Source organism: Cellulomonas fimi (genome assembly GCF_028527925.1).
In the GTDB taxonomy this organism is placed as follows: Bacteria; Actinomycetota; Actinomycetes; order Actinomycetales; family Cellulomonadaceae; genus Cellulomonas; species Cellulomonas fimi_C.
Genome location: NZ_JAPESW010000028.1, coordinates 1 through 47,495 on the forward strand (window position 1 = coordinate 1; position 47,495 = coordinate 47,495).

General features: G+C 75.0%; 35 protein-coding genes, 1 tRNA gene and 1 pseudogene. 20 read left to right on the forward strand and 17 right to left on the reverse strand.

Going from position 1 to position 47,495, the window contains the following annotated elements; translation table 11 throughout:
- A pseudogene (locus tag OMK64_RS13410) lies at window positions 1-267 on the reverse strand (hypothetical protein); the annotation flags it as partial.
- Window positions 268-379: 112 nt separating this feature from the next.
- The gene (locus tag OMK64_RS13415) at window positions 380-2,212 is read right to left on the reverse strand and encodes an MDR family MFS transporter (protein ID WP_272728882.1); all 1,833 of its coding nucleotides are present in this window, start codon (window positions 2,210-2,212) and stop codon (window positions 380-382) included.
- 207 nt (window positions 2,213-2,419) lie between these two features.
- Between OMK64_RS13415 and OMK64_RS13420 the strand changes: the two genes are divergently transcribed.
- The 8 genes from OMK64_RS13420 (at window position 2,420) to OMK64_RS13455 (ending at window position 13,757) form a co-directional block, all read left to right on the forward strand.
- Window positions 2,420-3,145, forward strand: coding sequence for a hypothetical protein (locus OMK64_RS13420; RefSeq protein WP_272728883.1), 726 nt, complete (start codon window positions 2,420-2,422; stop codon window positions 3,143-3,145).
- A gap of 388 nt (window positions 3,146-3,533) precedes the next feature.
- Complete coding sequence (locus OMK64_RS13425; protein WP_272728884.1) at window positions 3,534-4,301, forward strand: YcnI family copper-binding membrane protein; 768 nt, start codon at window positions 3,534-3,536, stop codon at window positions 4,299-4,301.
- A gap of 20 nt (window positions 4,302-4,321) precedes the next feature.
- Complete coding sequence (locus OMK64_RS13430) at window positions 4,322-5,164, forward strand: copper resistance CopC family protein (protein WP_272728885.1); 843 nt, start codon at window positions 4,322-4,324, stop codon at window positions 5,162-5,164.
- A 23-nt stretch (window positions 5,165-5,187) separates the two neighbouring features.
- A complete protein-coding gene (locus OMK64_RS13435; protein ID WP_272728886.1) occupies window positions 5,188-7,584 on the forward strand; it encodes a bifunctional copper resistance protein CopD/cytochrome c oxidase assembly protein in 2,397 nt (798 codons plus the stop codon).
- Between the two features lie 199 nt (window positions 7,585-7,783).
- Complete coding sequence (locus OMK64_RS13440) at window positions 7,784-9,874, forward strand: PhoX family protein (protein ID WP_272728887.1); 2,091 nt, start codon at window positions 7,784-7,786, stop codon at window positions 9,872-9,874.
- Between the two features lie 192 nt (window positions 9,875-10,066).
- Entirely contained in the window at window positions 10,067-11,029 is a 963-nt protein-coding gene (locus tag OMK64_RS21290; RefSeq protein WP_524536915.1) for a type IV toxin-antitoxin system AbiEi family antitoxin domain-containing protein, read from the forward strand.
- 128 nt (window positions 11,030-11,157) lie between these two features.
- Complete coding sequence (locus OMK64_RS13450; protein WP_272728915.1) at window positions 11,158-13,260, forward strand: S9 family peptidase; 2,103 nt, start codon at window positions 11,158-11,160, stop codon at window positions 13,258-13,260.
- Window positions 13,261-13,424: 164 nt separating this feature from the next.
- Window positions 13,425-13,757 (forward strand): DUF6458 family protein, encoded by a 333-nt coding sequence (locus OMK64_RS13455; protein WP_225916124.1) that lies wholly within the window; start codon window positions 13,425-13,427, stop codon window positions 13,755-13,757.
- 104 nt (window positions 13,758-13,861) lie between these two features.
- Here the strand turns inward: OMK64_RS13455 and OMK64_RS13460 are convergent, their stop codons facing one another.
- Window positions 13,862-14,578 carry an alpha/beta fold hydrolase gene (locus OMK64_RS13460; protein WP_272728889.1) on the reverse strand — a complete coding sequence of 239 codons (717 nt, stop codon included), beginning with the start codon at window positions 14,576-14,578 and terminating at the stop codon, window positions 13,862-13,864.
- 90 nt (window positions 14,579-14,668) lie between these two features.
- Here OMK64_RS13460 and OMK64_RS13465 point away from each other — a divergent pair, with 90 nt between their 5' ends.
- The 3 genes from OMK64_RS13465 (at window position 14,669) to OMK64_RS13475 (ending at window position 16,892) form a co-directional block, all read left to right on the forward strand.
- Window positions 14,669-15,520 (forward strand): helix-turn-helix transcriptional regulator, encoded by an 852-nt coding sequence (locus OMK64_RS13465; RefSeq protein ID WP_272728890.1) that lies wholly within the window; start codon window positions 14,669-14,671, stop codon window positions 15,518-15,520.
- 83 nt (window positions 15,521-15,603) lie between these two features.
- The gene (locus OMK64_RS13470) at window positions 15,604-16,617 is read left to right on the forward strand and encodes a chymotrypsin family serine protease (protein ID WP_272728891.1); all 1,014 of its coding nucleotides are present in this window, start codon (window positions 15,604-15,606) and stop codon (window positions 16,615-16,617) included.
- Window positions 16,618-16,673: 56 nt separating this feature from the next.
- Window positions 16,674-16,892, forward strand: a complete 219-nt coding sequence (locus tag OMK64_RS13475) for a hypothetical protein (protein ID WP_272728892.1) — start codon at window positions 16,674-16,676, stop codon at window positions 16,890-16,892.
- A 105-nt stretch (window positions 16,893-16,997) separates the two neighbouring features.
- Here OMK64_RS13475 and OMK64_RS13480 read toward each other — a convergent pair whose 3' ends face one another.
- The gene (locus OMK64_RS13480) at window positions 16,998-18,341 is read right to left on the reverse strand and encodes a lytic polysaccharide monooxygenase (protein WP_272728893.1); all 1,344 of its coding nucleotides are present in this window, start codon (window positions 18,339-18,341) and stop codon (window positions 16,998-17,000) included.
- A gap of 328 nt (window positions 18,342-18,669) precedes the next feature.
- Between OMK64_RS13480 and OMK64_RS13485 the strand changes: the two genes are divergently transcribed.
- Window positions 18,670-20,106 carry a GGDEF domain-containing protein gene (locus OMK64_RS13485; RefSeq protein WP_272728894.1) on the forward strand — a complete coding sequence of 479 codons (1,437 nt, stop codon included), beginning with the start codon at window positions 18,670-18,672 and terminating at the stop codon, window positions 20,104-20,106.
- 176 nt (window positions 20,107-20,282) lie between these two features.
- On the opposite strand, the gene OMK64_RS13490 is transcribed toward OMK64_RS13485, so the two are convergent.
- The 3 genes from OMK64_RS13490 to OMK64_RS13500 all read right to left on the reverse strand — a co-directional run bounded on the left by OMK64_RS13490 (window position 20,283) and on the right by OMK64_RS13500 (window position 23,693).
- The gene (locus tag OMK64_RS13490; protein ID WP_272728895.1) at window positions 20,283-22,199 is read right to left on the reverse strand and encodes an NHL domain-containing thioredoxin family protein; all 1,917 of its coding nucleotides are present in this window, start codon (window positions 22,197-22,199) and stop codon (window positions 20,283-20,285) included.
- 68 nt (window positions 22,200-22,267) lie between these two features.
- Window positions 22,268-22,432, reverse strand: coding sequence for a hypothetical protein (locus OMK64_RS13495; protein ID WP_272728896.1), 165 nt, complete (start codon window positions 22,430-22,432; stop codon window positions 22,268-22,270).
- Window positions 22,433-22,616: 184 nt separating this feature from the next.
- Window positions 22,617-23,693: a lytic polysaccharide monooxygenase auxiliary activity family 9 protein gene (locus tag OMK64_RS13500; RefSeq protein ID WP_272728897.1), complete on the reverse strand. Its 1,077-nt coding sequence runs from the start codon at window positions 23,691-23,693 to the stop codon at window positions 22,617-22,619.
- A 242-nt stretch (window positions 23,694-23,935) separates the two neighbouring features.
- Between OMK64_RS13500 and OMK64_RS13505 the strand changes: the two genes are divergently transcribed.
- Window positions 23,936-24,757, forward strand: a complete 822-nt coding sequence (locus OMK64_RS13505) for a patatin-like phospholipase family protein (RefSeq protein ID WP_272728898.1) — start codon at window positions 23,936-23,938, stop codon at window positions 24,755-24,757.
- The gene (locus tag OMK64_RS13510) at window positions 24,754-25,839 is read left to right on the forward strand and encodes a 1-acyl-sn-glycerol-3-phosphate acyltransferase (protein ID WP_272728899.1); all 1,086 of its coding nucleotides are present in this window, start codon (window positions 24,754-24,756) and stop codon (window positions 25,837-25,839) included. Before OMK64_RS13505 ends, OMK64_RS13510 begins: the two co-directional genes overlap by 4 nt.
- On the opposite strand, the gene OMK64_RS13515 is transcribed toward OMK64_RS13510, so the two are convergent.
- The 3 genes from OMK64_RS13515 to OMK64_RS13525 all read right to left on the reverse strand — a co-directional run bounded on the left by OMK64_RS13515 (window position 25,818) and on the right by OMK64_RS13525 (window position 29,894).
- Window positions 25,818-26,891, reverse strand: a complete 1,074-nt coding sequence (locus OMK64_RS13515; RefSeq protein ID WP_272728900.1) for a methyltransferase — start codon at window positions 26,889-26,891, stop codon at window positions 25,818-25,820. The genes OMK64_RS13510 and OMK64_RS13515 overlap by 22 nt on opposite strands.
- Window positions 26,892-27,114: 223 nt before the next feature.
- Window positions 27,115-27,720 carry a TetR/AcrR family transcriptional regulator gene (locus OMK64_RS13520; RefSeq protein WP_272728901.1) on the reverse strand — a complete coding sequence of 202 codons (606 nt, stop codon included), beginning with the start codon at window positions 27,718-27,720 and terminating at the stop codon, window positions 27,115-27,117.
- Between the two features lie 53 nt (window positions 27,721-27,773).
- Window positions 27,774-29,894, reverse strand: coding sequence for a hypothetical protein (locus tag OMK64_RS13525; RefSeq protein WP_272728902.1), 2,121 nt, complete (start codon window positions 29,892-29,894; stop codon window positions 27,774-27,776).
- Between the two features lie 287 nt (window positions 29,895-30,181).
- On the opposite strand from OMK64_RS13525, the gene OMK64_RS13530 reads away from it, so the two are divergent.
- The 3 genes from OMK64_RS13530 (at window position 30,182) to OMK64_RS13540 (ending at window position 33,795) form a co-directional block, all read left to right on the forward strand.
- On the forward strand, window positions 30,182-31,465 hold the full coding sequence (locus OMK64_RS13530; protein WP_272728903.1) for a sigma-54-dependent transcriptional regulator family protein: 1,284 nt from the start codon (window positions 30,182-30,184) through the stop codon (window positions 31,463-31,465).
- 277 nt (window positions 31,466-31,742) lie between these two features.
- Window positions 31,743-33,266 (forward strand): acetaldehyde dehydrogenase ExaC, encoded by a 1,524-nt coding sequence (exaC, locus tag OMK64_RS13535; RefSeq protein ID WP_272728904.1) that lies wholly within the window; start codon window positions 31,743-31,745, stop codon window positions 33,264-33,266.
- 139 nt (window positions 33,267-33,405) lie between these two features.
- A complete protein-coding gene (locus tag OMK64_RS13540; protein WP_272728905.1) occupies window positions 33,406-33,795 on the forward strand; it encodes a DUF779 domain-containing protein in 390 nt (129 codons plus the stop codon).
- Window positions 33,796-33,836: 41 nt separating this feature from the next.
- Here OMK64_RS13540 and OMK64_RS13545 read toward each other — a convergent pair whose 3' ends face one another.
- Complete coding sequence (locus OMK64_RS13545) at window positions 33,837-34,757, reverse strand: CPBP family intramembrane glutamic endopeptidase (RefSeq protein WP_272728906.1); 921 nt, start codon at window positions 34,755-34,757, stop codon at window positions 33,837-33,839.
- A gap of 229 nt (window positions 34,758-34,986) precedes the next feature.
- Between OMK64_RS13545 and OMK64_RS13550 the strand changes: the two genes are divergently transcribed.
- Together OMK64_RS13550 and OMK64_RS13555 are read left to right on the forward strand one after the other, a co-directional pair.
- Window positions 34,987-35,550 carry a DinB family protein gene (locus OMK64_RS13550; protein WP_272728907.1) on the forward strand — a complete coding sequence of 188 codons (564 nt, stop codon included), beginning with the start codon at window positions 34,987-34,989 and terminating at the stop codon, window positions 35,548-35,550.
- A 245-nt stretch (window positions 35,551-35,795) separates the two neighbouring features.
- A complete protein-coding gene (locus OMK64_RS13555) occupies window positions 35,796-36,755 on the forward strand; it encodes a hypothetical protein (protein WP_272728908.1) in 960 nt (319 codons plus the stop codon).
- Between the two features lie 21 nt (window positions 36,756-36,776).
- On the opposite strand, the gene OMK64_RS13560 is transcribed toward OMK64_RS13555, so the two are convergent.
- The 5 genes from OMK64_RS13560 to OMK64_RS13580 form a co-directional block, all read right to left on the reverse strand.
- Window positions 36,777-37,694: a transglutaminase family protein gene (locus OMK64_RS13560; RefSeq protein ID WP_272728909.1), complete on the reverse strand. Its 918-nt coding sequence runs from the start codon at window positions 37,692-37,694 to the stop codon at window positions 36,777-36,779.
- Window positions 37,691-40,342: a circularly permuted type 2 ATP-grasp protein gene (locus OMK64_RS13565; protein ID WP_272728910.1), complete on the reverse strand. Its 2,652-nt coding sequence runs from the start codon at window positions 40,340-40,342 to the stop codon at window positions 37,691-37,693. The genes OMK64_RS13560 and OMK64_RS13565 overlap by 4 nt, the downstream gene beginning before the upstream one ends.
- Window positions 40,343-40,508: 166 nt before the next feature.
- Window positions 40,509-42,479, reverse strand: a complete 1,971-nt coding sequence (locus tag OMK64_RS13570; protein WP_272728911.1) for a glycoside hydrolase family 15 protein — start codon at window positions 42,477-42,479, stop codon at window positions 40,509-40,511.
- A 76-nt stretch (window positions 42,480-42,555) separates the two neighbouring features.
- Window positions 42,556-43,938 carry a pyridoxal phosphate-dependent decarboxylase family protein gene (locus tag OMK64_RS13575; protein WP_272728912.1) on the reverse strand — a complete coding sequence of 461 codons (1,383 nt, stop codon included), beginning with the start codon at window positions 43,936-43,938 and terminating at the stop codon, window positions 42,556-42,558.
- A 191-nt stretch (window positions 43,939-44,129) separates the two neighbouring features.
- Entirely contained in the window at window positions 44,130-45,920 is a 1,791-nt protein-coding gene (locus OMK64_RS13580) for an alpha/beta hydrolase (RefSeq protein WP_272728913.1), read from the reverse strand.
- A 274-nt stretch (window positions 45,921-46,194) separates the two neighbouring features.
- On the opposite strand from OMK64_RS13580, the gene OMK64_RS13585 reads away from it, so the two are divergent.
- Window positions 46,195-46,560, forward strand: coding sequence for a nuclear transport factor 2 family protein (locus OMK64_RS13585; RefSeq protein WP_272728914.1), 366 nt, complete (start codon window positions 46,195-46,197; stop codon window positions 46,558-46,560).
- Between the two features lie 55 nt (window positions 46,561-46,615).
- Here the strand turns inward: OMK64_RS13585 and OMK64_RS13590 are convergent.
- A tRNA-Gly gene (locus OMK64_RS13590) sits at window positions 46,616-46,689 on the reverse strand.
- Window positions 46,690-47,495 lie beyond the last annotated feature (806 nt).

Sequence of the window (47,495 nt, forward strand, 5' to 3'; positions counted from 1 at the left end):
GGCGTGGTCCTCCCCATCCTGCTGCCCGAGCTGCCGCTGCGGCCCGTGTCCGGCATCGAGGGACGCCTGGCCGAGAGCGACGGCACGACGCCGCCCGTCGCCCGACCCGCTCGACGAGCACGCCGCGAGCACGCCCGCGGCCGCGACGCCCATCGTGACGAGCCCGGCGCGCTGCAGCACCTGGCGGCGGTCGAGGCACCCGCCGCACGCGTGCGCGGCGGCGGGGGCGTCGGTGGAAGGGGCGGGGGACTCCTGGATCTGCGGCATCGCGGCCTCCGGTGCTGGGCTCCGTCGTGTCACCGGTTCAACGGTGGCACGGCCCCGGAGGTTCAGCGCCGCGACAGGTCCGTCGTCGTGCGTCGCTGCCGGAACGGCCGCCTCAGCGGCCGCCGTCGTCGGGCGCCGCTGCAGGCCCGGCCGTCGCGGCGGCCTCGCGTCGGGCTGCGCCCGCGTCGGCGACGGTCGCCGTGACCCCGCCGATCGCCGTGACAGGACCGCCCGCGGTGCGCGGCGTCTCGACGTCCGGGTCGGCGGCGGGCGGCGTCGTGCCGTCGCTCTCGGCCAGGCGTCCCTCGATGCCGGACACGGTCCGCAGCGGCAGCTCGGGCAGCAGGATCGTGAGGACCACGCCGACGACCATGATGCAGGCGGCGATCTGCAGCACGAGGTCGACGGACTGCGCGAAGCCCTCGAGGAACGGCTGCGCGAGCCGCGGGTCGAGCGAGCCGATGAACGACGAGTCGTCGAGCGACGGCAGCGACCCGCTGCCCCGGATCGCGTCGGCGACGGCTGCGTTCGCGGGGTCGCTCAGCACGGCACGGTCGGTGAGCGCGGCCTGGAAGTCCGGCGTCGGGAGCAGCCGTGCGAACGCGTCGCGGATGTTGCCGCCGACCGTCGAGAAGAGGATCGACAGGAAGACGGCGGTGCCGAGCGTGCCGCCCATCTGCCGGAAGAACAGCGACGACGACGTCGCGACGCCCATGTCGCGGATCGCGACCGCGTTCTGCACCGCGAGCACGAGCGGCTGCATCGTCAGGCCGAGGCCCAGCCCGAACACGATCGACGACGCGAAGATCTGCCAGAACGGCGTCTCGACCGCGAGGCGCGAGAACAGCAGCGCGCCGACGACCATGAGCATCGTCCCGATGACGGGGAACACCTTGTACCGGCCGGTGCGCGCGGTCGTCTGACCGGCGACGACGGACCCCGCCATGATCCCGACGGTGAACGGGATGAGCGTGAGGCCGGCCTCCGTCGGCGTCTGGCCGCGGACGATCTGCAGGTACAGCGGCAGCGTCGCGAGCCCGCCGAACATGCCGAGGCCGATGACGACGTTGGCCGCCGCGCCGACGCCGAACGTGCGGTTGCGGAACAGGTACAGCGGCAGGATCGCGTCCTGCTTCGCCCGCCGTTCGGCGAGCCAGAACAGCAGCAGCCCGACGGTGCCCGTCACGTAGCAGCCGATCGAGCGCGTCGACGACCAGCCCCACTCACGCCCCTGCTCGGCGACGACCAGCAGCGGAACCAGCGCGACCACCAGCGCGAGGGCACCCGGCCAGTCGATGCGGTGCTCGACCCGCTGCAGCGGCGGCAGGTGCAGCACGCGCCAGATCACGACGAACGCGAGGATGCCGATCGGGACGTTCACCAGGAACACCCAACGCCAGCCGGTGATCCCGAGGATCTCGTCGGCGCCCGCGAAGAACCCGCCGATGACCGGCCCGAGCACCGACGACGTGCCGAACACCGCGAGGAAGTACCCCTGGTACCGCGCGCGCTCCCGGGGCGCGACCAGGTCGCCGAGGATCGTGATCGCGAGCGCCATCAGACCGCCCGCGCCCAGGCCCTGCAGGCCGCGGTACATCGCGAGCTCGTACATCGAGCCCGCGGTCCCCGACAGCAGCGAGCCCGCGACGAACAGCCCGATCGCCAGCAGGTAGAACGGCTTGCGGCCGTAGATGTCGGAGAGCTTGCCGTACAGCGGCGTCGAGATCGTCGCCGTCAGCAGGTACGCCGTCGTCACCCACGCCTGCAGCGAGAGGCCGTGCAGGTCGTCGCCGATCGTGCGGATCGACGTCGCGACGATCGTCTGGTCGAGCGCCGCCAGGAACATGCCGAGCATGAGCCCGCCGAGGATCGTGCGGATCTCCCGGTGCGTGGGGGCGCGGAACGTGGTCGGCGGTGCGGCGGCCGTGGCGGCGTCTGCGGACATCGGTCCTTCTCGGCGGCGAGGTGCGAGGCGGGGGACAGCGTGGCGGAGAGCGGCGGCGCACGTCGCCGTTCGTCCCCAACATCGAGCATGCACCCGCGTGTTCCCCGTCACACCCGCGGGTGACGGCGGGCGTCCCACCTGGTCGCGGCGGCGTCCGAAACTTTTCACGGCCGCGGGGCGCCTCGCCGGCGCGGATACCGTGACCCGATGCCCTCCGCGACGACGGGACCCTGGCGCCTGGTGCGCGCCGGTGTCGTCGCGTCCGTCGTCGTCGCGCTCGCCGGGCTCGCGCACGTCCTCGGCGGTGGCACCCTGCCCGCGGGGGTCGTCCTCGTCGCCCTGGCGTCGCTCGTCCTCGCGGTGTGCGTCGCGCTCGCGGGCCGACGGCTCGGCGCCGTCACGGTCACCGCCGTCCTCGGTGCCGGGCAGCTCGTGCTGCACCACGCGTTCACCGTCCTCGCTGCGACCGGGTGCGCCGCGCCCGTGTCGTCGGGCGCTGCGGCCGCCGACCCGCACGGCGGGCACACCGCCGCCGAGCACGCGGGCCACCTCGTCGGGCAGACGACCCACGCCGCCCACCTCGCCGGGCAGACGCTGGACCACGCCGCGCACACCGGGCAGGCCGTCGGCACCCTCGCCTGTGCCGACCCGCACGGCGTCGCCACCCCGCTGCTCGGTGCGTCCGCGATGCTCGTGCTGCACGTCGTCGCGACGGTCCTCACCGCGCTCGTCGTCGCCGGTGGCGACCGTGCCCTGCACTGGCTGCTCGCGTGGCTGCGAGCGCGCGTCGTCGTGCCAGGACCTGTGGCCATCCCCGCCGGCGGGACGCTCGTCGGTCCCGTCGCCGCCGTCGCGCCCCACCGCGCACCCTGGTCGCGCGCGCACCCGCGGCGCGGGCCACCGTCAGCCCCGCCCGCACCTCCCGCGCGCTGACGCGACCGCACCGAGCTCCGCCCGACGGCGGAGAGGGCCGGTCGTCGCGCGGGTCTCGCGGTCGCCGCGTCGCGCTCCCCGGTCTGCGCCGGGTCGTCCGCGCGCCCGGCCGCGTCCTCCACGACCACCCGCGGACGACGTCCGCGACGCCCGAAGGACCCTCATGCCTCAGCTCGTCCCCCCGTCCCCTCACCGCGCCGTTCCCGCCCGCCTCCGGGCGGGCACGCACTCCCCCGGCGCGGCTTCCTCCGTGCACGCGCCGCTGACGCCCGCCTTCGTCCGCGCCCAGGTGCGCAGGTCGCGCTCGGTCGGCCTCGCCCGTGTCGACGGCCGTGGCAGCGGATCGACGTCGCTCGGCGGCGCGCACGTCGCCCACCACGCTGGGCGGGTGCGCGGACCGCGCCCCACCGGTGTCGCGCGCGTCGCCGCGCGGGCCGTGGCCGTGGCGGCGCTCGGGCTCGGCGTCGCCGTGCTGCCCAGCGCCGCCGACGCGCACGTCCGCGTCATCCCCGAGAGCACCGTCGCGGGCGGCTGGAGCGCGCTCACGTTCCGGGTGCCGAACGAGTCCGCGACGGCCGTCACGACGCAGGTCGTGGTCGACCTCCCGACCGACACCCCGTTCCTCTACGTCTCGACGCGACCCGTCCCGGGCTGGACGGCGACCGTCGAGCGGGCGCCGCTCGACGCGCCCGTCGAGAGCCACGGGACGACGCTCACCGAGGCGCCGGCACGCGTCACCTGGACCGCGGCGCCCGGTGCGGAGATCGCTGACGGCCAGTTCCAGGAGTTCGCGATCTCCGCCGGCCCGCTGCCTGAGGAGGTCGGCCTCGACGTCGTCCTGCCCGCGCACCAGTCGTACAGCGACGGCACCGTCGTCGACTGGGACGAGGTCGCCGGCGACGGCGGCGAGCCCGAGCACCCCGCGCCCGTCTTCACCACCACGGCCGTCCCCGGTGACGACACGGTGGCAGCCGACGACGCGACCGCCGCGCCCGTCGCCGACGGGGACGCGTCGGACGACGCCGCGACCGCCGGCGCCGCGGACGAGCAGCCCGACACCGTCGCGCGCGTGCTCGGGGGCGTCGGGCTGCTCCTCGGGCTGGCCGCGCTCGTCGTGGCGGTCGTCACGTCCCGGCGACGCGGGACCACGGCGTGACGTGGGCGATGCTGGAGGACATGCTCCCCACCTCCGCCCCTCGGGCCACGCCTCCGTTCGTCCGCGCCGCGGGGAGCCGGTCCCGAGCGGCGCGGTCGGTGGCGGGCTCGGCGATCGGGCGCGCCGTCGCCGTCATCGGCCTCGTCGGCGCGCTCGCGCTGCTCGGGGCGCCCGCCGCGCAGGCGCACAACACGCTGCGCGCCAGCGACCCGGCGGACGGCGCGACCGTCGCGTTCACGCCGGACCGCGTGACGCTCACGTTCGACATGCCCGCCACGGCGATCGGGACGGAGGTCGTCGTGACCGCCGCCGACGGGCGCGTCGTGAGCACGGGTCCGGCGGAGCTCGTCGACGCGACCGTCGCGCAGCCGCTCGCGGGCGAGCTGCCCGCGGGCGCCTACTCCGTGGCCTGGCGTGTCACGTCCGCCGACGGGCACCCCATCGAGGGGACGTTCGGCTTCACGGCGACCGCGGCGACCGTCGCGGGCACCGGTGGCGCCCCCGTCCCGGCGCCCGAGCCGACGCCCTCCGACGGCACGCCGTCGGCACCGGAGGCGACCGCGAGCGCGACCTCTCCGGCGCCCACCGCGGACGCGACCACGCCCGCCGCCTCCGACGCGGGCGACACCGAGGCCGACGAGCCGGCCGTGGCGGGGCCGCTGCTCATCGGCGTGGGTGCGGTGCTGGTGGTCGCGGGCGGCGTCGCGGCCGGGTACCTGCTGCGTCGACGCCCCGACGGCGTCGGCGGCCCGGAGGCCAGGGACCGCGCGTCGGGTCCAGGTACGTCGGGCAGCGGCACGTCGGGCTCGGGAACGTCCGGCACCGGGACGTCCGAGGGCGACGCGGCCGGGCCGACGGTCTGAGCAGCGCGACCTAGGCTGGAGCGATGACCACCCCGGTGCGCGGCGACGCACGGACCCCCGGCGCGACCGGTGGGTCCGTCGCGTCGTCGCGCGCGGGCGGGGGAGCGTCGCCGCGTCCTGAGGCCGGTGGCCGGTGGGCCGCGCTGCCCGCGGCGGGCCGGGTCCTCGTGCTCGTGGCGTCGGCAGTCGTGGCCGTCGTCGTCGGGGTCGCGTTCTCGGGTGCCGTCGCGCCGCGCGTCCTCGCCGACCCCGGCGCCGCCGTCCGCTGGGGACTGCCCGTCGCGGAGACGCTCACCGAGCTCGCCGGGGCGGTCGCGCTCGGCGCGCTCGTCCTCGCGATCGGCGTCCTGCCGCGGCGGCAGCCCGCCGTCGCCGCGGACGCACGCGTCGCCCCCGGCCGGGCTGACGGGCGCGCCTACCCGCGCAGCCTCCTCGCCGCCGCATGGGCGGGTGGCGTGTGGACCGTCGCGTCGCTCGCGCACCTCGTCCTGACGTACGCGAACGTCGCCGGGCGCCCCGTCGACTCCGCGCAGTTCGGCCAGGAGCTCGGCGTCTTCGTCACGCAGATCGACCTCGGCCGGACGCTCCTGCTCGTCACCACCGCGGCGGCCGTGGTCACGGCGCTCTCGCTCGTCGTCGCCACACCCACCGGTGCGGCGTGGACGGCCGTCGTCGTGCTCGTCGCGCTCTACCAGCAGGCGCAGACCGGGCACGCCGCGGGCGCGTCCGGGCACGACCTCGCGACGTCGTCGATGGTCGTGCACCTCGTCGGCGCCGCGGTCTGGATCGGGGCGCTCGCCGCGCTCGCCGTCGTCGTCCGGTGGGTCGGCACCGACCTGTCCGCGTCGGTCGCCCGGTACTCGGTGATCGCGGGCTGGTGCTTCGTCGCCGTCGCCGTCTCGGGGCTCGTCAACGGCCTGCTGCGGACCGACGGCTGGTCCGACCTCACGACGACCTACGGCGTGCTGCTGCTCGCGAAGGTCGCGCTGTTCGGGGTCCTCGGGCTCCTCGGGCTGGCCCACCGACGGGCCGTCATCCCACGGCTCGCCGGCGGTGCGGCGGTCGCGCCGCGCTCGCCGTCGTCGGGCACTCCGTCCGACGCGGTCGGGTCCACGGGCTCGTCGCCCGCCGAGACGGGCTCCGGTGGCGCGCGCCTCACCACCTCGACCGGGTCGTCGACGGGCAGCGCGTCGACCACCTCGTCTGTGGCCGGGTCGGCGAGCACGCGCGTCGTCCCGGGGGTCGCCGACGCCGCGCGACGCGCGGGCGGTGCGCTGTTCTGGCGGCTCGTGCTCGTCGAGCTCGCCGTCATGGGTGCCGTCTCCGGCGTCGCCGTCGCCCTCGGCTCGACCGCGCCGCCCGTGCCCGAGGAGCCGCCGGCCGACCCGTCGCCCGCGTACCGCCTCACGGGCCACCCGCTGCCGCCCGAGCCGACCGGGCTGCGCTGGCTCACCGAGTGGCGCTGGGACCTGCTGCTCGCGTCGGCCGCCGTCGCGGGCCTCGTCGTGTACTGGCGGTGGGTGCTGCGGCTGCGTCGACGTGGCGACACCTGGTCGTGGGCGCGCACCGCGTCGTGGACGGTCGGGATGCTGCTGTTCGGCTGGACGACGTCCGGCGGGCCCGCGCTCTACGGCCACGTGCTGTTCAGCGCGCACATGGTGCAGCACATGGTGCTCGCGATGGTCGTGCCGATCTTCCTCGCGCTGTCCGCGCCCGTGACGCTCGCGCTGCGCGCGCTGCCCGTCCGCTCCACGCGCCTGCGCGACGACGTCTCGCGCGGCCCGCGCGAGTGGATCCTCGTGCTGGTGCACAGCCGCGTCGGGTCGTTCCTCGCGCACCCCGTCGTCGCGGCCGTGAACTTCGTCGGCTCGATGATCGCCTTCTACTACACCGGCCTGTTCGAGTGGTCCCTGCGGTCGCCGGTCGGCCACCTCGCGATGGTCGTGCACTTCACGCTCGCCGGGTACCTGTTCGTCAACGCGCTCGTCGGCATCGACCCCGGCCCGCGCCGCCTCCCGTACCCGCAGCGGCTCCTGCTGCTCTTCGCGACGATGGCGTTCCACGCGTTCTTCGGCGTCGCCCTCGTCTCGGGGGAGACGCTGCTGGTCGCCGACTGGTTCGGGCTCATGGGCCGCCCGTGGGGGCCGAGCGCGCTCGCCGACCAGCAGATCGGCGGCGCGATCACGTGGGGCATCGGCGAGATCCCGACGCTCGCCCTCGCGATCGGTGTCGGGTTCGCGTGGGCGCGCGACGACGAGCGGACCGCGCGTCGTCGGGACCGGAAGGTCGACCGCGAGGGCGACCTCGAGCTCGACGAGTACAACGCGATGCTCGCGGGTCTCGCCGAGCGCGACGCGCACCAGCCGGAGGTCCGCGCGCGCCGCGCCGACCAGCACGACGCCGAGCCGCCCCGCGGCTGACCGCGACCCGGGTCTCACGACCGGTCGGCACCCGGTTCCGGTCACCGGGCCCGGGTCGCGGGCCTCGCCGCCGGGACGAGCCGCGAGCGGGAACGTTCGTCGGGTGTTCACCGGTCGCTCACCGGGCGGGGGTTCGTCGGGATCCTCCGGGTTGTTGGCTGTCGTCGCCCCCGCCCGACGCCCTCCGAGAGGCCCGCGCATGACGACCACCGACGACCGTCCCGGACCGACCCCCTCCCGCCGCGCGCTCCTGCCGTTCCTGCCGATGGCGGGGCACACGTCGGGCAAGCGGTCGCCCGTGACGTGCCACCTCAAGTGCGGCGACGCGTGCGCGCAGCCCGCGCCGAACACGACCGACAACCCGTACTTCCGCGACGTCGTCGACGCGGCGCTGAGCCGTCGGGCGGTCCTCGCGGGGGCGGTCGTGGCCGGTGCGGCCGTCGCGATCGCGCCCGTCCTCGGCGACGCGACGCCCGCCGCGGCCCACGGCCCGGGCGGCGGCCCGCGCGGACGCCTGGGCTTCGCCCCGATCGCACCCGTCCCGGCCGCGACCGACGCGTTCACCGTCCCGTCGGGCTACCAGTGGCGGCCGCTCGTGCGCTGGGGCGACCCGCTGCTGTCGTCGCGCGACCGCTTCGACCCGGCGACGCTCACGCCCGAGGTCGCGGAGCGCCTGTTCGGCTACAACTGCGACTACGTCGACATCCTGGAGGACCGCGACGGCCGCACCGGCACACTCGTCGTGAACCACGAGTACACGAACGAGAACATCATGTTCCCGCCCGCGGCGACGCCCGAGGAGCTCGACCGGCAGCGCCGCGTCGCGATGGCGTCGCACGGTCTGTCCGTCGTCGGCCTGTACCGCGAGCGCAAGGGCAGGCCGTGGACGTACAAGGTCGGCGCGCGCGTCAACCGGCGGATCACCGCGTCGACGCCGTTCACGTTCTCCGGCCCGGCGGCCGGCTCCGCGCTGCTGCGGACCGTCGCCGACCCCGCGGGCACGACGCCGCGCGGCACGCTCAACAACTGCGCGGGCGGGACGACCCCGTGGGGCACGGTCCTGTCGGGCGAGGAGAACGTCAACCAGTACTTCCGCACCGCGGGGACGTCGGCGGCCGACAAGCGGTACGGCTTCGCCGACAAGGCGACGACGCGCGGGTGGGAGAACGTCGACCCGCGCTTCGACGCCCGCAACCCGGGCTACGAGAACGAGCCGCACCGGTTCGGCTGGATCGTCGAGGTCGACCCCGAGGACCCGACCGCGCCGCCCGTCAAGCACACGGCGCTCGGCCGGTTCAAGCACGAGGGTGCGAACGTCGTCGTCGGGCGGTCGGGGCACGTCGCGGCGTACATGGGTGACGACGAGCGGTTCGACTACCTGTACAAGTTCGTCTCGAAGGACCGCTACCGCGAGGGCCGCCGGCACCGCGACGCGAACAAGCGCTTGCTCGCGGCCGGCAACCTGTACGTCGCGCGGTTCCTCGGCGACTCGCCCGTCTCCGAGATCACCGGCACGGGCGCGCTGCCGTCCGACGGGGCGTTCGACGGGACCGGCGAGTGGGTCCCGCTCGTGCTCGACGGCGTCTCGCAGGTGCCGGGCTTCACGACGGAGGAGGTGCTGGTCTTCACGCGGCTCGCGGCCGACGCCGTGGGCGCCACGAAGATGGACCGCCCCGAGGACGTCGAGCCGAACCCCGTGACGGGGCGCGTGTACGTGGCGTGCACCAACAACACCGACCGGGGCGCCGCGGGCAAGGAGGGCGCGACCGAGCCGAACCCGCGCGTGACGAACCGGCACGGGCACGTCGTCGAGCTCACCGAGGCCGGGAACGACCCGCGGTCGCTCACGTTCGGCTGGAGCATCCTGCTGCTCTGCGGCGACCCCGCGACGACGACCGGCACGTACTTCGCGGGCTTCCCGCCCGAGAAGGTGTCGCCGATCTCCTGCCCCGACAACGTCGCGTTCGACTCGTCGGGCGACCTGTGGATCTCGACCGACGGCCAGCCCGGCACGATCGGGTACTGCGACGGCCTCTTCAAGGTGCCGCTCGAGGGCCGTGAGCGGGGCCGCGTCCAGCAGTTCCTGGCCGTGCCGCGCGGCGCCGAGACCTGCGGCCCGGTCGTCCGCGACCGCGACGAGATGGTCTACGTCGCCGTCCAGCACCCGGGCGAGGACGGCACGTGGGCAGCCCAGCAGTCGTACTTCCCGGACTACGTCGCCCCCGGCTCCCTGTCCGGCGGCCGCTGGGGCGGCCCCCGCCCGTCGGTCGTCCAGGTCTACCGCACCTGACCACCTCCCTCCTCGCGAAGGAGCGACCCCGTCATGGCGCCCCGAAAGCTCGCCGATCCGGGCGCCATGGCGGGGTCGCGCCGTGCTATTCCGACGCGCTGCGAGCCCTCCACAGACCGGGTCGCGACGAGGACGTTCACAGGCTGCGGTCCGGAGGGCGGGCGGGCTGACACGCCGCGATGTGGTGGGCTCATGCCCGGTCGGTTCGCGATCCCGTCGTCCCTGCTCACCCTCGCGCGGGGGCAGGGAGGTCTCGTGTCGGCCGCGCAGGCGGCGAGCGCCGGCATCGGCAGCACCCGACGATCGAGACTGGTGCAGAGCGGGCGATGGGCGCGCGTCGCCCGGTCCGTGTACGACGTCGAGCCGGCGTCGCGACTCTCGGTCGACGAGCGGAGGCATCGAAGTGCGTGGACCGGTGTGCTCGCGTTCGGGCCGGATGCCATCGCCGTGGGCACCTGCGCCCTCGTCCTCCACGGCGTCGCCGGGCTGCCGCAGGTCATCCGTCCCGAGGTCGCCCTCACGGGTGGTCGGGATGGCCGAGACCGCGACGGCATCCGAGTGCGATGCTTCGGTGACCCGACACCGTTCGCCCACAGGCGTCACGGCGCGGGCCGAGTGGCGGTACTGCCGTGGGCGCTCGCGCAGGCCGTCCCGGAGCTGCAGGCGCGACATGCCGTCGCCGCGCTCGACGACGTGCTCCGTCGGGGGCTGCTCTCGGGCGAAGGCCTCGCCGAGGTCCGGCGGCTCGTCGCGGGTCGTCGTGGTGCGGCGCGGACGTCCGGCGTCTGGGCCATGGTGGACCCGCGGTCCGAGTCTCCCCTCGAGACGTTCGCCCGCCTCGACTGCGTCGCAGGCGGGGTGCCCCCGGACGAGCTTCAGGTCGTGATCCGTGGGGAGGACGGCCGGTTCCTGGGGCGCGCCGACCTCGGCTGGCGCCGTCCCGGCGGGCGATGGTTGCTGGCAGAGATCGACGGCCGGGAGATCCACGAAGCGCCCGAAGCCCTGTTGAGGGACCGGCGTCGCCAGAACGCGCTCCTGAGCACGGACCGTGTGACGCTCCTTCGCTTCACCGCCGCCGACCTCGGCGCCGACGGCCGCATGGTCCGGACTCTCCGTGCCCACCTCCGGCCGTCACGCGCGGTGACCCCGTCGTAGGGCCCGCGATTGCCGCCGTTCCGGGCGCGAGGTCGGGGTCGACCGGTGAGTCCGACAGATGGGCGTGATAGGACGGGGCGGTGACGAACGCGACTGACAGCGGCGCCGACGGTGGCGCGGACGAGAACGTGACCGAGCAGAGCACGACCACGGCGGCGACGCCGTTCCATGACCTGGATTCCTACGTGGGGATCCCGCGGGTGTCGGGGCTGGTGCTGTCGCCGGACGGGACGCGGCTGGTGACGGCGGTGGCGACGCTCGACGCCAAGCGGACCAAGTACGTGACGGCGCTGTGGGAGGTCGACCCGGCGGGCGAGAAGCCGGCCCGCCGCCTGACCCGTAGCGCGAAGGGTGAGGCCAGCGCGGCATTCACGGCGTCGGGCGACCTGCTGTTCACCAGCGCCCGACCGGACCCGGACGCGAAGGACGGCGACGACGACCCGGTACCGGCGCTCTGGCTGCTGCCCGCGGACTACGCGGAGGCCCGCGTCGTGGCGGACCGGGTCGCGGGGGTCGGCGGGGTGCGGACCGCGAAGGACGCGTCGGTCGTGCTGGTCAGCAGCGACGTGCTGCCGTCGGCGCCGGACGCGGAGACCGACGAGAAGCTGCGCAAGGCGCGCAAGGACAAGAAGATCGCGGCGATCCTGCACGACGCGTACCCGGTCCGGTACTGGGACCACGACCTCGGGCCGGACTCGCCGCACCTGTTCACGGCGGACCTCTCGGCGGACGTCGTCACGCCGCTGGCCGGCGACCGCGATCCGCGCCTCACGCTCCGTGACGCCACGCCCGACGCCCGGGCGGCGCTCGTCGAGCAGTCGGCCGCGATCGCGCCCGACGGCCGCACGGTCGTGACGGGGTGGACGCGGCACCGCGCGCGTGGCGACCAGCGCAGCGAGGTCGTCGCGATCGACGTCGCGACCGGCGAGCGGCGCACGCTCGTGGCCGACGACGCCGCGGACGTGTACGGGCCGGTGGTGTCGCCCGACGGCCGGTGGGTCGTCTTCACGCGCGAGACGGTGTCGACGCCGCACCAGGCGCCGCACGTCTCCCTGCAGGTCGCGCCGCTGGCGGGCGGCGACGCACGTCCGCTCACGGAGGGCTGGGACCGCTGGCCGCACGACCCGGTGTGGCTGCCGGGTTCGGACGCGCTGCTCGTGCTCGCGGACGACGACGGTCGCGGGCCGGTGTTCCGCGTGGACCTCGCGTCGGGCGCGGTGACGCGCGTGACGGCGGACGACGCGGTGTTCACCGACGTGCAGGTCAGCCCGGACGGCAGGACGGCGTACGCGCTGCGCTCGTCGTACGAGGCACCCGCGCACCCGGTCCGCATCGACCTGGCGGAGGCCGTCGAGACGGGTGCGCCGGTCGCGGCGACACCCCTCGTCGGGCCCGTCGCGACGCCGCAGGTCCCGGGCTCGCTGACCGAGGTCGAGACCACGGTCGGCGACGGGCGTCGCGTGCGCGCGTGGCTCGCGCTCCCCGAGGGTGCGAGCGCCGAGACCCCGGCCCCGCTGCTGCTGTGGATCCACGGCGGCCCGCTGGGCTCGTGGAACACGTGGTCGTGGCGCTGGAACCCGTGGCTGCTGGTCGCGCAGGGGTACGCGGTGCTGCTGCCGGACCCGGCGCTGTCGACCGGCTACGGGCAGGACTTCATCCAGGCCGGGTGGGGGTCGTGGGGTGAGGCGCCGTTCACGGACCTCATGGCGATCACCGACGTCGCGGAGGCGCGCGACGACGTCGACGCGTCGCGCACGGCGGCGATGGGCGGCTCGTTCGGCGGCTACATGGCGAACTGGGTCGCCGGGCACACCGACCGGTTCCGGGCGATCGTCACGCACGCGAGCCTGTGGGCGCTGGACCAGTTCGGCCCGACGACGGACGCGGCGTACTACTGGGAGCGGGAGATGACCGCCGAGATGGCGCTCGACAACTCCCCGCACCGGTTCGTCGACAAGATCGTCACCCCGATGCTCGTGGTGCACGGCGACAAGGACTACCGGGTGCCGATCGGCGAGGGCCTGCGGCTCTGGTACGAGCTCGTGTCGCGGTCCGGTCTGCCGGCCGACGACGAGGGCCGCACGCCGCACCGGTTCCTCTACTTCCCGGACGAGAACCACTGGATCCTCAGCCCGCAGCACGCGGTCGTCTGGTACCAGGTGGTCGAGGCGTTCCTCGCGCAGCACGTGCTGGGCCGCGCCGACGTGGCCTACCCGGAGGTGCTGGGCTGAGGGACGAGCCGGCCGCATGACCTGACCGGGTGACGATGCCGCCTCCAGATGCGGTGGTCCACTACCCGCGCCAAACTCCTCTGTCAAGAGTCGAGCGCCGCCCAGTTCGACGAGATTCGGCGGGCGTCCCACACGGGAGTTCGACGGGACGGAAGGAGCCACGCATGGGTATCGGAGGCGGCATCGCCCTGATCGTCATCGGCGCGATCCTCGCGTTCGGCGTCCGGGACAGCATCGACGCCATCGACCTGACGATGATCGGGTACATCTGCATCGGCGCGGGCGTGCTCGCGCTGATCCTGGCGCTCATCATCAACGCGCAGCGCAGCAACACGTCGCACCGTGAGGTCGTCGACCACCGCACGGTCGGGACGGCCCAGCCCGTCGCCCAGCCCGTGGTCCAGCAGCCGGTCCAGCCGGTGCAGCAGACCCCGGTGCAGCCGGTCCAGCAGCAGCAGCCCCCGCAGGCGCCGCCGGCGCCCCCCGCGGGCGCCTGACCCCGGCGGTACTCCCGCCCGGACAGCCGCGACGCCTCGGTGACCTCACGGTCGCCGGGGCGTCGCGCTGTGGAGGGGCGGGGCGTCCTGGCCGATCCCGACGGTCAGGCGCGCGCGGCGTCGACGAGGGCGGCGGCGAGGTCGTCGGGGCGGCTGAACATGGGCCAGTGCCCGGTCGGCAGGTCGACGTACGTGACGTCGTACCGGCCCATCTCGGTGTGCAGCGGCGGGCCGCCGTCGACCATCGTCCGCAGCACCTCCGACGGCAGGCTCGTGCAGATCGCCGTCACGGGGACGGTGAACCGGCGCTCGTCGCTCACGTGCACCGCGCCGCGCGCGACGCCGGCCGGGTGCGGGACAGCCCGCTCGCGGAGGCGCTCGAGCGCGGCCTCGTCGAGGCCCTCGAGGCTCGACCCGCCGTCCGCGAGCTCGTCCCACGACGGGAACGCCTGGCCGGTCGAGTCGGCGGGAAGGTCGGGGACGAGCGCGTTGCCGTCCTCGAGCGGACCCGAGTCGACGTAGACGGCGCGGCGCACGCGGTCGGGCCGCCGGTCGACGACCTCCCCGACGACGGCCCCGCCGCCGGAGTGGCCGACGAGCACGACGTCGTCGCCGTCGTCGGCGATGCGGTCGACGAGCGCGACGACGGCCTGGACGTGGTCGGCGCGGGTCACGGTCGACGCGTCGTCGGACGGGTCGAGGCCCGGCAGCGTGACGGGGTGGGGGACGAGCCCGGCGGCGCGCAGCCCGGGCAGGACGTCGTCCCAGGCCCACCCGCCGAGCCAGGAACCGGGGACGAGGATCAGGTGCGTGGTGGTCATGGGACCAGCCTCGCGCGGGGTCGGTGACACCGGCATGTCACCTTCGTGTCACCATCATGGAGGCCCGACGACGACCCCAGGAGCCTGCTCGTGAACCGCACCGACCGCCTGTACGCGATCGCCGAGGAGCTGCGTCGCGTCGGCCCGCGCGGCACGACGAGCGCCCGTCTGGCGCGGCTCTTCGAGGTCACCACGCGCACCGTGAAGCGCGACGTCAGCGCGCTCCAGCAGGCGGGCCTGGCCGTCGTCGCGCAAGCGGGAGCGGGAGGCGGCTACGTGCTCGTCGGGGCGACGCTCCCGCCCGTCGCCCTCACACCCGCGCAGGCCGTGGCCCTCGCGCTCGCGGTCGACGCGCTGCCGCCCGGCAGCCCGTTCGGCGTCGACGCCCGGACGGCGCGCGACAAGGTGCTCGACGCGATGCCGGCCGCCGACCGCGCCCGCGCCGTCGCGCTGTCCGAACGCGTGTGGACGCGATCCGACGCGGATGCGACGAGCCGCCCGGCGGCCGCTGCCGGGCCTACCGCGGGGACGCGGGCACCCGACGGGGCGCGGGCACCCGACGGCCTCGCGACGACCGCGCGGGCGGGCGCCGACCGTGACGCTGCCGGGACGCCCGCCGCCGTCGTCGCGGTCGCCGCACCCGGGGTGCTCCGGGCCGTCGAGGACGCGCTGTCCCGTGAGCGGGTCCTCGCGATCGAGTACACGGGCGTCGCGGGTGCGACGTCGCAGCGTCGCGTCGAGCCGATCGTCCTCACGCGCACGCACGGCCGCTGGTACCTGGCCGCGTGGTGCCGCACGCGCGACGACGTGCGGTGGTTCCGGCTCGACCGCGTGCGCCGGGCCGACGTCACGGCTGAACCCTACGAGGCACGACCGGTCGCCGTGGTGGGTGAGCCGCCGGACGACGCCCGGCCGGTGGGGCGCCGCCCGCACGACGGCTGAACCCCCGGGCAGGTGTCGGTGCGAGGCGGCAGACTTGCCGCAGGCACCCGGACCCGACCGGGCGACGATCGGCAGGGGGGTCGATGGGATCGATGGACGAGCGCGAGGCGCGCGAGGTCAAGGCGCAGGTGGGCGACTACGTGCGGGAGCTCGCGCAACGTCGCGTGCAGGTCCAGGACATGCACGCCGCGACCGTGCCGATCGCGCTGGGTCTCGCACCGCTGGCCGGCGGCGGGTACGGCGTCGCCGTGCGCTACCGCCTGGGCGTCCCGGCCGTGCGGAGCATCGCGCGCAAGGTGGCGGAGCAGGTCGGGCCGGCCGCCGACGTGCGGCGCACGGGACGGATCCGCACGCTCGCGGGACCCGGCAGCGGTCCGTCGGTCACGCCACGCCCGCCCGTCGTGACGGCCCGCTCGCTCGGTGAGACCGGTCGCGTGCGGCCGCTGCGGCCCGGGGTCTCGATCGCGCACGCGAAGGTGTCGGCGGGGACGCTCGGCGCGTTCGTCGTCGTCGACGGCCGCATGCACGCGCTGTCCAACTACCACGTGCTGTCGGGCACGCCGTCGGCACGCATGGGCGACCCGATCCTCCAGCCGGGACCAGCCGACGGCGGCCGCACCTCGCGGGACAAGGTCGGCGAGCTCGCGGGTCGCGTCGAGCTCGAGCCGCACGGCCGTGCCACGGTCGACTGCGCGGTCGCGCTGCTCGACGACCCGGAGGTCGACCTGCACTACCCGGTCGGGCTCGTGACGACGACCGCCGTCGCGGTCGGCAACGAGGAGGTCGCGAAGATCGGCCGCACGACGTCGGTCACGCACGGCAAGGTCACCGCGATCGAGCTCGACGACGTCGTCGTCGGGTACGGCGAGGAGCTCGGCGAGATCGCGTTCGACGGGCAGATCGAGGTCGAGTCGACGGGTGCGTCGGCGTTCTCGCGCGGCGGCGACTCCGGGTCGCTCGTGTACCGGGAGGACGGCGTCGCGCTGGGCTTGCTCTTTGCGGGTTCGGAGACCGGGGGCGAGAATGGGTCCGGGCTGACCTACCTCAACCCCATCGATGCCGTGCTCGACGCCCTCGGTGCGACGCTCGCCACCTGACCCTGCCCCGGCGAGCGGCCCGACCTCCGCGGTGGCACGGCGGGAAGCGGTGCAGCATGGCGGATCTCGAGCAGGCGCGCGCAGCGAAGGAACGATTGCGTGCCGACCTCGCCGGGCGACCAGACGTGCGGGGGATCGGGATCACACCGGACGGTGACGGCTACCTCCTGCAGGTGAACGTGTCCGCCCGCGGGCGGTCCGCCGAGGTGCCCCGCGCGGTCGACGGCGTCGCCGTCAAGGTCCGCGTCGTCGGCGCGATCTCGGCGAGCGCCTGAGCCGAGCACCCGCAGCCCAGCGCCCGCAGCTGGGCGCCCGCAGCCGAGCACCCGCAGCCGGGGGCCCGGCCGCCGTGGCGACCGGACCCCCGAGGACTGCGACGCTCAGGCGAGCGAGCAGGGCTGACCGTTGAGCGCGACGCCCGTCGGCTGACCCGGCGCGCCGCTGCTCGACCCCATGAACCCGAACGTCACCGCGCCGTGGTGCGGGATCGTCCCGTTCCACGCGGCGGCCCGCGCGGTCACCACGGCACCCGACTGGGTGGCCGAGCCGTTCCAGGCCTGCGTGACCTTCTCGCCCTTCGTGAAGGTCCACACGAGCTGCCAGCCGTTCACGGGCGTCATGGACTCGTTGGAGATCGTGACGTTGCCGACGAACCCGCCGGACCACGCGTTCGAGACGTCGAACTTCACCGAGCACGAGCCCGCGGGCGTCGAGCCCGAGCTGAACGTGAGCGTCGAGGACCGCGCGGAGACGTTGCCCGCGGCGTCCGTCGCCGTGACGTAGACCGCGTACGACGTGCCGGGCGTCAGGCCCGACAGCGTGGTCGCCGTCGAGGTCGGCCGCGCGAGGACTGCGCCCGTCGTGGCGTCGTGCACGGTGTAGCCGGTGACGCCCACGGCGTCGGCCGACGCGGCCCACGTGAGGGACGCCGTCGTGCCGTCGACGGAGGCGACCGTCGGCGTGCCCGGAGCGGTGGGCGCCGTCGTGTCCACCGGGTCCGGGTCGCCGGGGTCGCCCGGGTCGGTCGTGCCGCCGCCGTCGAAGACGACGTCGGAGCAGTTGTAGAACGACTCGGGGCTGTCGGTGCGCTCCCAGATCGACAGGATCACGTGCCGGCCGGTCTTCTGCGGCAGCTGCGCCGTCCAGTAGTACTCGGGGCCGGTCGGGCCGCCCGAGCGGGTCGGCGGGTTGAGCACCCGGTCGAACGGCGCGGGCTCGAGGTCGTCCCAGCCGATCGGCTGGCTCGGGTCCCAGCCGTCCTTCGTGATCCACTGCGTCCACCAGCCGGGGTGCGGGACCGTCGCCGCGTACTGGAACGTGATGCGGCCGCCCGACTGCAGCTTCGTCGTCGGCCACTGGGTGCTCGGGGTGTTGAACGCCGCGAACTTCGCGTCCGGCGCGCAGAGCTTGCCGTCGGGGATCGTCTGGTGCTGCCCCGCGATGGTGCCGAGCAGGTTGCCGTACCAGTTGTAGAAGGGGTACGGGTTCGCGGCGAGCGCCTGCTGGCAGATCGGGTTGGTCGGCAGCATGTTGCCCGCCTGACCGGCGGCCTGCCCGCCGGCGAGCCCGTCGAGGTAGCACGCGTACGTGCGCGTCTGCGGGTACGTGAGGCCGCCGTGGGCCTCGGCGCGCGACGCCGGCATCGCGACGACCGTCGCGGCGGCGAGCCCGGCGATCGCGGCGGCCACGAGGGCTCTGCGTCGCAGGGCGGTGACGGTGGACATGGCGGGACTCCTTCCGACGTGCGGCGTCGTCGCCGCGGGGCGCCCTCCTGCCGGCGGCCCGCCGGGTCGCGCGGCCGCCAGGGGGCAGGGTGGGGTCAGGCTGGCCGCGCCGGCCGAGGACCGACAACCCGGCGAATGGTTTCGGGCGCGGGCCGCCGACCAGCGCCGGGGTCGCGTGCGCCTCACCCGTTCGGCGCAGCACGATCGGGGCAATTGGTGGCGCACCGGGCGGCCGGCGGGCCCGGAACGACGCGGGGCCGGGGTGATCTCATGCACCTCTCATGCCCTCAACTGTTCGGACAGGTGTCCGAGGGACGATGATGGGCGCGTGACGCGCCGGGGGACCGCCGAGGGGACCCGCAGGGACCATCGGTCCGCTGCGGCGCTCGTCGGCGTCCGGGGTCTGGCGACCGCGGCGCACCGTCTCGACCGCGGCCGCACCCTCGACGACGTCGTCGAGGTCGCCGCGTCCGTCGGTGCCGAGATGCTCGGCGCGAGCTCGTTCGCGGTCCTCAGCATCGAGCAGGACACCGCGCGCGTCGTGCGCGTCCACCCCGAGCCCACCGACCCCCGCGTCGTCTGGCGCGTGCGTGCGTCCTACCGTGCGGACGACCGCCCCGCGCTGCGCCGGCTCATCCGCGACCGCGTCAGCTGGGTCGCGCACGCGGTCGACGTCGCGGGACGCCCCGTCACGGCCGCCGACGACGGCGCGGGCGACTCGGTCGAGGTCGAGACTCTGCGCGAGATCGGCGGCGCGTCCGCGCTCGCGTCGCCCGTCGTCGTCAACGGCACCGTCTGGGGTCAGCTGTACGCGATGCGCGAGCTCGGGTCCCCGCTGTTCGGGGTCGACGACCTGGCGCGCGCCGAGGTCCTGGGTGCGCTCCTGGGCGGCGCGATCGCGCGCGTCGACCTCGAGGGGCAGGTCCGTCACCTCGTCGCCGACGACCCGCTGACCGGCCTCGCGAACCGACGCGTCGCGGACGCCGCGGCCGAGGCCGCGCTCGAGTCGGGCCAGGAGACGTGCATCGTCATGTGCGACGTCGACGGCCTCAAGCGCGTGAACGACGAGCTCGGCCACGACACCGGCGACGACCTGCTGCGATCCGTCGCGGACGTCCTGCGGCGCGCGTCCGACGCCCTGCCCGGCACCACCGCGGCCCGCATCGGCGGCGACGAGTTCTGCCTCGTCACGGTCGGCCGGCGCCGGGTCGAGGTCGCCGAGGTCGTCGCCGCGACCGTCGCCGAGTTCCCCCTGCCGCACGGCGCCGCGATCTCCTACGGCATCGCGACGACGGCCGTGACCGGTGCGACGTCCGCGCGCCACCTGTTCCGGCAGGCCGACATGGCGCAGTACCGGGCCAAGCGGGCCCGCGCGCGCGCCCTGCGGGCCGCCGCCCCGACGACCGCCGACCCCGCCGTGACGGCGGAGCGCGTCGTCGTCGCCGGGACCGCCGCGATCGTCGCCGCGCAGTCCGGCATCGTGCCGCGCCTGTGCGCGCTCGCCGCCGCCGCCACGGAGACGCTCGGCGGGGCCGGCTGGGCCGTGCTCATGCGGCGCCCTGGGGAGTCGCCGGACGGTCCGGCGTCCGCCGTCGCGCGCGGCGGGGCTCCTGTCGACGTGACGCAGGCCGAGTCGTCGACGACGGTCGTCGAGCACGGTCCGTGGGTCGTGGAGATCGGCGTCTCGGCGACGGCCGCGACGGGCGAGGTCGTCGACACGTCGCTCGACGCGCTGGTCGCGGTCGCGGTCCTCGGCGCGTCCTGACACTCGCGACGTCGCGCACGTCCTGAACGTCGCGCCCTCTCGCGTCTCCTGACCGTCGCGCCTCCGTCTTGCGGCGAGTTCGTCAGGTCGTGCCGGGTTCGTCATCTCGAGCTGACGAGCTCAGCAGGAGGTGACGAACCCGGCGACGGGGGACCGGCGGCGGCCGGGGTCAGGGGTCAGCCGTGCAGGGGGAGCGTGAGGCTCGCGGGGGCGCCCTCGACGACCCGGACCGGCACGCCCCAGTCCTGCGCGTTGAGGTGGCACGCCGGGTACTCGACGGACGGGTCCGCGTCGCACGACGCCGCGTGCGCGGTCACGTGCAGCACGCCCTCGCCGACGGCCGGGTCGAGCCGCAGCGCGCGCGTGAGCGGCACGTCGTCGCCCGCGCCGTCGAGCAGCAGCCCGGGCGGTGTCGAGGACACCTGCAGGCGTGTCGACGGACCGAAGCGGTCGTCGTACTTCTGCCCGGCCGCGGGCGTGAACACGACGTCGAGCAGCACGTCGCCGGGCGCGAGGTCGGTCACCGGCCGTTGCGTCCGGTGCGCGCCGCCGTCGACGACCTGGCCCGCACCCGCGGGGAGCGCGACGCGCGTGACCCGGTGCGCCGCGGACTCGACGACGAGCACGTCGAGCCCGCCGTCGCCGGCCACGCCCCCGGGCAGGACCAGCAGGCCGCTCGGCTCCGCGAGGTCGCGCGCGACCGTCGTCACGTCGCCGGCACCGGCCGGCTCGCCGTCGGCGGGCGGCACGTAGCGGCGCACGGCGCCGTTGTACGTGTCGGCGACGAGGACGGACCCGTCGGGCAGCGCGGCCACGCCGAGCGGGTGCTGCAGGCGGGCCTGGTCGGCGCGCCCGTCGCGGTGCCCGAAGTCGAACAGCCCCTCGCCGACGGCGGTGTGCAGCGTCCCGTCGGCGGGGTCGAGCCAGCGCAGCGCGGACGTCTCGGAGTCCGCGACCCAGACGCGCCCGTCGGGTCCGACCGACAGCCCGGACGGCTGCGCGAGCCACGCGTCGGCGCCCGGGCCGTCGAGCAGCCCCTCGTTCATGGTCCCGGCGACGTGCCGCAGCCGCGTGCCGTCGAACGTCCACAGCGTGTGGTTGCCGGCCATCGCGACGACGAACGCGCCGAGCGCGGCGGACCAGACGACGTCCCACGGCGACGACAGCCGCACGTCGAGCGCCGGCCCGTCGTACCCCGCGCCCGTGCCGCCGCCGCGTACGTTGTCCGCCGCACCGACCATGAGCTGCTCGCCCGTGCCGGCGACCGTCGTCACGTGCCCGTCGGCGAGGCGCACGCCGCGCAGCGCGTGGTTCACGGTGTCGGCGACGAGGACGTCGTACCCGAGCGCGTCCCGCAGGTGCTCGGGCACGAGGGCCAGGCCGTTCGGCTCGCTGAACCGCGCGGCGTCCGGGCCGCCGTCGACGAGCCCGCGCTCGGCCGAGCCGATGCGCCGCAGCAGCGTCGACCCGTCCGCGGCGACCTCCGTGAGCGCGTGGTGCCCGGCGTCCGCGACGAGCAGCGACCCACCCGGGAGGGCGACGACCTTCGCGGGGAAGCGCAGCGTCCCGGCGGTCGGCGCGGGCGGCACGTACGGGCCGTCGCCCCGGTGCAGCGTGCCCTTCGCGTCGTGCTCCGCGACGAGCTCCTCGAGCAGCACCTCGAGGTTGTGCCGGTGCCCCTCGCCGGCCATCTGCGCGACGACGTAGCCCTCGGGGTCGATCACGACGAGCGTCGGCCACGCGCGCGCGGTGTACGCCGACCACGTGACGAGCTCGGGGTCGTCGAGCACCGGGTGGTGCACCTCGTACCGCTCGACGGCAGCCGCGAGCGCGACCGGGTCGGCCTCGTGCACGAACTTCGGCGAGTGCACCCCGACGACGACGAGCACGTCGCGGAACCGCTCCTCGACCTCGCGCAGCTCGTCGAGGACGTGCAGGCAGTTGATGCAGCAGAACGTCCAGAAGTCCAGGACGACGACCTTGCCGCGCAGGTCCGCGAGCGTCACGTCCCGTCCGCCGGTGTTGAGCCACCCCCGCCCGATGAGCTCGGAGGCGCGGACACGGGGCAGCCGGGTGGAGGGCGTCGCGGTCACGCCCCTAGTGGATCACGCGCGCGTGGCCTGACCGTTCCCAGGGTGCCGGTCGGACGCCCGGCCGACGGTCACTGGAAGCGCGACGCAAACGTCAGCCCGAGCGCGACGACCGCGGCGACGAGCAGCAGGACCCAGTAGCCGCGGCGGCGCCAGAACAGCGACGGCGGCTCGGTGCCCCGCTCGTCCGACGCGTCGTGCGGGACGGGCTCGTGGTCGGGGTTCTCGCTCGGCACGGGGCGCTCCGTCGGTCGGCGGTCGGGCGGTCGGTGGCCTCATCCTGCCGCGCGTCGCGACGACGACCAAGGACCGACGGCACTGCGGACGGCCGCGGGCGGCGGCCGGGACGACGGACGCCCGCCGCCCGACCCGTGGGGGTCAGGACGACGGGCGTCCGGGTGGTGCGGTGGTGCCGGTCGATCAGTGCGTGCCGCAGGAGACCGCGGTGACGCCCTGGCCGTTGCCGCTGCCGATGAAGCCGGCAGTGGCGGTGCCGCCCGCGGGCAGCTTGCTGTTCCAGTCGACGCTGGTCAGCGTGTTCGCCGCCGACAGGGTGCTGCTCCACGCCTGCTGCACGGTCGTGCCGCCGATCGCGGTGTGCCAGCCGGTGATCGCGCTGGAGCCGGCCTTCACGGTGACCTCACCGACGAACCCGCTGCTCCACGAGTTCACGACCTTCACGGTCGCGGTGCAGGTGCCCGGGCCCGAGGTCTGCGTGGGCGTCGGCGTCGGCGTCGGCGTGACCGTCGGGGTCGGGGTGACGGTCGGCGTGGGCGTGACGGTCGGCGTCGGCGTGACCGTCGGCGTCGGGGTCACGGTCGGCGTCGGCGTGCTCGTGCCGCCGATGTTGATGTCGGAGCACAGGTAGTACGGCTGGTCGAGGTGGCTGGCCTGCCAGATCGTGAACAGCACCGCACGGCCGCTGTAGCCCGTCAGGTCGACGTCGGTCTGGTACAGGCCCGTCGTCGGGTAGCGCCCGGTCTCCTTGACCAGGGTGATGTCATCCCAGCCGAGCGCCTCCTTCGTCGGGTCGTAGCCCGGCTTGGAGACGTAGATGCGCAGGTAGTCGGCGCCGTGCTTCGCACCGTCGGTGAGCGTGAGCTGGAACTTCGTCGGCACGTTCTTCGCGACCCACGGGCCGGGCGTGTCGAGGTAGTCGTACCGCGGCGAGAACGTCTTGCCGCCGGAGCAGAGCTGCCCGTTCGGGATGACGGCCTCGTGCCGACCGCCGACGTCCTCGCGGTACAGGCCGTTCCAGTTCCACATCGCGTTCGGGTCGTGCTGGTACGCGCCCCAGCACATGGGGTCGACGTTCTTCATGTTCTGGTTGAGGTGGTCCGAGCCCCAGACCTCCCAGCACCGGTAGTTCCGGGTGGGCGGGTCCGTGACGGAACCGTGGGCGGAGGCGGGTGCGGACGTGACGACGGCGGCGCCGATGGCCACCGCGACCGCCGCCAGGGCGGCGAAGAGCGTGCGTGGGCGTGCACGGACGGTCATGGTGCGGGTCTCCTCTCGATGCGGGACGGCCCCCGTGAGCGCGTCCCGGCACCGGCCTCGCTGCCAACCCGCCGAGGTCGCGTCCCCCTAGGGGCTCCACCCTGCGGACGACGTGCCCTTTCGGGCCACCGTCTGAAGCGATTCGGGCGCCACTTTCGACAGCGGGTGGCGCCCCGGTGACCAGCGACGGTGGCCTGGGACGTCGCTGGGCCCCGCGTCGTCGGCTGTGCCACGATCCGGACATGACGGTGGGGTTCGTCCTGGGCGGCGGCGGTGTGCGCGGCGCCGTGCAGGTCGGCATGCTCCAGGCGCTGTTCGAGGCGGGCATCCGGCCCGACACCGTCGTCGGCACGTCGATCGGTGCGATCAACGGTGCGGCCGTCGCGGCGGACCCGACGCCCGCGGTCGTCGAGACGCTCCTGGAGGCGTGGGCGTCCCCGGCCGCCGCCGCCGTCTACGGCGACTCGTGGCCCAAGCAGCTGCGCCGGCTCGCCCGGTCGAAGACGCACCTCAACGACCCCGCGCCGCTGCGCGCGCTGCTCGAGGAGATGCTGGGCGCCGACCGCACGTTCGAGCAGCTCGAGGTGCCCCTGGCCGTCGCGGCGGCCTCCATCGAGCGGACCGCCGAACGCTGGTTCGACAGCGGTCCGCTCATCCCGGCCGTGCTCGCGTCGTCGTCCGTGCCCGGCGTCCTGCCGCCGACGAGGATCGGCGACGAGCACTTCGTCGACGGTGGGATCGTGAACTCCATCCCGCTCGGCGAGGCCGTGGACCGCGGCGCGACGACGGTGTACGTGCTCCAGGTCGGACGGATCGAGGAGGCGGTCGTGGCGCCCGAGAAGCCGAGCGACGTCGCGCGGGTGAGCTTCGAGATCGCGCGCCGGCACCGGTTCACGCGCGAGATCGAGCGCGTCCCGAAAGGCGTGGCGGTGCACGTCCTGCCGAGCGGCGGCCCGGCACCCGGCGACGAGAAGCTCGGGTCGTACCGGCGGATGGACGCGACCCGACGACGCATCGACGCCGCCCGCGAGGCGACGCGCGCCTACCTCGAGGCCCGGTCATGACCTGGCGGCTGCCGCCCCGGTGGGTGCGGCGGGTCGTGCTGGCACCCGCGATCGTCGCGCTCGCCGTCCTGCTCGTCCCGACGAGCCTCATGCTGATCCTGCTGGTGCTCGGTGCGGTCACGTGGGCCCTGCCCGGGCGGCTGCGCGTCTCGCGCGCGCTCTGGATGGCGAGCTTCTACGTGCTGTGGGACGCCGCGTGCCTCGTCGCGCTGCTCGGGCTGTGGATCGGGTCCGGGTTCGGGTGGGCGATCCACCGCCCGGCGTTCGAGCGGGCGCACTACCGGCTCGCCCGCCGCATGATGCAGGTCCTGTTCTGGCAGGTCCGCTGGACGCTGCGGCTGAGGATCGACATCGTCGACGCCGACCTCGGCACCGTCCTCACCGGGCAGCCGATCGTCGTCGCGAGCCGGCACGCCGGACCCGGCGACTCGTTCATCCTGGTCCACGCGCTGCTCAACTGGTTCGACCGCGAGCCGCGGATCGTCCTCAAGGACACCCTCCAGTGGGACCCGGCGATCGACGTGCTGCTCAACCGCCTGCCCACGCAGTTCATCACCCCGCGCAAGGCCCGCCGCGACGGTTCTCCGGGCCTGGCCGCGGCCGTCGGTGACCTGGCCGACGGGCTGGGACCCCGTGGCGCGCTGCTGATCTTCCCCGAGGGCGGCAACTTCACGCCCCGACGACGGCGCGCGCGGATCGACGCGCTGCGGCGCGAGGGCCGCGACGAGCTCGCCGTGCAGGCCGAGCAGATGACGAACGTCATGGCGCCGCACGCGGGCGGGGTGCTGTCCGCGCTCGACGAGGCGCCCGACGCCGGGGTCGTGTTCGTCGGGCACACCGGTCTCGACCGGCTGGTCACCGTGCACGACATCTGGCGCGAGCTGCCCATGGACAAGCGGATCGTCATGAAGGGGTGGAGCGTCGCGCCCGCGGACGTGCCGCGCGACCGCGTCGCCGCCGAGGAGTGGCTGTTCGCCTCGTGGCTGCGCATCGACGAGTGGATCGAGGAGAACGAGCCGCCGGTCGACGCCGACGGGACCACCGGCCGCCCGGTGAGCGGTCAGACCGCGTCGAGCACGTAGACGCGCGGGTGGTGGCCCTTCGCGAACACCCGCAGCGTCTCGCGCACGGACCACAGCGCCGACGCCTCGCGCAGGCAGCGCTCCATGACCTTGACCTCGTGCGTCACGACGACGCAGCGCGCTCCCGGTGCCGCGGCCGCCCGTGCGGCACGCAGGACCCCCGCGTGCACGTCGACGGCCGACGCGTGGTCGCCGTGCAGCCCGCTCCACGGCGGGTCGACCAGCACCAGGTCGGACGCGCCGGCCTGCCACGGCCCGTCGGGACCGGGGGCGCTCGTGAGGACGTCGGCGGCGACGAGCGTCGCGCGGACGTGCGCGGCGGCGAGGTTGGCGCGGGCCGCGTCGAGGGCCTCGGCGGACGTGTCGACACCGACGGCGCTCGCGGCAGGCCCGGCCAGCAGGCGCTCGGCGAGCAGCGTGCCCGAGCCGCACATGAGGTTGAGCACGCGGTCCTCGTCGCGCACGCCGCCGAGGCGGACCATCGCCGCCGCGATCGTCGCGTTGAGCGCACCGGGGTAGTCGGCGACGCGCCACGTCCGGGCGGACAGCGGGCGCGGGCCGACGCGTACGAGCACGTCCCAGCCGGGGTCGACGTCGGCGGCGCGGCCGCGCGCGTCGTCAGGTCTCGACCGCGCACCCCTGGCCGTCGGGCGTGCGTCGCCGGTCGGGCGTGCGCCGCGACGCACGCGGATCACCAGCTGACCGTCGGCGGGGTCGTGCAGCAGGCCGGTCGCGTCGTGCAGCAGGTCGGCCAGGCGGGCGAAGACCGCGGAGTCCGACCCGGCCGCCTCGAACCGGAACGACGACGAGCCCGCGACGCGCAGCGACGCGTAGACGGCGTCGACGATCCGTGCCAGGTGGTCGCCGCTGGTCAGCGACCGTGGGCGGGGGACGTCGAAGTGCAGCGACACGTACGCGGCGACCGCGGTGCGCAGCCGCAGCACGTCGGCGAGGGGGCCGTCGAGACGGACCGCGAGCGCGTCGTCCCGACCGGCGACGTCGACGGGCGCACGTCGCGGAGCGAACACCTCGACGACCTCGTCGTGCAGCACGTCCCGCAGCCCGTCGAGGTAGGTGAGCTCGACCAGCGTCCCGGTCGGCCGGGCTGCGGTCGGTGGTGTCTTCCGATCGCGTGCCGGCCGTGAGGCGGGTTGCCTGCCCCGCCGCTCGTGCCGCTCGTGGCGCTGCTCGTCGTCTCGGCGCTCCCCCCCGCCGGGACGGCCCTGGCCGCCCGGCCCGGGGCGTCTGCCGGGTCGGCTGTCGCGGTGCGGCACGTCAGGCGGGGACGGGCGTGAGGGCGCCGACGGCGCGGAGCACGAACGTCTCGGTCTGCTCGATCGCGCGCTCGCGCTCGGCGCCGCTCCTGGGCACGCCCCGGCCGGACAGGCACGCGTTGACGAGCGGGACGATCGTGTCGACGTCCTGGTCGGGGAAGACGCCGGCCTCGATCCCGGCGGCGAGGATGCGGCGCAGGATCTGCTCGACGACGACGACGTGCTCGCGGACGCGCTGCTGGGCGCCGCGGGACAGGACCGAGCGCAGCTCGGGTCCGGGGGCGACGTGGTAGACGCGGGTCAGGGACGCCTGCTGCCGGACGTAGGTGCGCAGCTGCTCGACGGGGTCGTCGATGTCGTCGAGCGAGCGCTGGAGCGTGGCGGTGTACTGCTCGGTCTCGTGCGTGATGAAGCCGAGGAGCAGCGCCTCCTTGTCGGGGAAGTGGTTGTAGACGGCGGTGCGCCCGACGCCGGCGGCCTGGGCGATCTCGGCGAGCGTGATGGCGTCGAAGCCGCGCTCGGCCATGAGGGCGGACAGCGCGGCGAAGAGCTTGCTGCGCGTCTGCTCGCGGTGCTCGTGCAGCGACCCGCCGATGATCTTGGGCATGGTGACATCGTCTCACGTTCTGTCAGAAACCCGTCCCCGTGCCCGCGCGCTGGTCAGGCGCGCGTTCGCGGTCGCGCGAACACGCCGCCGATGAACCCGAGCACGGCGCCGACGAGGATCAGCGGCACGCCGTTGGTCACGACGAACGCATCGTCGACGGGGAACTGCAGCTGCGCGACGAGCGCGCCGATCCCGAGCAGCGCGGCGAGGATCGCCGACCGCCGGATCTGCTTCCCCGTCCCGGTCAGCCCGAGCAGCATGATGAGCGCGAGCAGCGCGACCAGCAGGGTCGCCGCGACCGCGGCCGCGATGCTGATCGCGACCTCGTTGCCCGTCGACGCCTCCGTCACGACGAGCTCGAGGTCGACGACCTGCCCGTCGAGCCACGGCAGCAGCGCACCGGCGAGCATCGCGAGCGCGCCGAGCCAGACCAGCCACAGCTTCGCCACCGGCCGCCAGTCGCGCGCCCTCTGCGTGAGGGTCGCGGCACCCTCGACGGACCCGGCGGCGTCGCTCGCCACGACGGTCACCGCGCGGGACCGCTGCGTCCCGCCGTCGGGCAGGGGCGCGTCGAACGAGAGCTGCACGCGCGCGACCTGACCGGGCGCGACCGTGAGCTGGTCCTGCGAGAACGTGAACCGCGCCTGCCCGAGCTCGTCGCGCGCCGTCATCCGCACCGAGAGGGGTGAGGTGCCCGCGCGGTTGTCGACGTCGACCGCGAACGAACCCCGGCGCGCCTCGGTCGCGAGCGTCGCCGGGTGCAGCGCGACGCGGGCCGTCGTGATCGGGTCCGCGGGTGCGCTCACGTCGAGCACGCCCGTCGCCTCGACCTCGCGTCGACCGTCCGACACGACGACCGAGAACGGGCGGGACGCCGACGTGCCCGGGGCCGGGGCGCTCGTCCGCAGCAGCGCGTGCACGCGCGTCGCCCGGCCGCCCGGCACCACGAACCGGTCGTGCCCGAACGAGAACGCGACGAGACGCTGCGGGTCGCGGCCGGTCACGTCGACCGCGAGCCCGTCGTCCTCCGCGCGGTTGTCGACGATGACGTCGAACGCGCCCGTGTCCGTCCCGACGACGTGCAGGTGGCTCGGCTCGAGCCGCACGGTGAACGGCTCGGGCTCCTCGATCGCGGCGGTGCGCTGCACGACCGTGACCGACGTCGCCACGGGCCCGTCGTCGTCGGACGCCGACAGCGTGAGCCGCCGGGTCGCGTCGCGGCCAGGGTCCAGGGCGGGTGCGCTGAACCGCACGCGCACGTCCGCGGTGCCGAGCGCCGGGACGTCCACGGCGGGCGGGACGACGTCGGCCCGCACGACGTCCTCGTCGTCCTGCACGGTCAGCGCGTAGTGCCGCGGGTGGTTGGACGCCCGGTTGTCGACCGTCACCGTGAACGCGCCGTCGGTCGCGTCGTCGAGCTGGAGCAGGTGCGGACGCGGCGTGAGCGTCGGCGGCGGGCCGTACGGCGGCACGGTGACGCGCACCGCGACGGGCGCGGCCTTGGTCGGGTCGAGCGACGAGCGCACGAGCATGGGCAGGTCGAGGTTCTGCGCGACCACCGGCTCGCCGGGACGTGCCGCGAGCGTCACCGTGACCGTGCGCGCCTCGCCGGGCATGAGGTTCGCGTCGTCGTGGGTCACCACCAGCCAGGACGGCGGCGCGAGCGCGTGCACGACCATCCCGTCGACGACCGGCGAGACGTTCTTCAGCGACAGCGTGAACGTCCCCGGGGTGTCCTTGGTGACGACGACCGCCGCCTGCTCGGGCGACACGACGGGGACCTCGGCGCGCTCCTCGGGCCGCAGCTCGGTGGGCGTCGGTCCGGTCGCACCGGCCGCGGCGGTCGTGCCGAGCGGTCCCGTCCCTGTCCCCGGCGTCGCGGGTGCGGGCGTCGTCGCAGCCGGCGCACCGCTGATCGGCGTCGTCGCCGTGGGGGTGGTGGTCGGAGCGGGTGCCGTCGTCGTCGCCGTGGAGGCCGGGCCCGTCGCCGGCCCGCCCGTCGCCGTCCCGCCGGCCGACGGTCCTCCCGTCGCGGGCGTCCCTGTCGTAGGCGCGCCCGTCGGGCCGGACGGCTGCTGGCCGCCGTCCCAGCCGAAGTACGTGTCGCACACCCGGCAGAACTCCGCCGTCGCCGGGTTCGCGGCGCCGCACACCTCGCAGATGCGCTCGGCCATCGGCGTCTCCCTCGACCCTCGTCAGGCTAGTCGCGCGGTGCCCGGCCGAGGCAGGCCGTGCCCGATCGGGCAACCGACGGTGCCCGCGCAGACCGGGCGCCCGGCCGTCGGCCGCCCGAGGGGAAGGAGCACGCGCGGGGCCGGGAAGTACGCGTCGTCGACGGGAGTTCTGGCAAGCATCCCGCCGGCGCGGGCGACACGTCCGCGGACACCCGCGCGGGAACTGCGGACGATTCGTACACTCGGGACACGGGGGCAGTGCTCGGCGGTGGGTCGAGGGGAGAGTCATGTCGCAGCACGACTCCGTGCGGGTCGCCCACGAGCACTTCGTCACGACCGGACGGCTCGCCGGGCAGCACGTCCGACGCCTCGTCGCGGACTCGTGGCGACGCAGCGCGCGCAGCGGCGTCGACCCCGAGGTCCCCGCGCCGCCCGTCGACATGGCCGGTCGCACCCTCACGACCTACCGCCGCGGCCACGCGCTCTCGGCCGCGATGCCCGTCGTGCGCGACCTTCTCGTACGCCCGGGCGCGGGCGCGGGGTGGATCACCGCGCTGACCGACGACGCCGGCCGGCTCCTGTGGGTCGAGGGCGACCGCGACGTGCGCCGCAAGGTCGAGGGCGTCGGGTTCGTCGAGGGTGCCGTGTGGAGCGAGGACCGGGCGGGGACGAACGCGCCCGGCGTCGCGCTGGTCACCGAGCGACCCGCGCAGGTCGTCGGCACCGAGCACTACGCGCGGACCGTGCACCCGTGGAACTGCACCGCCGCGCCCGTCCGCGCCCCGTCCGGTCAGGTGCTCGGGGTGCTCGACGTGACGGGCGGACCCGTCGTCGCGACCGCCGTGATGATGTCGCTGGTCCGGGCGACCGTCGCCGCCGTCGAGGCCGAGCTCGCACGCGCCGCGGTCGCGCCCGTCCTGCAGCTCCCGTCGGACCGGACGGTCGCGGCGGTCACCGGTGGTCAGCGCGCGTCCGCCTGCCCTCGTCTGCGCGTCCTGGGTCCCGCGGTCCCGACGTTGACGCTGGACGGCCGCGAGGTGCGGCTCACGCTGCGGCACGCCGAGATCCTGCTGCTCCTCGCGCAGCACCCCGGCGGTCTGACCGCCGACGAGCTCGCCGTGCAGCTGAGCGACGACGTGCTCTCCGACGTGACCGTGCGCGCCGAGGTGTCGCGCCTGCGCCGCGTCGTCGGCCCCCTGCTGTCGCCGTCCCGCCCGTACCGCCTCACCGCGCCGGTCCGCTCCGACGCCGACACCGTGCGCAGGCTGCTCGAGGTCGGCGACGTGGTCGCCGCGCTCGCCAACCACCCCGGCCTCGTCCTGCCGCGTTCCGTCGCACCCGGTGTCGAGCGCATCCGCGAGGACCTGCGCGCCGACCTGCGCGCCGCCGTGCTGGCCAGCCACGAGGAGGGCGCGGTGTCCCGGTGGGTGTCGTCCGACGACGGCGCCGACGACTGGCAGGCGTGGCAGCGCCTCGCCGTCCTCGCCCCGCGCGGCACCCCGGCGCACGTCCAGGCCCGCGGCCGCCTCGACCTCCTGGCCCGCCGCCTGGCGACCCACCGCGCCGGCTGACCCCGACGTCGCGGCGGTCCGAGCGCGACGAGCACAACATCAGGCGCGCACGGAGGGCCGGAAGCGCACGCAATGTTGTGCTCGCGGGCAGCGGGCAGCGGGCAGCGGGCTATTGCACGTCGAGGTCGGCTCGGCGGTGCCGCGCCGACCGCTGACCCGGAGGGCGGTGCAACGGTCGTGCAACGGCCCGTGCCTAGCGTGGACGTGTCGCGGCAACGACGCCGCGACCGCGGGTGCGCCACAAGCCTCCGCCCGCGGACCCCGCCAGGGAGGCGTGATGACCGTCTACGCGCCGCCGGGACAGCCCGGCAGCCTCATCTCCTACCGCGACCGCTACGACCACTGGATCGGCGGCGAGTTCGTCGCGCCCGCGTCCGGCCGCTACTTCGAGAACCCCAGCCCGGTGACGGGCCGGACGTTCACCGAGGTCGGCCGCGGCGACGCCGACGACATCGAGCGTGCGCTCGACGCGGCGCACGGTGCCGCGCGCGCGTGGGGGCGGACGACCGCGACCGAGCGGGCCGTCATCCTCAACACGATCGCGGACCGCATGGAGCAGAACCTCGAGATGCTCGCGGCGGCGGAGGCGTGGGAGAACGGCAAGCCGGTGCGCGAGACGCTCGCGTTCGACATCCCGCTCGCGATCGACCACTTCCGCTACTTCGCGGGCGCGATCCGCGCGCAGGAGGGGTCGATCTCGGAGATCGACGGCGACACGATCGCCTACCACTTCCACGAGCCGCTGGGCGTCGTCGCGCAGATCATCCCGTGGAACTTCCCGATCCTCATGGCGACGTGGAAGCTCGCCCCGGCGCTGGCGGCGGGCAACGCCGTCGTGCTGAAGCCGGCCGAGCAGACGCCCGCGTCGATCCTGCTGCTCATGGAGCTGATCGGGGACCTGCTGCCCGCGGGCGTCGTCAACGTCGTCAACGGGTTCGGGGTCGAGGCGGGCAAGCCGCTCGCGTCGTCGCCGCGCGTGCGCAAGGTCGCGTTCACGGGCGAGACCACGACGGGCCGCCTGATCATGCAGTACGCGAGCCAGAACATCATCCCGGTGACCCTGGAGCTCGGCGGCAAGAGCCCAAACATCTTCTTCGAGGACGTCGCGCGCGAGAAGGACGGGTTCTACGACAAGGCGCTCGAGGGCTTCGCGATGTTCGCCCTCAACCAGGGCGAGGTGTGCACGTGCCCGTCGCGCGCGCTCATCCAGGAATCCATCTACGACGAGTTCCTGGAGGCCGTGAAGCTGCGCACGGAGAGCATGCGCCAGGGCGACCCGCTCGACACGGAGACCCAGGTCGGCGCGCAGGCGTCGAACGACCAGCTCGAGAAGATCCTGTCCTACCTGGACATCGGCCGCGCGGAGGGGGCGCGGGTGGTGACGGGCGGGCACCGGGCGGAGCTGTCGGGCGACCTGGCGGGCGGGTACTACGTGACGCCGACGATCTTCGAGGGGAAGAACTCCATGCGGGTCTTCCAGGAGGAGATCTTCGGCCCGGTCGTGGCGGTGACGTCGTTCTCGGACTACGAGGACGCCATCTCCATCGCCAACGACACGCTGTACGGCCTCGGTGCCGGCGTCTGGTCCCGCGAGGCGGCGATCCAGTACCGGGCCGGCCGTGACATCGAGGCGGGCCGCGTGTGGACGAACTGCTACCACGCGTACCCCGCGGCGGCGGCGTTCGGCGGCTACAAGGGCTCGGGCGTCGGCCGCGAGAACCACAAGATGATGCTGGACCACTACCAGCAGACGAAGAACCTCCTCGTGTCGTACACGCAGGAGTCGCTCGGGCTGTTCTGACGGGCGGGCACGCGGTCGCGGCGGAGGTTCGGAGGGGAGCTTCCGCCGCGATCGCGGGGCCGGGTCAGGACGACGAGCGACGCCGCCCGACGGCGGCCGGCCGGGGCACCGGTCGTCGCCGGGCGGGGGAGGAGTCGAGATGGGACTGCCGGAGCGGGTCGCGGCGACTGAGGCCGCGCTCGACATGCTGCGGACGCTGCGCGCGAAGCACGGCGAGCTGATGATCCACCAGTCCGGGGGCTGCTGCGACGGGTCGTCGCCCATGTGCTACCCCGCGGGCGACCTGATCACGGGCGACGTCGACGTGCACCTGGGCGACCTCGACCTGGGCGACGGGGGGAGCGTGCCGGTGTGGATGACGCGCGCCCAGTACGAGTACTGGAAGCACACCCACCTGACGATCGACCTGGTGCCCGGCCGCGGTGCGGGGTTCTCGCTCGAGGCGCCCGAGGGGGTGCGGTTCCTGCTGCGATCGCGCGTGCTGACCGACGACGAGTACGGCGCGCTGCACGCCGCCGGCGTCCTCTGACCAGCATCGGGCGGGGTGGCCACCAGGCGACGCGGTCCCCGTCAGGCGACGGGACGGTCGGTCGCGGGCGCGGGGCCCGTGGCGCCCGCTGAGCTGTCGGTGCCCGTTCCCGTGCCGGGAGGGGAGCCCGCCCGACGCACGTCGACGGCCCGCGCGAGGAACAGCGCGACGACGCCGAGCGCGATGAACAGGAAGTTGAACGGACCGGCGAGCGTGAGCAGCGGGTTCACGGCGGCGCCCTCCGCCACCTCGTCGATGCCGCCGGTCGCGAGGAACAGCGTGGGGTCGAACAGGCCGTGCAGGAGGATCGGCCACAGCAGGCTGCCGGTCACCCGCAGCGTCAGGTACATCGCGACGCCGAACCCGAACGTGTAGACGACCGTGAAGCCGACGGTCGCGGGAGACATGCCGGACAGCAGGTTCGCCGAGTGCAGCAGTGCGAACACGAGCGACGACACGACCATGACGACCCACTCGGACCGCCCGGAGTCGCGCAGCATCTTCACGACGATGCCGCGCGTGAGCAGCTCCTCGACGAAGCCCACGAACAACCCGGCGAGGAGCGTCACGGCCACCACACCGGCGGCGTAGGAGGCGTAGTCGATCCCGAGCAGGCGCAGCGCGACCGGGACCACGACCAGCACCGGCGCGATCCACATCCATCGCCGCCCGCGGACGGGTTGCGGGCCGAACAGCGGTCCCCACCACCGCACCGAGGTGACGAACACGACGAGCGCCACCGCCCCGAGCACGAGAGGCGCGAGCAGGCCGAAGGCGACGCTCTCCGCCGACGCGAACAGGTCGTCGGCGTCCACCCGGTCGCGGAACAGCGCGCCGACGAGCTGTCCTCCGGCGAGGTAGAGCGCGAGGTACGTCGCGGCGACCAGGACCGCGCGGGCGAGACCGCCCCGGTCCCAGAACGCCTGCCAACGGGACGGGGGTGCGGGGGGCGTGCTCGTCATGGTCGGTCTCCGTCCGTGCGGGGCTGGCTGTCCGCTGGTGCGCTCGCGTCGACGACGAGCGCGCTCGTCGAACGTATCGCCCGTGGACGGCGTCCGCCCGTCTCGCGAGAGCCCCGCTGCGGCCCGTCGGGGCGGTCCGGGGGGAGGCTCGAGGGACACACGACGTCGAGTCGCCGACAGGTGTGGACGAGGCGGCGACACGGCGCCGCGGAGCGTCTAGCGTGCGGGCATGACGAGCGAGCCGACGACCGACGCCCCCGCCGCCCCGTCCGCCCCGGCGATCGAGCCCGACACCAAGGACTGGACGTGGGTGCTGCGCGAGCCGTGCCCCGAGTGCGGCTTCCAGGCCGCGGACGTCGACGTGCGCGCGATCGGCGGCACGGTCCGCGACCTCACGCCGCGGTGGATCTCGGCCCTCAACCGTCAGGACGCGCGCGTGCGGCCCGAGCCGCAGGTGTGGAGCGTCCTCGAGTACGGCGCGCACGTGCGGGACGTGCTCCGGGTGTTCGACGGCCGGCTGCAGCTCATGCTCGACGAGGACGACCCGCTGTTCGAGAACTGGGACCAGGACGCGACCGCGGTCGCGGACCGGTACGACCTGCAGGACCCGGTGGTCGTCGCGGACGAGCTCGCCGACGCGGCCGACGTCATCGCCGACCGGTTCGACGCGGTGCGTGAGGACCAGGTGGAGCGGCCGGGTCGGCGGTCGAACGGGTCGGTGTTCACGGTCCGCACCCTCGGCCAGTACTTCGTGCACGACCTCGTGCACCACCTGCACGACGTGCGCGCCTGACGCCGTCGACGAGCCGCGGCGGCGCCCCCGTCACCGCCGACCGGGACGTCCGGCGGCGTGTGGCCCCGGGGGCGCCGCAACTTTTGTCCACAGGGTCTGTCCACAGCGGTGTGCAAAGGGTTACGACGATGTGGACACCTGAACCGATTAGGCGCTGACCTGCGAATCCGGCGTGTCCGGCCGACTCGCCGCGTCCGACACCACGCCGAAACCTGCCCGCAGCAATCCGGCGGTACGGTCCGCGCATGATCCTGGCCGAGGTCATCCCCGCGCCCCTCGTCGGCCGGCACGTGCTGCTGCTGCCCGCCGGCACCGACGTGCGCCCGCTCGCCGCGGCGTGGTTCCCCGGCGCCGCCTGGGACCGCCAGCCGCTCGATCCCGGCGAGCGCCCCGCAGCTGCCCGGCCGACGGGCGCGCGGTTCCGCGGCATCGTCGTCGAGGCGCCCCGCCCCACCACCGGCCTCCTCCGGCTCGACGCGACCGCCGCGCTCGACGGGCCCGTCCGGCTCGGCGAGCCCGTCGCCCGCGCGCTCGGCCTCGGCGCCCGCGAGCTCGACGCCTGGACGCTCGTCACCGGCGCGGAGCCCGACGCGGCCGCGGACCCGGACGCCGCGGTGCCCGCGCGGTCGGGACGGCACGAGCTCGCCGAGGGGTGGACCGTCGCGGCAGCCCGCCGCGTGGCCGGTGCGGTCCTCCCCGCCGACGGGTCGCGCGTCGTCGCGCCCGACCCCGCCGCGGCCGTCGACCTCACGCTCTGGTCCTCGCTCCCGCTCGCACCGCAGGACGTGGTCCCGCTGGTCCGCCCCGCGCTCGCGGGCGCACGCATCGGGCCCGCCGACGCACCTGCGCCGTCGGCGGCCGACCCGACGGCGCAGCCGTTCTCGGTGTCCGCGGCGTTCGAGTACGACGGCGTCGTGACGATCCGCGCGTCGCGCGCCCGCGAGGTGCCGCTCGTGCTGTCGACCGTCGACCAGCGGCAGTACGGCACGTGGGCGTACCACGTCGCGTGGCAGCCGACCGACCCGACGCAGCTGCTCGCGGAGCAGCCGTCGCAGCTGCACCTCATCGCGCGCTCGCGCGTCACGCCGTCGGTCGCGCGCGTCGCGGCGACGCTGTGGCGGGTCGCGGGCGGGACGGTCGTCGACAGCGGCGGGTTCGTCGTCACGCCGGACGAGCTCGTCGACCGCAGCCGCGACCTGCGCTGACCGGCCGGCCGGCGCGTCGCGTCAGACGAAGGGGTCGCTGCCCGACGGGACCAGGTCGACCTGGACCGACGGGTGCGCGCCGCGGCCCTCGGTGAAGATGACGCCGCGCAGCGGCGGGACGTCGTGGTAGTCGCGCCCCCACCCGAGCAGCACGTACCGGTCGTCGACGAGCTGGTCGTTGGTCGGGTCGATCTCGACCCACCCGGCCCCGGGCGCCCACGCCGACACCCACGCGTGCGACGCGTCGGCGCCGCGCAGCTTCTCGCGGCCCGCGGGCGGGCGCGTCTCGATGTACCCGGACGAGTAGCGGGCGGGCAGGCCGTGCAGGCGCAGCGCGGCGATCATGAGGTGCGCGAAGTCCTGGCAGACGCCCGCGCGCTGCGCGAGGAGCTGGTCCTGCGTCGTGTGCACGGTGGTCGACCCCGAGCGGTACGTGAGCTCGGTGCGGATGCGGTGCGCGAGGTCGACGAGCACCTCGCCGATCGGGCGGCCCGGCGTGAGCGTCGGGGCCGCGAAGTCGCGGACCGCCTGCGTGCGGGACACGTGCGGTGACGGGAGCAGCGCCTCGCGCAGCCGGACGAGCGCGTGCTCGTCGGCCGTCGCGACGCCGTGGCGGACCGACTCGGCGACCTCCTCCCACGGCATCGTCGGCAGCCGGTCGGGCTCGGGTTCGGCCGCCCGGGACACCTCGATGGTCGACCGCGACGTCACGACGAGACGCGTGTGCGGCTCGGTGACCCCGAAGTACGTCGTGCGGTTGCCGAAGTAGTCGACGTGCGCGGCGGTGTCGGCGGGCGCCGGGTCGATGTCGAGCGTCGTCGCGAGGCACGTCTGGCCGGGGACGTCGCGGGGCGTGAGCGTCGTGCGGCCGTAGGAGTCGGTGACGGGCTGCGCGTAGGTGTACGTCGTGCGGTGCACGAGGTCGTAGGTGCGGGTCATGCGGGGGCGTCCCACAGGTCCTCGAGCGCCTGGCCGGGCGCGGGCCGGACGAAGTGGACCTTCTCGATCTCGTCGGCGGCGGAGCGCAGGCGCCAGCGCATCGACTCGAGGGTCTCGGCGAGGCGGGTCCGCCGGCCGTCCGTGCCGACGACCGACACGGCGACGGGGTCGAGCTCCTCGACGAGCGCGACGACGTCGCCGAGCAGGTGATCGCGCTGGTCCGTCGACGCGCCCGCGACGGGCACGGCCGCGAGGTCTTCCTGGACGCGGTCGAGCTGGTAGGCGAGCGACCGCGGGTTGGTGCGGTCGAGCACCAGCAGGTCGAGGACCTGCGGCACGCGCGCGCCGCCCTGGTACCGGCGCCGCGCGGTGATGACGGACTCGTGCGTCGTGAGGACCGACTCCAGCACGAGGCGGTCGACGGTCACCGCGCGCTGGTCGACCAGCGTGGCCTGCAGGCTCTCGACGAGGTGCTGCGCGCGCTCGATGCGGCGGCCCGCGTCGAGCAGGCGCCAGCCGACGTCCCGGACGAGCCCTTCGGCGGCGATGCCCGCGACGGCCAGCAGCCCTTCGAGGACGCCGTCGAGCGCGGGACGCAGGCCGGCCGTGACGGCGCGGAGGTCCGCCGCCGACGACGCCGACCGCGGGGTGCGGCTGCGGGCGCGCTCGTCGCGCAGCGCGCGCTCGATGCGTGCGATCGGGCCGAACGTGTCGGTCGACAGCTGGTCGCGCACGGCCGCGGCGCACGCGCCGAGCCGTCGCACCGACCGCGCGACGGTCCCCTCCCGTCGGGGGTCCAGCGCGAGCGCCCGCAAGGCGGGTGGCGCCGCGACGGCCGGCCGGGACGCGACCGGCCCGGCGGGGTCCGACGCGGAGGCGGCAGGACCGGACGGGGTCCCGCCGTCGTGCTCGGTGGGGAGCGCGTCGGGGGTCAGGCTCGTGAGCAGCACGGTGAGCGCACGTCCGCCGACCGACGCCGGACGGGCGTGGAAGTCGTCCCAGCGGTCGGCGACGACGCGCAGCACGCGCGTGCGGTCCTCGGCCCGCTCGGCGTACCGGCCCATCCAGTACAGGTTCTCCGCGGTGCGCGGCGAGATGCCGGACGCGGGGACGCGCGCGACGAGCGTCTCCGCGGGCGCCTCGTCGGCGGTCTCCGCGACGGGTTCCGCCGAGGACGCGAGCACCCACACGTCCTTCGCCGTCGCCCCCGTCGCCGACGACACGACGGCCTGCGGCGCGACCCGCGCGAGCCCGCCCGCCATCACGGTGTACGTGGACCGGTGCGCGACCGCGAACGTGCGCAGCACCGCCGCGCGCGGCCCGAGGTCGGCGGGCCCCACGCCGTCGGCCGTCGGCAGGTCGGACCCGACGCCCACGGGCGTGCCGTCGACGACCGGCCCGGCGGGCCCGACGGGCTCCTGGCCGACCCACGCCCACGGCTCGGCGGTGATCCGGTCCGCGAGGTCGGCGCGCTCGCGGTGCCCGAGCGTCCAGCCGAGGATCGCGCCGCCGTCGGTGCCGCGCGCGGTCGGCAGCAGCACGAGGCGCGCGAGGTTCGTCAGCACGTGCTGCCGGGAGGCGTCCTCGCCGCACCACCACGTCGCGGCCGACGGCAGCAGCAGGTCCTGGTCGAGGACCGTGCGCGCCAGACGGGGCAGGTACGCGAGCAGCGCCGGGTTCTCGAGCACCGAGCTGCCCAGCGGGTTGACCAGGCTGACGGTCCCCGCACGCACCGCCCGGACGAGGCCGGGGACGCCGAGCCGCGAGCCGGCGCGCAGGTCGAGCGGGTCGCACCACTCGGCGTCGACGCGGCGCAGCAGCACGTCGACCCGCTCGAGCCCGTCGAGGCCGCGCATCCAGACGCGCCCCTCGCGGACCAGCAGGTCGCCGCCCTCGACGAGCGGCAGGCCCAGCATCGACGCGAGGTACGCCTGGTCGAACGCGGTCTCGCTCGCGGGCCCCGAGGACAGCAGCGCGACGCGCGGCTCGTCGGACTCGCGGGGCGCCGCGTCGCGCAGCGCCTGGCGCAGCGCGTGGAAGAACGGGCCGAGCCGCTGGATCGACGCCTGCCGGTACGTGCCGGCCATGACCTGCGCGACGACGCGGCGGTCCTCCATCGCGTACGCCGCACCGGACGGCGCCTGCGTCCGGTCGGCGACCGCGCACCACCGGCCGGACCCGTCCCGGACGAGGTCCGTCGCGGTGAGCACGAGCTCGCGCCCGCCGGGCATCCGCAGCCCGTCGACCTGCCGGAGGAAACCGGGGTGCGCGAGCACGGTGGTGGGCGGCAGGAGCTGGTCGGTGAGCAGGCGGCGCGCGCCGTAGACGTCCTGCAGGACCGCGTCGAGCAGCTCGGCGCGCTGCACGAGCCCAGCGTCGAGAGCCGTCCACTCGGGCTCGTCGACGACCACCGGGGCGGGGTCGAGCCGCCACGGGTGCGCACCGCCGTCGGGTGCGTCGGCGCCGTACGTGACGCCGTGGTCCGCGAGCAGCCGCTCGGCCTCCGCGTGCGCACGCGCCAGGTCGGCGGGCGTGGGCTCGTCACCGGGGTCGACGACGCGCGACCAGTCGGGCCGGAAGTCGTCGAGCGTGACGCCCGCGTCCGACCCGTCGGCCGGTCGCACCGGCGTCGAGAGCAGGTCCGTCACGGGAAGAGTCTGTCCCATCGCTGCGCCGCAGAGAGGTTGCGACATCGTCCCGAGACGGAGGCATCGATGTCGCTCCCTCGGGACGAAGTCGCACACCAGACGTGTGCGGCAGCCCGCAGGGCACCGCGGGGGGTGTCCACGGGAGAGCGCCGGGGTGCGGGAAGGGTCAGCCGCCGCGGTTGGGGGGTTCGAAGTGGATGCCGTCGTGGCCCGCGCGCTCCTCGGCGCGGATCACGTGCATGACCGCGTTGATGAGCGCCAGGTGCGTGAACGCCTGCGGGAAATTGCCCAGGTGGCGGCCGGTGCGGGTGTCGATCTCCTCGGCGTACAGGTTGAGCGTCGACGCGAACGACAGCAGCCGCTCGCACAGCGCCCGTCCGCGCTCGACCTCGCCGATCTCGACCAGCGCGCTGACCAGCCAGAACGAGCAGATCGTGAACGCCCCCTCCTCGCCCTCGAGCCCGTCGTCGGTCTCCTCGACGCGGTACCGCAGGACCAGGCCGTCGACGGTGAGCTCGTCGGCGATCGCGAGGACGGTCGCGCGCACGCGCGGGTCGTCGGGCGGCAGGAACCGCAGCAGCGGCACGAGCAGCAGCGACGCGTCGAGCGCGTCGGAGCCGTACCGCTGCACGAACACGCCGCGGGAGTCGACGCCGTTGCGGCAGATGTCGGCGTGGATCTCGGCCGCGAGCTTGGCCCACTGCTCGGCGAAGTCGTGCTCGTCGTGCATCCGGGCGAGCCGCGCGCCGCGGTCGAGCGCGACCCAGCACATGAGCTTGGACGACGTGAAGTGCTGCGGGTCGCCCCGGACCTCCCAGATCCCGCGGTCGGGCTCGTGCCAGTGCCGGATCGCGGCCTCGACCTGGAGCTTGAGGACGGGCCACAGCGACTCGGGGAGCTGCTCGCGCGACTTGGCGTGCAGGTACACCGAGTCGAGCACGGCACCCCAGACGTCGTGCTGCTGCTGGTCGTACGCCGCGTTGCCGATGCGCACCGGCTGCGCGCCCTCGTACCCCGACAGGTGCCCGAGCTCGGACTCGTCGAGCCGGTCCTCGCCGCCGACGCCGTACATGATCTGCAGGTCCTTGTTGCCGCGGCAGACGTCGTGGATGAACGCGAAGAAGTCGTTCGCCTCGCGGTCCAGGCCGAGCGTGTAGAGGCCCCACAGCGCGAACGTCGAGTCGCGGATCCACGCGTACCGGTAGTCCCAGTTCCGCTCGCCGCCGGGGGTCTCGGGCAGCGACGTCGTCGCGGCCGCGAGCAGCGCGCCCGTCGGCGCGTACGTCAGACCCTTGAGCGTGAGCGCCGACCGCTGCAGGTACGTGCGCCACGGGTGGTCGGGGAAGACGCCGAGCGTGATCCACTCCCGCCAGTACTCCTGGGTACGCCACGACATGTCGGACGCCTGCTCCCACGTGCGCGGCGCGGGCAGCGGCGACCACGACAGCGCGACGAACGCCTTGTCGCCGTTCGACATGCGCGTCCGCGCCGACGCCGCGCGCCCGTCGACCCCGAGCCGCAGGCTCGACGTGAGCGTGAGGCTGAGGTCGCCCTCCTCCTGCGGCACGGTCCGCACCGCGTGGTAGTCGGCGCCCGTGTACTCCCACTCGGTGTGCCCGCGGCCGTAGTCGAGCGCCGGCTCGCACTCGACCTGCAGGTCGACGGTCCCGCTCACGCACATGATCGTGCGCAGCAGGATGTGCTCGGCGTCGTCGTCGGTGGGCGTGCGGCGGTGCGTCGCCGAGCGCTCCGTCGTGTTGTGCCACGGGCCCATGACCATCGCGTCGCGCACGACGAGCCAGCCCGTCGGGGTCTGCCACGTCGTCTCGAGCACGAGCGTGCCCGGGAGGTAGCGGCGGGCCGTCGGGACGCGGATGCCGTGCGGCCCGACCCGGAACGACCCGGCCGCGCGGTCGAGGATCGACGCGAAGACGCTGGGGGAGTCCGGCCGCGGGACGCACATCCACTCGACCGCGCCCGACGGCGAGATCAGGCAGTTCGACTCGCAGTCCGACAGGAACGCGTAGCTCGCGATCGCCGGGAACGCCGAGCGGTGCTGCGAGTCCGAGCCGTGGTGCGGGCGCATGAGGGCCACGTCGGCCCGGGAGGGGGCCTCGGGCGGGGGCACGGGCGTCATGTCCTCAGCGTCGTCCCGTGCGGTGTCGCCGTCGCCACGAGCGTGTTGCGGTCGTGTGACGTGCGCGGACACCGCGTCAGCTCCCGCCCGCCGACGCGACCGCGCGTCGCACCGCCTCGACCGTCGCCGCGACCTCGCCGTCGTCGGTCGCCCAGTTGCTCACCGAGAACCGGATGACGTCCCGGTCCCGCCAGTGCGACGTGTACGCGTAGGCGACGCCCTCCTCGCGCAGCGCCGACGCGACCGCCTGCGTGCGTGCGTCGTCGGCCAGCGCGACGCACACCTGCGTGTACACGACGTCGTTGACGACCTCGACGCCGTCGATGCGCGCGAGAGCCTCGGCCAGCGCGGTCGCGCCGTCCGCGAGCCGCTCGATCAGCGCCGCGACGCCCTGCCGCCCGAGCCACGCGAGCGTCGCCCACACCGGCACGCCGCGCGAGCGGCGCGACATCTCGGGGACGGTCTCGTGCGGGTCGCTCGTCTCGGCCGCGACGAGGTAGCTCGCCCGGATGCCGAGCGCGGTCCGCGCCGCGTCGCGGTCGGCCACGATCGCGATGCCGCTGTCGTACGGCACGTTGAGCGTCTTGTGCGCGTCCGTCGCCCACGAGTCCGCGGTCTCGTACCCGTGCGTGAGGTGCGCGAGCCGCGGCGACGCCGCCGCCCACAGCCCGAACGCGCCGTCGACGTGCACCCACGCGCCGGCCTCGTGCGCGACCGCGACGGCTGCGCCCACGTCGTCGAACGCGCCCGAGTGCACGTTGCCCGCCTGCAGGCAGACGATCGCGGGCCCCTCACCGTCGGCCAGGGCGTCCGCGAGCGCGTCGACCGCGATGCGCCCCTGGTCGTCGGACGGCACGAGCCGCGCGGCCCCGAGCCCGAGGTAGCGCGCCGCGAGGTCGACCGACGCGTGCCGCTCGGTGCCCGCGATCAGCCGGACGCGCGGCGCACCCGTCAGGCCCTCGACGTTGACGTCCCAGCCGGTCTTGCGCAGCACGTGCTCGCGCCCGGCGGCGAGCCCGACGAGGTTCGCCGTCGTCGCTCCCGTCACGAACCCGACCGCCGACGCCGCGGGCAGCCCGAGCAGGTCGAGCAGCCACTCGCCGGCGAGGTCCTCGACGGCCGTCGTGCTCGGGGACGCGTGCCGCATGCCGCCGTTCTGGTCCCAGGTGCTGACCAGCCAGTCCGCGGCGAGCGCCACGGGGTACGTCCCGCCGATCACCCAGCCGTAGAACCGCGGCGACTGGCTGGCCAGCAGCCCGGGCTCGACCGCGTCCGCGAGCCGGTCGAGGACCGCGCGCGGGTCCTGCGTCGACTCCGGCAGCGTCCGCCCGAGCGCGTCCTTGACCTCGCCGACGTCCACCGCGGGCGGGATCGGCCGCTCCGGCACCTGGTCCAGCCACTCGAGCGCCCGGTGCCGGGCGGCGTCGAGCAGGTCGCGGTAGTCGTCGACCGGGGACATGGGCACCACCGTCCGTGGCGCGCCGCCCGCCCGGGCCACGCACCCGCCGCGCCACGGGCGCCGTCGCCCGCGGGGGTCCGCATGCTTCGGAGTGTTCTCCCGCGTCCGGGCGCCGTCAACGCGCACGAGGGCCGGGCACCGTCGGACGGCACCCGGCCCTCGCGTCCCGCGACTCGGGCGGCGCGGCGACGTCAGCCGCGCGGCGCGGCCCCCGGCAGCGGCGGCACGACCGGCGGCAGCGCGCGCTGCGGTGCGGCCTTGCGCGCCTGGTCCGGCACGACGAACGGCTGCGCGTCACCCACGCACACCGTGCCCTCGGCAGGCAGCGTCCCGTCGAGCAGGTAGGCGTCGACGGCGTCGGTCACGCACGCCGACGTCCCGTACGCCGTGTGGCCCCAGCTGTCGCTCGACAGCAGGCGGCTGCTGCCGAGGACCGCGTCGGCACCCACAGCGCCGTCGTAGTTCGTCGCCGGGTCCCAGTAGTTGCCGACGACGAGCACGGGGTGCGCCGACGAGCGCGAGAACGGGCCGCGGTAGGCGTCCTCGTCCTTGACGGTCCACGTCGACGACGCGCACGGCGCCGACGCCCACGTCCACAGCGGGCCGAAGCCCGGGGCGTCCGCGTCCGCGCGCTCGGCCGCGGCGGGCCACTGCGACGCCTTCGACGGGTTCAGCCCGTCCGTGCACAGCACCGACTGGAACGCGTCGAGCCCGTTCGGGTACGGGAAGCCGAGGCCGAGCGCGGCGCGCTGCGCGGCCTCCTGCGCGGCTGCGGCGTCCTGCTCGGCCTGGACCGTGCGGAACCGCTCGGCGAGGGCGGCGTTGGCCTCGGCGCCCTCCGGCGTGCCCGTCCCGCCGGCCTGCAGCGACGCGACGAAGGAGATGTCGGAGTCGACCCACTGCCAGCCGTCGGGCGCGTAGAGGTCGCCCAGCAGGAAGCTGATGAACGTCGCGTACGTGAGCGTGAACACGACCTCGCCGGTGTCGGGGTCGACGATGTCCACGGGCTGCTGCTGGAGGCCGTCGATCACCTCGTCGTACACCGCGTGCGGCTCACCGAGCGCCGCCGTCTGGCAGACGTCGGCGGCCTCGGCGCACCGGTCGAGGATCTCCTGGAGCGCCTTCCACGCGCCCTCGCCGGAGCGCAGCCGCTGCGTCTGCGGGACCGACGCGGTCGCGGCCGTCCCCGCCCACGCGGTCGGGTCGAGCACGCCGTCGATCACGAGCGCCCGCACGCGGTCCGGGAACAGGTTGGCGTACACGCTGCCGAGGTACGACCCGTACGAGAAGCCCAGGTAGGTGAGCTGCGCGTCGCCGAACGTGCGGCGCAGGACGTCCATGTCGCGCGCGACCTCCGCCGTCGACATCGACCCGGACAGCGGCTTGCCGGTCGTCGAGCACGCGCGCCCGAACTTCTCCGCCGACGCGACCGCGGCCTTGGTCTCCGCGTAGTCGACGGGGAACGCGACGTCCGTCAGCCCCGAGATGGCCGCGGCCTGCTGGCCGACGTCCTTGAAGCACTGCACGTTGCTGCTGTAGTTCGTGCCGCGCGGGTCCATGCCGACGATGTCGAAGCGCGCGAGCAGCTCCGGCGCGAGGAACTGCGGCGCGACGGCCGCGATCTCGACACCCGACCCGCCCGGACCGCCGGGGTTGAGGAACAGCGTGCCGATCTTGCGCGCCGGGTCGGTCGCCGGGATGCGGAGCACCGCGACCTCCGTCGTGGCGCCGCGCGGCTCGTCGTAGTCGAGCGGGAGCGCTGCCACCCCGCACTGCGCGGTCGAGCCGAACAGCGGGCTGCAGTCGAACCAGCCGAGGTCGGGGACCTTCACGCGGTCGACGCGCGCGGCCTCGGTGCGGGACGTCCTGTCGCCGCCGGTGGGTGCCGCGGACGCGGCGGTCGCGGTCGGGACCACCGCGGCGGTGACGGTCAGTGCGGCGAGCGCCGCGACGAGCGTGCGTGCTGATCTGCGCAACTGCATGCTTCCCCCTGCCGGCGTGCCGTCGGCCGCCCCTGTGCGACCTGTCGGCCGGCACGCGCCGCCCCCACCCTCTCGACGCCCTCGCGCGCGCCACAAGGGCCTCACCAGCCCTTTCACCGGACGTGCGCAACTGGACGTCCGCCCTGGTCCGGGCCTGTCCGTCGCTCGGCGACCAGCGCGCGGCGCCGCTGCGGGGACGCGCGTCGCATCGCCTCGCGGGCACCGGACCCGCCTGCCGGTGCGGAGCCGGGGGCGGGGCGCGACACTCGACCCCATGGACGTCATGACGTGGGTCGACGGGTACGAGCGGGCGTGGCGCGGCAACGACGTCACCGGCCTGGACCAGCTGTTCACGCCCGACGTCCGCTACCTGCGCTCGGCCTACGACGACGGGCTCGACGGGATCGAGGCCGTGCGCGCGTTCTGGCCGGACGACGTGCCGTTCACGATGCACGCCGAGCCGGTCGCGGTGCAGGGGGACACCGCGGTCGTCCGCGTCGAGGTGCACTACGGCGGCGACGAGCCGCACGAGTACCGCGACCTGTGGATCCTGCGGTTCGCGGGCGACGGCCGCGTCCGGCACTTCGAGGAGTGGGCGCACTGGCCGGGCATGCCGGGCTGGAACCCGGCGGCGGAGTGACGCCCGCCTGACACGACGACGGTCGGCCCCCGAGGGTGCCGACCGTCGTACGTCGTGGAGCGGGTGACGGGAATCGAACCCGCGCCATCAGCTTGGGAAGCTGAAGTTCTACCATTGAACTACACCCGCGTGACCGACCCGGGGTGGCGTGCGCGTCGGCGCAGAGCCACCAGGATGTCGGCGCGGACAGCATACCCGGCGCGCACCGACGCGCGAAGCCCGGCTCACGCGGGCCCGGGTCCCGCCCGCACGACTGCCCGCCGTCACCCTCCCCGGCCCGGGAGCCGTCGTCCCCCTGCGGTGTGGACGACGGTGTCCCGGGGGTTCAGTAGCGGAAGTAGCCGGCGACGTCGATGACGAGGTCGGTGTCGGCGGAGTAGGTGTAGAAGGAGACGCGTCCGGCGTCGCCGAGCTGGAGGACGGCGAGGTTGGCTTCGTCGCGGCCGGGGGTGAAGTTGTTGGTGGAGATGTCGGGCAGGGTGGCCGGGACGGTGGTGGGGAAGGCGCGCAGGTGGGTGTTGCCGGCGGGGTTGGAGCCGGTGATGTTGAGGACGGCGGCGGTGGCGTTGGTCGGGACGGTGGTGCCGGTGACGGTCAGGGTGGAGACCTGTCCGGCGCGCAGTCGTGCGGGCAGGCCCAGGCCGGTGCGGGTGTCGGCCAGGCGGGTGGGGGTGACGGGGACGAACCCGGTGTCGGCGGTCGCGGAGTAGTAGCCGTTGAGGTCGGCGATGAGGTGGGTGGTCGCGCCGGGCAGGTAGAAGCGGATGCGGCCGTCGTCGCCGACGGGGGCGGCTCAGCCGCCGACGCCGACGACGAGGGGCCCGTCGTCGGCGAGCACGAGCAGCGCGGCAGCCACGAGGCCGACGACGACGAGCGCGACGAAGCTCCCGCCGCGCCGGCGCCTCAGGCCGCGGCACCGCCCCGCCGCGACGCCC

Excerpts from the sequence above, each read along its gene's own strand:
- OMK64_RS13415 (WP_272728882.1), bottom strand. The coding sequence starts at position 2,212 with ATGTCCGCAGACGCCGCCACGGCCGCCGCACCGCCGACCACGTTCCGC.
- OMK64_RS13470 (WP_272728891.1), top strand. The coding sequence starts at position 15,604 with ATGGGATCGATGGACGAGCGCGAGGCGCGCGAGGTCAAGGCGCAGGTG.
- OMK64_RS13460 (WP_272728889.1), bottom strand. The coding sequence starts at position 14,578 with ATGACCACCACGCACCTGATCCTCGTCCCCGGTTCCTGGCTCGGCGGG.
- OMK64_RS13510 (WP_272728899.1), top strand. The coding sequence starts at position 24,754 with ATGACCTGGCGGCTGCCGCCCCGGTGGGTGCGGCGGGTCGTGCTGGCA.
- OMK64_RS13475 (WP_272728892.1), top strand. The coding sequence starts at position 16,674 with ATGGCGGATCTCGAGCAGGCGCGCGCAGCGAAGGAACGATTGCGTGCC.
- OMK64_RS13505 (WP_272728898.1), top strand. The coding sequence starts at position 23,936 with ATGACGGTGGGGTTCGTCCTGGGCGGCGGCGGTGTGCGCGGCGCCGTG.
- OMK64_RS13455 (WP_225916124.1), top strand. The coding sequence starts at position 13,425 with ATGGGTATCGGAGGCGGCATCGCCCTGATCGTCATCGGCGCGATCCTC.
- OMK64_RS13525 (WP_272728902.1), bottom strand. The coding sequence starts at position 29,894 with ATGGCCGAGCGCATCTGCGAGGTGTGCGGCGCCGCGAACCCGGCGACG.
- exaC (WP_272728904.1), top strand. The coding sequence starts at position 31,743 with ATGACCGTCTACGCGCCGCCGGGACAGCCCGGCAGCCTCATCTCCTAC.
- OMK64_RS13545 (WP_272728906.1), bottom strand. The coding sequence starts at position 34,757 with ATGACGAGCACGCCCCCCGCACCCCCGTCCCGTTGGCAGGCGTTCTGG.
- OMK64_RS13580 (WP_272728913.1), bottom strand. The coding sequence starts at position 45,920 with ATGCAGTTGCGCAGATCAGCACGCACGCTCGTCGCGGCGCTCGCCGCA.
- OMK64_RS13520 (WP_272728901.1), bottom strand. The coding sequence starts at position 27,720 with ATGCCCAAGATCATCGGCGGGTCGCTGCACGAGCACCGCGAGCAGACG.
- OMK64_RS13480 (WP_272728893.1), bottom strand. The coding sequence starts at position 18,341 with ATGTCCACCGTCACCGCCCTGCGACGCAGAGCCCTCGTGGCCGCCGCG.
- OMK64_RS13575 (WP_272728912.1), bottom strand. The coding sequence starts at position 43,938 with ATGTCCCCGGTCGACGACTACCGCGACCTGCTCGACGCCGCCCGGCAC.
- OMK64_RS13585 (WP_272728914.1), top strand. The coding sequence starts at position 46,195 with ATGGACGTCATGACGTGGGTCGACGGGTACGAGCGGGCGTGGCGCGGC.
- OMK64_RS13440 (WP_272728887.1), top strand. The coding sequence starts at position 7,784 with ATGACGACCACCGACGACCGTCCCGGACCGACCCCCTCCCGCCGCGCG.
- OMK64_RS13570 (WP_272728911.1), bottom strand. The coding sequence starts at position 42,479 with ATGACGCCCGTGCCCCCGCCCGAGGCCCCCTCCCGGGCCGACGTGGCC.
- OMK64_RS13560 (WP_272728909.1), bottom strand. The coding sequence starts at position 37,694 with ATGACCCGCACCTACGACCTCGTGCACCGCACGACGTACACCTACGCG.
- OMK64_RS13555 (WP_272728908.1), top strand. The coding sequence starts at position 35,796 with ATGATCCTGGCCGAGGTCATCCCCGCGCCCCTCGTCGGCCGGCACGTG.
- OMK64_RS13540 (WP_272728905.1), top strand. The coding sequence starts at position 33,406 with ATGGGACTGCCGGAGCGGGTCGCGGCGACTGAGGCCGCGCTCGACATG.
- OMK64_RS13430 (WP_272728885.1), top strand. The coding sequence starts at position 4,322 with ATGCTCCCCACCTCCGCCCCTCGGGCCACGCCTCCGTTCGTCCGCGCC.
- OMK64_RS13500 (WP_272728897.1), bottom strand. The coding sequence starts at position 23,693 with ATGACCGTCCGTGCACGCCCACGCACGCTCTTCGCCGCCCTGGCGGCG.
- OMK64_RS13420 (WP_272728883.1), top strand. The coding sequence starts at position 2,420 with ATGCCCTCCGCGACGACGGGACCCTGGCGCCTGGTGCGCGCCGGTGTC.
- OMK64_RS13530 (WP_272728903.1), top strand. The coding sequence starts at position 30,182 with ATGTCGCAGCACGACTCCGTGCGGGTCGCCCACGAGCACTTCGTCACG.
- OMK64_RS21290 (WP_524536915.1), top strand. The coding sequence starts at position 10,067 with ATGCCCGGTCGGTTCGCGATCCCGTCGTCCCTGCTCACCCTCGCGCGG.
- OMK64_RS13435 (WP_272728886.1), top strand. The coding sequence starts at position 5,188 with ATGACCACCCCGGTGCGCGGCGACGCACGGACCCCCGGCGCGACCGGT.
- OMK64_RS13550 (WP_272728907.1), top strand. The coding sequence starts at position 34,987 with ATGACGAGCGAGCCGACGACCGACGCCCCCGCCGCCCCGTCCGCCCCG.